Annotated in this window: 50 protein-coding genes and 1 tRNA gene (2 of these 51 cut by a window edge); 21 read left to right on the top strand and 30 right to left on the bottom strand. The window is 67.1% G+C overall.

Annotated features, from left to right (window positions below):
* Window positions 1-792, top strand: the 3' portion of a protein-coding gene (locus AC07OC_RS15510; RefSeq protein ID WP_218295476.1) for an AEC family transporter. 114 nt of this gene lie to the left of the window's left edge; 792 of the gene's 906 nt are visible here — the last part of the coding sequence; the start codon falls outside the window, past its left edge; it ends in the stop codon at window positions 790-792.
* On the top strand, window positions 789-1,475 hold the full coding sequence (locus AC07OC_RS15505; protein ID WP_218340181.1) for a GDSL-type esterase/lipase family protein: 687 nt from the start codon (window positions 789-791) through the stop codon (window positions 1,473-1,475). The genes AC07OC_RS15510 and AC07OC_RS15505 overlap by 4 nt, the downstream gene beginning before the upstream one ends.
* Window positions 1,476-1,553: 78 nt before the next feature.
* Here the strand turns inward: AC07OC_RS15505 and queG are convergent, their stop codons facing one another.
* Window positions 1,554-2,603: a tRNA epoxyqueuosine(34) reductase QueG gene (gene queG / locus AC07OC_RS15500; protein ID WP_218295478.1), complete on the bottom strand. Its 1,050-nt coding sequence runs from the start codon at window positions 2,601-2,603 to the stop codon at window positions 1,554-1,556.
* A 12-nt stretch (window positions 2,604-2,615) separates the two neighbouring features.
* Between queG and tsaE the strand changes: the two genes are divergently transcribed.
* The 3 genes from tsaE to AC07OC_RS15485 all read left to right on the top strand — a co-directional run bounded on the left by tsaE (window position 2,616) and on the right by AC07OC_RS15485 (window position 5,086).
* Window positions 2,616-3,143 (top strand): tRNA (adenosine(37)-N6)-threonylcarbamoyltransferase complex ATPase subunit type 1 TsaE, encoded by a 528-nt coding sequence (tsaE, locus tag AC07OC_RS15495; protein WP_218340180.1) that lies wholly within the window; start codon window positions 2,616-2,618, stop codon window positions 3,141-3,143.
* A 61-nt stretch (window positions 3,144-3,204) separates the two neighbouring features.
* Entirely contained in the window at window positions 3,205-4,632 is a 1,428-nt protein-coding gene (locus AC07OC_RS15490; RefSeq protein ID WP_218295480.1) for an N-acetylmuramoyl-L-alanine amidase, read from the top strand.
* A gap of 115 nt (window positions 4,633-4,747) precedes the next feature.
* Window positions 4,748-5,086 carry a cupin domain-containing protein gene (locus AC07OC_RS15485; protein WP_218295481.1) on the top strand — a complete coding sequence of 113 codons (339 nt, stop codon included), beginning with the start codon at window positions 4,748-4,750 and terminating at the stop codon, window positions 5,084-5,086.
* 235 nt (window positions 5,087-5,321) lie between these two features.
* On the opposite strand, the gene AC07OC_RS15480 is transcribed toward AC07OC_RS15485, so the two are convergent.
* Window positions 5,322-6,887 carry a methyl-accepting chemotaxis protein gene (locus tag AC07OC_RS15480; protein ID WP_218295482.1) on the bottom strand — a complete coding sequence of 522 codons (1,566 nt, stop codon included), beginning with the start codon at window positions 6,885-6,887 and terminating at the stop codon, window positions 5,322-5,324.
* Window positions 6,888-7,191: 304 nt separating this feature from the next.
* On the opposite strand from AC07OC_RS15480, the gene AC07OC_RS15475 reads away from it, so the two are divergent.
* Complete coding sequence (locus tag AC07OC_RS15475; RefSeq protein WP_218295483.1) at window positions 7,192-7,431, top strand: YMGG-like glycine zipper-containing protein; 240 nt, start codon at window positions 7,192-7,194, stop codon at window positions 7,429-7,431.
* 131 nt (window positions 7,432-7,562) lie between these two features.
* Here AC07OC_RS15475 and AC07OC_RS15470 read toward each other — a convergent pair whose 3' ends face one another.
* Window positions 7,563-8,213, bottom strand: coding sequence for a DedA family protein (locus tag AC07OC_RS15470; protein WP_218295484.1), 651 nt, complete (start codon window positions 8,211-8,213; stop codon window positions 7,563-7,565).
* 108 nt (window positions 8,214-8,321) lie between these two features.
* On the opposite strand from AC07OC_RS15470, the gene mutL reads away from it, so the two are divergent.
* The 3 genes from mutL to AC07OC_RS15455 all read left to right on the top strand — a co-directional run bounded on the left by mutL (window position 8,322) and on the right by AC07OC_RS15455 (window position 12,312).
* A complete protein-coding gene (mutL, locus tag AC07OC_RS15465; protein WP_492244084.1) occupies window positions 8,322-10,367 on the top strand; it encodes a DNA mismatch repair endonuclease MutL in 2,046 nt (681 codons plus the stop codon).
* Window positions 10,368-10,447: 80 nt separating this feature from the next.
* A complete protein-coding gene (locus AC07OC_RS15460; protein WP_494601653.1) occupies window positions 10,448-11,113 on the top strand; it encodes a PA4824 family protein in 666 nt (221 codons plus the stop codon).
* 122 nt (window positions 11,114-11,235) lie between these two features.
* Complete coding sequence (locus AC07OC_RS15455; RefSeq protein ID WP_492244086.1) at window positions 11,236-12,312, top strand: phosphotransferase enzyme family protein; 1,077 nt, start codon at window positions 11,236-11,238, stop codon at window positions 12,310-12,312.
* A 115-nt stretch (window positions 12,313-12,427) separates the two neighbouring features.
* On the opposite strand, the gene AC07OC_RS15450 is transcribed toward AC07OC_RS15455, so the two are convergent.
* Window positions 12,428-13,591 carry a glycerophosphodiester phosphodiesterase gene (locus tag AC07OC_RS15450; RefSeq protein WP_218295488.1) on the bottom strand — a complete coding sequence of 388 codons (1,164 nt, stop codon included), beginning with the start codon at window positions 13,589-13,591 and terminating at the stop codon, window positions 12,428-12,430.
* A 244-nt stretch (window positions 13,592-13,835) separates the two neighbouring features.
* On the opposite strand from AC07OC_RS15450, the gene gdhA reads away from it, so the two are divergent.
* Together gdhA and AC07OC_RS15440 are read left to right on the top strand one after the other, a co-directional pair.
* Complete coding sequence (gdhA, locus tag AC07OC_RS15445) at window positions 13,836-15,179, top strand: NADP-specific glutamate dehydrogenase (protein ID WP_218340175.1); 1,344 nt, start codon at window positions 13,836-13,838, stop codon at window positions 15,177-15,179.
* 138 nt (window positions 15,180-15,317) lie between these two features.
* Window positions 15,318-16,151: an alpha/beta hydrolase gene (locus AC07OC_RS15440; RefSeq protein ID WP_218340174.1), complete on the top strand. Its 834-nt coding sequence runs from the start codon at window positions 15,318-15,320 to the stop codon at window positions 16,149-16,151.
* A 31-nt stretch (window positions 16,152-16,182) separates the two neighbouring features.
* Here AC07OC_RS15440 and AC07OC_RS15435 read toward each other — a convergent pair whose 3' ends face one another.
* On the bottom strand, window positions 16,183-17,478 hold the full coding sequence (locus tag AC07OC_RS15435; RefSeq protein ID WP_218340292.1) for a serine hydrolase domain-containing protein: 1,296 nt from the start codon (window positions 17,476-17,478) through the stop codon (window positions 16,183-16,185).
* Between the two features lie 244 nt (window positions 17,479-17,722).
* On the opposite strand from AC07OC_RS15435, the gene AC07OC_RS15430 reads away from it, so the two are divergent.
* The 3 genes from AC07OC_RS15430 to AC07OC_RS15420 are packed head-to-tail and all read left to right on the top strand — an operon-like array spanning window position 17,723 to window position 20,618.
* The gene (locus AC07OC_RS15430) at window positions 17,723-18,955 is read left to right on the top strand and encodes a multidrug effflux MFS transporter (RefSeq protein ID WP_218295491.1); all 1,233 of its coding nucleotides are present in this window, start codon (window positions 17,723-17,725) and stop codon (window positions 18,953-18,955) included.
* Between the two features lie 2 nt (window positions 18,956-18,957).
* The gene (miaA, locus tag AC07OC_RS15425) at window positions 18,958-19,965 is read left to right on the top strand and encodes a tRNA (adenosine(37)-N6)-dimethylallyltransferase MiaA (protein ID WP_218340291.1); all 1,008 of its coding nucleotides are present in this window, start codon (window positions 18,958-18,960) and stop codon (window positions 19,963-19,965) included.
* Window positions 19,962-20,618: an ABC transporter ATP-binding protein gene (locus tag AC07OC_RS15420; RefSeq protein ID WP_218295492.1), complete on the top strand. Its 657-nt coding sequence runs from the start codon at window positions 19,962-19,964 to the stop codon at window positions 20,616-20,618. Before miaA ends, AC07OC_RS15420 begins: the two co-directional genes overlap by 4 nt.
* Before the next feature lie 15 nt (window positions 20,619-20,633).
* Here the strand turns inward: AC07OC_RS15420 and AC07OC_RS15415 are convergent, their stop codons facing one another.
* Entirely contained in the window at window positions 20,634-22,316 is a 1,683-nt protein-coding gene (locus AC07OC_RS15415) for a serine hydrolase (protein ID WP_494601650.1), read from the bottom strand.
* Between the two features lie 142 nt (window positions 22,317-22,458).
* Here AC07OC_RS15415 and AC07OC_RS15410 point away from each other — a divergent pair, with 142 nt between their 5' ends.
* The 6 genes from AC07OC_RS15410 to AC07OC_RS15385 all read left to right on the top strand — a co-directional run bounded on the left by AC07OC_RS15410 (window position 22,459) and on the right by AC07OC_RS15385 (window position 31,890).
* Window positions 22,459-25,125 (top strand): ABC transporter permease, encoded by a 2,667-nt coding sequence (locus tag AC07OC_RS15410; RefSeq protein WP_494601649.1) that lies wholly within the window; start codon window positions 22,459-22,461, stop codon window positions 25,123-25,125.
* Between the two features lie 169 nt (window positions 25,126-25,294).
* Window positions 25,295-25,990, top strand: a complete 696-nt coding sequence (locus AC07OC_RS15405) for an IPTL-CTERM sorting domain-containing protein (RefSeq protein ID WP_492807270.1) — start codon at window positions 25,295-25,297, stop codon at window positions 25,988-25,990.
* Window positions 25,991-26,016: 26 nt separating this feature from the next.
* Window positions 26,017-27,087 (top strand): hypothetical protein, encoded by a 1,071-nt coding sequence (locus AC07OC_RS15400; RefSeq protein ID WP_494601647.1) that lies wholly within the window; start codon window positions 26,017-26,019, stop codon window positions 27,085-27,087.
* Window positions 27,088-28,518: 1,431 nt separating this feature from the next.
* On the top strand, window positions 28,519-29,589 hold the full coding sequence (locus AC07OC_RS15395) for a tetratricopeptide repeat-containing glycosyltransferase (RefSeq protein ID WP_218340170.1): 1,071 nt from the start codon (window positions 28,519-28,521) through the stop codon (window positions 29,587-29,589).
* A gap of 43 nt (window positions 29,590-29,632) precedes the next feature.
* Window positions 29,633-30,697: a PLP-dependent cysteine synthase family protein gene (locus tag AC07OC_RS15390; RefSeq protein WP_218340169.1), complete on the top strand. Its 1,065-nt coding sequence runs from the start codon at window positions 29,633-29,635 to the stop codon at window positions 30,695-30,697.
* Window positions 30,698-30,717: 20 nt separating this feature from the next.
* On the top strand, window positions 30,718-31,890 hold the full coding sequence (locus AC07OC_RS15385) for a lipocalin-like domain-containing protein (protein WP_494601644.1): 1,173 nt from the start codon (window positions 30,718-30,720) through the stop codon (window positions 31,888-31,890).
* 50 nt (window positions 31,891-31,940) lie between these two features.
* On the opposite strand, the gene AC07OC_RS15380 is transcribed toward AC07OC_RS15385, so the two are convergent.
* The 5 genes from AC07OC_RS15380 to AC07OC_RS15360 form a co-directional block, all read right to left on the bottom strand.
* Window positions 31,941-32,942 (bottom strand): branched-chain amino acid ABC transporter permease, encoded by a 1,002-nt coding sequence (locus AC07OC_RS15380; RefSeq protein ID WP_494601642.1) that lies wholly within the window; start codon window positions 32,940-32,942, stop codon window positions 31,941-31,943.
* Window positions 32,943-32,954: 12 nt separating this feature from the next.
* Entirely contained in the window at window positions 32,955-33,839 is an 885-nt protein-coding gene (locus tag AC07OC_RS15375; protein ID WP_218295499.1) for a branched-chain amino acid ABC transporter permease, read from the bottom strand.
* Between the two features lie 133 nt (window positions 33,840-33,972).
* Window positions 33,973-35,169, bottom strand: coding sequence for an ABC transporter substrate-binding protein (locus tag AC07OC_RS15370; protein WP_218340167.1), 1,197 nt, complete (start codon window positions 35,167-35,169; stop codon window positions 33,973-33,975).
* A 56-nt stretch (window positions 35,170-35,225) separates the two neighbouring features.
* Entirely contained in the window at window positions 35,226-35,951 is a 726-nt protein-coding gene (locus AC07OC_RS15365) for an ABC transporter ATP-binding protein (RefSeq protein WP_218340166.1), read from the bottom strand.
* 1 nt (window position 35,952) lies between these two features.
* On the bottom strand, window positions 35,953-36,723 hold the full coding sequence (locus AC07OC_RS15360) for an ABC transporter ATP-binding protein (RefSeq protein WP_218295502.1): 771 nt from the start codon (window positions 36,721-36,723) through the stop codon (window positions 35,953-35,955).
* A 446-nt stretch (window positions 36,724-37,169) separates the two neighbouring features.
* Between AC07OC_RS15360 and AC07OC_RS15355 the strand changes: the two genes are divergently transcribed.
* Complete coding sequence (locus tag AC07OC_RS15355; RefSeq protein WP_218340165.1) at window positions 37,170-38,984, top strand: ABC transporter transmembrane domain-containing protein; 1,815 nt, start codon at window positions 37,170-37,172, stop codon at window positions 38,982-38,984.
* Between the two features lie 142 nt (window positions 38,985-39,126).
* Here the strand turns inward: AC07OC_RS15355 and AC07OC_RS15350 are convergent, their stop codons facing one another.
* From AC07OC_RS15350 to tpiA, 19 genes are all read right to left on the bottom strand, one after another.
* Window positions 39,127-39,612 (bottom strand): DUF1178 family protein, encoded by a 486-nt coding sequence (locus AC07OC_RS15350; RefSeq protein ID WP_218340164.1) that lies wholly within the window; start codon window positions 39,610-39,612, stop codon window positions 39,127-39,129.
* A 24-nt stretch (window positions 39,613-39,636) separates the two neighbouring features.
* Window positions 39,637-39,942 (bottom strand): DUF2818 family protein, encoded by a 306-nt coding sequence (locus tag AC07OC_RS15345; RefSeq protein ID WP_218340163.1) that lies wholly within the window; start codon window positions 39,940-39,942, stop codon window positions 39,637-39,639.
* Between the two features lie 26 nt (window positions 39,943-39,968).
* Window positions 39,969-41,462, bottom strand: a complete 1,494-nt coding sequence (gene nuoN / locus AC07OC_RS15340) for an NADH-quinone oxidoreductase subunit NuoN (RefSeq protein ID WP_218295506.1) — start codon at window positions 41,460-41,462, stop codon at window positions 39,969-39,971.
* 24 nt (window positions 41,463-41,486) lie between these two features.
* Complete coding sequence (locus tag AC07OC_RS15335) at window positions 41,487-42,962, bottom strand: NADH-quinone oxidoreductase subunit M (protein ID WP_218340162.1); 1,476 nt, start codon at window positions 42,960-42,962, stop codon at window positions 41,487-41,489.
* Between the two features lie 12 nt (window positions 42,963-42,974).
* On the bottom strand, window positions 42,975-45,011 hold the full coding sequence (gene nuoL, locus AC07OC_RS15330; protein ID WP_218340161.1) for an NADH-quinone oxidoreductase subunit L: 2,037 nt from the start codon (window positions 45,009-45,011) through the stop codon (window positions 42,975-42,977).
* Window positions 45,012-45,042: 31 nt separating this feature from the next.
* Window positions 45,043-45,351, bottom strand: coding sequence for an NADH-quinone oxidoreductase subunit NuoK (gene nuoK, locus AC07OC_RS15325; protein ID WP_005793248.1), 309 nt, complete (start codon window positions 45,349-45,351; stop codon window positions 45,043-45,045).
* Window positions 45,348-46,016: an NADH-quinone oxidoreductase subunit J gene (locus AC07OC_RS15320; RefSeq protein WP_218340160.1), complete on the bottom strand. Its 669-nt coding sequence runs from the start codon at window positions 46,014-46,016 to the stop codon at window positions 45,348-45,350. The genes nuoK and AC07OC_RS15320 overlap by 4 nt, the downstream gene beginning before the upstream one ends.
* Before the next feature lie 50 nt (window positions 46,017-46,066).
* Window positions 46,067-46,579, bottom strand: coding sequence for an NADH-quinone oxidoreductase subunit NuoI (gene nuoI, locus AC07OC_RS15315; RefSeq protein ID WP_218295510.1), 513 nt, complete (start codon window positions 46,577-46,579; stop codon window positions 46,067-46,069).
* A gap of 12 nt (window positions 46,580-46,591) precedes the next feature.
* Window positions 46,592-47,668, bottom strand: a complete 1,077-nt coding sequence (gene nuoH / locus AC07OC_RS15310) for an NADH-quinone oxidoreductase subunit NuoH (protein WP_218295511.1) — start codon at window positions 47,666-47,668, stop codon at window positions 46,592-46,594.
* Window positions 47,665-49,800 (bottom strand): NADH-quinone oxidoreductase subunit NuoG, encoded by a 2,136-nt coding sequence (gene nuoG, locus AC07OC_RS15305; protein ID WP_218340159.1) that lies wholly within the window; start codon window positions 49,798-49,800, stop codon window positions 47,665-47,667. Before nuoG ends, nuoH begins: the two co-directional genes overlap by 4 nt.
* Before the next feature lie 15 nt (window positions 49,801-49,815).
* Window positions 49,816-51,174, bottom strand: a complete 1,359-nt coding sequence (nuoF, locus tag AC07OC_RS15300; protein WP_218340158.1) for an NADH-quinone oxidoreductase subunit NuoF — start codon at window positions 51,172-51,174, stop codon at window positions 49,816-49,818.
* Window positions 51,171-51,704 (bottom strand): NADH-quinone oxidoreductase subunit NuoE, encoded by a 534-nt coding sequence (gene nuoE, locus AC07OC_RS15295; RefSeq protein WP_218340157.1) that lies wholly within the window; start codon window positions 51,702-51,704, stop codon window positions 51,171-51,173. The genes nuoF and nuoE overlap by 4 nt, the downstream gene beginning before the upstream one ends.
* A complete protein-coding gene (locus tag AC07OC_RS15290) occupies window positions 51,701-52,954 on the bottom strand; it encodes an NADH-quinone oxidoreductase subunit D (protein WP_218295515.1) in 1,254 nt (417 codons plus the stop codon). The genes nuoE and AC07OC_RS15290 overlap by 4 nt, the downstream gene beginning before the upstream one ends.
* Before the next feature lie 27 nt (window positions 52,955-52,981).
* A complete protein-coding gene (locus tag AC07OC_RS15285) occupies window positions 52,982-53,590 on the bottom strand; it encodes an NADH-quinone oxidoreductase subunit C (RefSeq protein WP_218295516.1) in 609 nt (202 codons plus the stop codon).
* A 10-nt stretch (window positions 53,591-53,600) separates the two neighbouring features.
* A complete protein-coding gene (locus AC07OC_RS15280; protein ID WP_007849129.1) occupies window positions 53,601-54,080 on the bottom strand; it encodes a NuoB/complex I 20 kDa subunit family protein in 480 nt (159 codons plus the stop codon).
* A gap of 24 nt (window positions 54,081-54,104) precedes the next feature.
* The gene (locus AC07OC_RS15275; protein ID WP_055393226.1) at window positions 54,105-54,464 is read right to left on the bottom strand and encodes an NADH-quinone oxidoreductase subunit A; all 360 of its coding nucleotides are present in this window, start codon (window positions 54,462-54,464) and stop codon (window positions 54,105-54,107) included.
* Window positions 54,465-54,537: 73 nt separating this feature from the next.
* Window positions 54,538-54,622: transfer RNA gene (locus AC07OC_RS15270), tRNA-Leu, on the bottom strand.
* Window positions 54,623-54,736: 114 nt separating this feature from the next.
* Window positions 54,737-55,111 carry a preprotein translocase subunit SecG gene (secG, locus tag AC07OC_RS15265; RefSeq protein ID WP_218295517.1) on the bottom strand — a complete coding sequence of 125 codons (375 nt, stop codon included), beginning with the start codon at window positions 55,109-55,111 and terminating at the stop codon, window positions 54,737-54,739.
* 39 nt (window positions 55,112-55,150) lie between these two features.
* Window positions 55,151-55,842, bottom strand: the 3' portion of a protein-coding gene (gene tpiA / locus AC07OC_RS15260; protein ID WP_218340156.1) for a triose-phosphate isomerase. The gene runs 58 nt beyond the window's last position; 692 of the gene's 750 nt are visible here — the last part of the coding sequence; the start codon falls outside the window, past its right edge; it ends in the stop codon at window positions 55,151-55,153.

Below are 55,842 nucleotides of genomic sequence, written 5' to 3'. Positions count from 1 at the left end.
TACTACCTGCTGTTCCCCGTGCTGCTGTTCCAGTCCATCGTCAAGAGCCCGGTGGACATCGGCGCCGCATCGGGGCTGATCGCCGCCGGGCTGATCTCCGGCCTGATCGGGATCGCGCTGGCCTACAGCCTGCCGCACTGGCCCTGGCTGGGCCGGCGCATCGACGCGCGCGACCATGCCGCCAGTGCCCAGGTCGCGTTCCGCTTCAACTCGTTCATTGGCCTGGCCATTGCCGAGCGCCTGGCGGGCTCCGAGGGCCTGCTCATGATCGCCGTGCTGATCGGCGTGTGCGTGCCGCTGTTCAACGTGGCGGCCGTGTGGCCGATGGCGCGGCACGGCCAGCACAGCTTCGCGCGGGAGCTGGTGCGCAACCCGCTGATCGTCGCCACGGTATCGGGGCTGGTGGCCAACCTGCTGGGCTTCAGGATTCCCGACTGGGCCGCGCCCACGGTGGGCCGCATCAGCGCGGCATCGCTGGCGCTGGGGCTGATGGCCGCGGGCGCGGGCCTGCAGTTTGGCCTGCTCACGCGCGGCAAGGCGCTGAGCGTGGCGGTGCTGTCCATCCGGCACCTGCTGCAGCCGCTGCTCGCGTTCGGCATGGCGCGCCTCTTTGGGCTGAACCCGGTGCAGACCACCATGCTGCTCGCCTTCTCCGCGCTGCCCACCGCCTCCACCTGCTATGTGCTGGCGGCGCGCATGGGCTACAACGGACCGTACGTGGCGGGGCTGGTCACGCTGTCGACCCTGCTGGGCATGGTCAGCCTGCCGTTTGCCCTGGGATTTCTGCGATGACCGATCCACACCCTGCCCTGCGTTCCGCCGCCCTGGTCCAAGCACGCCGCCGCGCGTTGATGGCGGGCCTGGCGGCCGTGGCGCTTGTGCCGCTGGCGGGCTGCGGGCGCAAGGCCCCGCGCGCGCAGGCGGTGCCCACCGGCGCCACGGTGCTGGCGCTGGGTGATTCGCTGACCTCCGGCGTGGGCGCATCGGCCGACACCGCCTACCCTGCCGTGCTGGCGCGCCTGACGGGCTGGAAAGTGGTCAACGCCGGCGTGTCGGGCGACACCTCGGCCCAGGCGCTCGAACGCCTGCCGGCGCTGCTGCAATCGCACCAGCCCGCGCTGGTGATCGTGGGCATCGGCGGCAACGACTTTCTGCGCCGCCAGAGCGCCAGCACCACCCGCGCCAACATCGTGCGCATCTGTACGGAGGCGCGCGCCAGCGGCGCCCAGGTGCTGCTGGTGGCCGTGCCCGAGCTGTCGCTCCTGGCGGCCTCCACCGGCCGGCTGGGCGATCACGCGCTGTACGAAGAAGTGGCGACCCAGCTGGAGATTCCACTGCACAGCAAAGGCTGGTCCGGCGTGCTGTCCGACGCCCGCCTGCGGTCCGACCAGATCCACGCCAATGCGGCCGGCTACGAGCGGTTTGCGCAAGGGCTGGTGGAAACGCTCAGGGACGCCGGGCTGCTGGCGCGGTAAAGCCACACAGAGCCTCGGCCTGAATACTCATTTTTTGATAGCTGCCAGCGCTTAATTATCAAGCGCTAGAGCCCACTTTCATTCAAAATCCAGCGCCCAGGCCACATGTTCGCGCACGAGTTCACTGGGCTCCTGGGCACGGGACTGCAGCGCCGCACGCACCGCGCCATCGCCCGTGGCCCGCAGCGCATTGCCCAGCGCCACGGCCACGTTGCGCAGCCAGCGCTCGTGGCCAATGCGGCGGATGGGGCCGCCTTCGGTCATGCGCAGGAAGGTGGCCTCGTCCCATGCGAACAGGTGTGCCAGCTGCTGGCCCGCCAGGCCCTTGCGCTCGTCGAAGTCGGGCAGCCGGCTGGCCTGCGCGAACTTGTTCCAGGGGCAGATGAGCTGGCAGTCGTCGCAGCCGTAGATGCGGTTGCCCATGAGCGGCCGCAGTTCCAGCGGGATGGGCCCGGCGTGCTCGATGGTCAGGTACGAGATGCAGCGCCGCGCATCGAGCCGGTGCGGCGCGATGATGGCCTGCGTGGGGCAGATGTCGATGCAGGCGCTGCAGCTGCCGCAGTGCGCGGTGACCGGGGCGCTTTCAGGCAACGCCATGTCCACGTAGATCTCGCCCAGGAAGAACATCGAGCCCGCCTCGCGGTTGAGCACCAGGGTGTGCTTGCCGCGCCAGCCCTGGCCGCTGCGCGAGGCCAGCTCGGCCTCCAGCACCGGCGCGGAATCGGTGAATACGCGGTGGCCGAAGGGGCCGATGGCCTCGGCGATGCGGTCGCTGAGTTTTTGCAGGCGGGCGCGCAGCACCTTGTGGTAGTCGCGCCCCCGGGCATAGACCGAGACGATCCCTTCCTGCGGGCGGGCCAGGCGCCCCAATTCGAAAGCCTGCCAGCCGCCGGACGTGCCCGTGCCCGTATCGCGCGGCAAATAATCCATGCGTGCCGTGATCACGCTCACGGTGCCGGGCACCAGTTCGGCCGGGCGCGCGCGCCTCATGCCGTGCGATGCCATGTAATGCATGTCACCATGGAAGCCCTGCGCCAGCCAGGCCGAAAGGCCGGGCTCTGCGGCGGACAAGTCCACCCCCGCCACGCCGATTTGGGAAAATCCCAGTTCGCGGGCCCACTCCTGCATTTGAGGAACGAGTTGACTGTTGCACCACATACCTGCCAGATTGTAGGAAGCGGCACGGCCGCCCCGGCGGAACCCGCCCACCCCTTCACCTGGCACAGCGAGGATGACACCGCCGCCTTCGCGCAGCGCCTGGCCGCGCAGCCGGGGCTGTCCAACGCCTTCGTCACGCTGCACGGCGACCTGGGCGCGGGCAAGACCACGCTGGTGCGCCACCTGCTGCGCGCCCTGGGCGTGCAGGGCCGGATCAAGAGCCCCACCTACGCCGTGGTGGAGCCACACGAGGCCCCGGGCCTGGCGATCTGGCACTTTGATTTCTATCGCTTCGACGATCCGCGCGAATGGGAGGACGCGGGCTTCAGGGACATTTTTGCCAACCCGGGGCTCAAGGTGGCAGAATGGCCGGAAAAGGCTGCAGCGCTTACGCCGCCTGCGGACCTTGCTATACACATTGAAGCAATTGACGACACCGAAAGGAAGATCACGGTGCACGCCCAAACCGCCAACGGCCGCCACATGCTGCAAGGGCTGCTGAACCCATGAGCCGCCCATCGGCCGCACCGACCCCGGCCTGCCCCCGCGCGCCCCGCACGGGAGGCCCGCGATGAGCCCCGGCAGCGCCAGCGGCACGCCCCAGGCCGCAGCCCGGGGCGTGGCTTCGCGCCGGGCCGTGCTGCAGGCGGGCAGCCTCGTGCTGCTGCTGGGCACGCAGCAGATCGCGCGCGGCGCCACCATCCTGGCCGTGCGCGTCTGGCCCGCGCCCGAATACTCGCGCGTGACCATCGAGTCCGACGGCGCGCTGGTGGCCAAGCAGTTCTTCGTGACCACGCCGCCGCGCCTGGCGGTGGACATCGAGGGCATCGACCTCAGCCCCGAGCTGCGCGAACTGGTCGCCAAGGTCAAGCCGGACGACCCCAACATCGCGGGCATCCGCGTGGGGCAGAACGCGCCCGGGGTGGTGCGCCTGGTGGTGGACCTCAAGCAGCCCGCCATGCCGCAGGTGTTCACGCTGCCCCCCGTGGCGGCGTACCGGCACCGCCTGGTGTTCGACCTTTACCCCGCCGCGCCGGTGGACCCGCTGGAGGCCCTCATCGCGGAGCGCCTGCGCGATGCCCCCGTGACCACGGCCGCCGCCACCCCCAAAGCGCCCACGCCGCCCGCCGAGCACGACCCGCTCGGCGACCTCATCGCGCAGCGCACCACCCGCCCCGTCCCGGCAGAGCACCCGCCCGTGGCGGCGCCCCCGGTGGCGGCCGCCCCGGCCGAAACCACGCGCCCGCCGGGCAACCGGGCCACGTCCACGCACACCGACCGCATCATCATCGTCGCGCTCGACCCCGGCCACGGCGGCGAGGACCCGGGCGCCATCGGCCCCTCGGGCACGCGCGAGAAGGACGTGGTGCTGCGCGTGGCCCACCTGCTGCGCGACCGCATCAACGCCACCACCGTGGGTGGCAATCCCATGCGCGCCTTCCTCACGCGCGACGGCGACTACTTCGTGCCCCTGGGCACGCGCGTGCAGAAGGCCCGGCGCGTGCAGGCCGACCTGTTCGTGAGCATCCACGCCGATGCCTTCACCACGCCGGCCGCGCGCGGCGCCAGCGTGTTCGCGCTGAGCCAGGGCGGCGCCTCCAGCACCGCCGCGCGCTGGCTGGCCAACAAGGAGAACCAGGCCGACCTGGTGGGGGGCATCAACGTGCAGTCCAAGGACCAGCACGTGCAGCGCGCGCTGCTCGACATGAGCACCACCGCGCAGATCAACGACAGCCTCAAGCTCGGCTCCGTGCTGCTGGGCGAGATCGGCGGCATGGCCAAGCTGCACAAGCCGCGCGTGGAGCAGGCGGGCTTCGCGGTGCTCAAGGCCCCCGACATCCCCAGCGTGCTGGTGGAAACCGCCTTCATCAGCAACCCCGACGAGGAAAAGCGCCTGCGCAGCAGCGCCTACCAGGAGCAGCTGGCCGACGCGCTGATGCGCGGCATCACGCGCTACTTCGCCAAGAACCCGCCACTGGCGCGCAGCCGTTCCGTCTAGCCTTGCGCGGACCGCCAAGTGCAGGCAAAGTAGCCTTCATCACCCACGCCCCGGCGTGCAGGCATGTGCTTCCTGCACACCGGCACGCACCGGGGAGGACGGAAGGAGAAACGCCATGGCACTGCCCCACGCCCAATCCGGCCAGATCGTCAGCGTGCGCCCCCTGGGCGACCGCCTGCCCGAGGCCATCACCACCGCCATCCTGAAGGCCGGCCAGCTCGAAGTCATGCGCGTCGTGCTCCCCGTGGGCAAATCCATGAAGGAACACCAGACCCCCGGCGAGGCCACGGTGCAGTGCATCGAGGGCGTGGTCGAGTTCGTCAGCGAGGACGGCATCCAGCAGCTGCATCCCGGCGACTTCGTGCACCTGGCGCCGCGCGCGCTGCATTCGCTCAAGGCGGTGGAGCACGCGTCCCTGCTGGTCACCCTGTGCCTGCTGGCGGGTGGGCGCTGAGGTTTTTTCAGATCCCTGTTTTGGCGTAGCCACTACCCATCGGGCCATGCGCCACCGGCGACGAATGCAACTGGCGCAGCCAGCGCGAGTGCGCCCCGCGCAAGGGCCGCCAAGCCGCGCATGCGGCGCTTCGCTTGCATGCGCTGGGAGCATCTCCCTCCCGGCTCGCACGGCGAGGCGAGGAGGGGCTGAGGGCTGAGGGCCGAGGCACGAATCGACTCAGAGGGAGTTCGCCTCACCGCTCCAGGCGGAACACGCTCACGACCTCCGCAAGCCGCGCCGCCTGGTGCTTGAGGCTGTCGGCGGCGGCGGCGCTCTGCTCCACCAGCGCGGCGTTCTGCTGCGTGACCTGGTCGAGCTGCGTCACCGCCTCGCCGACCTGGCTGATGCCGATGGTCTGCTCGCCCGTGGCGCTGGAGATCTCGCCAATCAGGTCGCTCACCCGCTGGACCTGCGCGACGATGTCTTCCATGCTGTGGCCGGCATCCCCCACCAGCTGGGTGCCGTTTTCCACCTTCTGCACGCTGTCGCTGATGAGCGCCTTGATCTCCTTGGCCGCGGAGGCCGAGCGCTGCGCCAGGCTGCGCACCTCGCTGGCCACCACGGCGAAGCCACGCCCCTGCTCGCCCGCGCGCGCCGCCTCCACCGCCGCGTTGAGCGCCAGGATGTTGGTCTGGAACGCGATGCCGTCGATCACCGCGATGATGTCGGTGATCTTGCGCGACGCGGCCGAGATGTCCTGCATGGTGGCCACCACCTGGCCCACCACCTCGCCCCCCTTCACCGCCGCGGCCGATGCCGCGCCCGCCAGCACGGCGGCGCGCTGCGCGGTGTCGGAGTTGTTCTTCACGGTGCTGGTGATCTGCTCCATGGACGCGGCCGTCTGCTCGAGGTTGCTGGCCTGCTCCTCGGTGCGCTGGCTCAGGTCGGCATTGCCCGAGGCGATCTCGCTGGAGCCGGTGGCGATGGAGTCGCTGCTGTGGCGCACGTCGCCCACGATGCGCACCAGCGATGCCTGCATGGTTTCCATGGCCTGCATCATCTGCGCCACCTCGCCGCGCCCCTGCGCGTGGATGGGCCGCGACAGGTCGCCCTCGCCGATGCGCCGGGCCACCGCGGCCACCTCGCCCAGCGAGCGGCGGATGCGCCGCACCACCACCCAGGACAGCAGCACCAGCAGCGCCAGCCCCGCGATGCCCGCCGCCAGCACGGCGGCGCGGTAGGAGCCGATCAGGCCCGCGGCCTCGGCGGCCTGGTCGGCCGACCGCTGGATCTGGTATTCCACCATCTTGTCCGCGACCGCGTTGTACTGGTTGACCACCGGCACGAAGGTGGACATGGCAAACGACTTGGCCTGTGCCATGTCGCCTGCCTTCTTGAGCGCCAGGGCCTTGTCGCGCGTGGCGAGATACGGCGTGCGCACCGCCGCCAGCTCCTCCTGGATGCGCAGGCCTTCGGGGCTGGTTTCCAGCTCGCTGTAGCGCTTTTGAACCTTGGACGTGTCGGCCGTGGTGGCGGCGATCAGGTCCTTGAAGAAGTTCTGCAGGTCGTCGCCTTCGGACTGCACCACCGAGAACACCCGCGTGGAGTTGACCGCGATGTTGCTGCGCCAGCGCAGGGCCAGCTGCAGGCGTTCGACCTGCTCATTGGCCAGACCGTCCACCGTCCTGCCCAGGTGCTGCACGCGCACCAGGCTCAACGCCAGGATGAGCACGAGCGCCAGGACGGCCACCCCCACGATCAGGCCGATTTGTTGCGCCACCGTCAGCTGCGGGCCCGTGCGGGATGTTTGAGGGTCCATGGTGTGTGTCCTTATACGAATGGATTGCATTAGAAATGATCTGCTGCCGCCCGCCGGTTGGCAACCACCGGCGATGCCACGTAAACCCGCCCCAGGGGGAACGTGATGCCCGCGCCCCACGGGAACCGCCGGCACTTGGCAACGCGGCGGGCGTTTCCCATGAGGTCGCATGTCCTACAGCGGCATCCCACGGCTGCCTACGCGGGGGGCCCGCCGGGCGACGGATAGTGAAGCCACAGGTCCAGCCCGTCTGCAGCCGCAGCCGGACTCCCAGGCCTGATTCCATTCACAAAGGACTCTTGCCATGAAAATCCGTCACATCCTTCTTGCGACCACCTGTACCGCAGCCCTGGCACTGGGTGGTTGCGCTTCGAACCCCACCAGCGCACAGGTGGGCACCGGCGTGGGCGCCGTGGTCGGTGGTGTCGCCGGCAATGCCGTCTTCGGCGGCCCCGCAGGCACGATTGGCGGTGCCGCCGCCGGCGCCCTGATCGGCCATGAGATCGGCGAGGACCGCGATCAGCGCCGGCCTTATCGCCGCTGATCCCCCCGGCCGCCGGACAACCTCCCCTGCGGCCGAACCGGGCTGCCGGTGAGTTCTGCATAAAAGAAGCTGCCAGCGCTTGTCACACAAGCGCTGGCAGCTTTTTTTTCATAGCACCCGTTGATTCAAGGTCAAGGTGCGGTCCTGGCCTGCCGCCCGGCGCGCCAGGCACCAAAGATGGCGATCAGGCCGGGGATGAAGATCATGGCCCAGATGATCTTGTCCAGGTTCTCCTTGACCCAGGCAAAGTTGCCAAAGAAATACCCCGCCGAGCAGATGCCCAGGACCCACAGGAGCGCGCCCCCCACGTTGAACGCGGTGAACTTGGCGCGGCCCATCTCCGCCACACCCGCCACGAACGGTGCGAAGGTGCGGATGAAGGGCATGAAGCGAGCGATCACGATGGTGATGCCGCCATAGCGCTCGTAAAAGTCATGAGCCTGGTTGAACGCACGGCGGTTGAACCAGCGCGAGTTTTCCCACTGGAACACCTTGGGCCCGAAGTAGCGGCCCAGCGAGTAGTTGCACTGGTCGCCCAGGATGGCCGCCGCCAGCAGCACCGCGCAGGCCAGCGGAAAGCTCATCATCCCCGCGCCGCACAGCGCGCCCACGATGAACAGCAGCGAATCGCCCGGCAGGAACGGCATCACCACCAGCCCTGTCTCGACGAACACGATGGCGAACAGCAGGGCGTACACCCACATGCCGTAGGCCTGTACGAAGGCCTCCAGGTACTTGTCCACGTGCAGGATGAAGTCGATGAGAAAAGTGACAAGTTCCATGGAAGGGCGAGTCCGGACACCGGGCAGCAAAAAGGTGGGCGCATTATCCCCATCGGGCCCCGCCCCGGCCCGATACCCCTGCGCGGCCCCCGCCCTAAAATCCCACGGGTGAACGACACCACCCCCCTCCTCGCGGCGGCGCAGCCCGCCACCACCCCCCTCGCCACTGCCCGGCGCCCCATCCGCGACCTGCCCGATGAACTCATCAGCCAGATCGCCGCCGGCGAGGTGGTCGAGCGCCCCGCTTCCGTGGTGCGCGAACTGGTGGACAACGCGCTGGACGCGGGCGCCACGCAGATCACCGTGCGCCTGTCGGCTGGCGGCGTGCGCCTGATCACCGTGGAAGACGACGGCGGGGGCATTCCACACGCAGAATTGCCCGTGGCGCTGCGCCGCCATGCCACCAGCAAGATCACCAGCCTGAACGACCTGGAGACCGTGGCCACCATGGGCTTTCGGGGCGAGGCGCTGGCCGCCATTGCCTCGGTGTCGGAGATGGCCCTGCTCTCGCGCCCGGCGGCGCAACCCAATGCCTTCCTGCTGGACGCACGCAGCGGCGAGCTGCGCCCGGCCGCGCGCAGCACCGGCACCACGGTGGAGGTGAAGGAGCTGTTCTTCTCCACCCCCGCGCGCCGCAAGTTCCTGAAGACCGACGCCACCGAACTCGCGCACTGCATCGAATCGGTGCGGCGCCACGCGCTCGCGCGGCCGGATGTGGGCTTTGCCATCTGGCACGAAGGCAAGCTGGTGGAGCAGTGGCGCGCCACCTTCGTGCCCGGACAGGGGGATGCCCAGGACGCGCTGGCCCGCCGCCTGTCCGACGTGCTGGGCGAGGACTTCGTCACGCAATCCGTGGCCGTGCAGCACCGCGTGGGCCCCGTCACCGTCACCGGCCGCGCGGGCCTGCCCGACGCCGCCCGCTCGCGCCCCGACCACCAGTACTGCTACGTGAACGGCCGCTTCGTGCGCGACAAGGTACTCACCCATGCCGCCCGCAGCGCGTACGAAGACGTGCTGCACGGCCACAAGCAGCCCATCTATGCGCTGTATGTCGAGATCGACCCGGCCCGCGTGGACGTGAACGTGCACCCCACCAAGATCGAGGTGCGCTTTCGGGACAGCCGCGAGGTGCACCAGGCCGTGCGCCATGCCGTGGAAAACGCGCTGGCCGCACCGCGCGCCGCCGCGCTCGCGGCCGTCGCTGCGGCTGCTGCGGGGACAGCCGCGCCAGACGCGGGCGCCACGGCGCAGGGCCCCACCGAGGACTTCAGGCCCAATCAGCCTCCAGCCCTTCACTGGCAAGCGCAGTCAGCTATCAAATTTGAAGAGCGTGGCCACCACGTGGCGGACCTGCAGGCGCTGTGGGGCCCCAGGAGGGAGACCGGGCCCATGGGCCATGACGCGCCAGCCGCCGTGTTGCCCACCGCGGCGCCATCGCAGCCCCTGCCGGGCACGGCCGATGCCCCGCACGGCAACGGCCCTGCGGCCGCCCCCGCCGGCGGCGCGGTGCCCGGCGCCCCTTCCGTGCCGCCAGCGACCGCCCGCGGCCCCGCCGGCAGCGAGACCACCTGGCCCCTGGGCCGCGCGGTGGCCCAGCTGCATGGCGTGTACATCCTGGCCGAGAACGCCCAGGGCATGGTCATCGTGGACATGCACGCCGCCCACGAGCGCATCGTCTACGAGCGCCTCAAGGCCCAGGTGGATGGCGACGCCCGCATCGCCAGCCAGCCGCTGCTGATCCCGGCCACCTTCGCCGCCACGCCCGAGGAAGTGGCCACGGCCGAGGCATCCGCCGAGGTGCTGGCCATGCTGGGCATGGAAGTGGTGCCCTTCTCGCCCAAGACGCTGGCCGTGCGCGCCGTGCCCACCACCCTGGCCCAGGGCGACCCGGTGGAACTGGCCCGCAGCGTGCTGGCCGAACTGGCCGCGCACGACGCCACCACCGTGGTGCAGCGCGCACGCAACGAGATCCTGGGCACCATGGCCTGCCACGGTGCCGTGCGCGCCAACCGCAGGCTCACCATCGACGAGATGAACGCCCTGCTGCGGCAGATGGAAACCACGGACCGGTCGGACCAGTGCAACCACGGGCGGCCCACCTGGCGGCAGCTGAGCATGAAGGAACTGGACGCGCTGTTTCTGCGCGGGCGCTAGCCCCAGCGGCCGGCACCACCACCGCCTGCGACATCGCCCGAGCCCCGTCCTCCAGCCATCGCCCTGTCACCGCGCCGCCCATGACCGACCCCACCGCCCCGCACCTGCTGCTGGCCGCTGCCGCCCTGTGCCTGGTGGCTTTGCCCGCCCATGCGGGGCGCCCCCTGTCGGTGGACGACGCCGGCGTGGACGAGGCAGGCCACGGCCACATCGAAGTGTGGTGGGAAGGCCGGCGCGGCCAGCGTGGCACCGTCTACGCAGCCCCGGCATTCACCCCTGTCGAGGGATGGGAGCTGGGCGCGCTGCTGGGCCGCGACCGGGACGAGCGCCATACCCTGCAAGGCCTGCAGGCCAAATGGCTGTGGAGCCCGGCACAGGAACAGGGCTGCAACGCGGGCAGCAGCGCGGGCATCACCCACCGGCGCCAGAGCCCCGGACAAACCGCCGGCAGCCTGGTGGCGCTGAACCTCATCGGCACCTGCGCGGCGCCCTGGGGCGTGGTCAACGCCAACCTGGGCAGCCAGCGGGAACGCGGGCAATCCTGGCGGGCCACCTGGGGGGCATCGGTGGAGCACGGCTGGGGCGCAGTCACCCCCCATCTGGAAGCCTTTGGCACCCAGCATGGCGCGCCCACCTTCCAGACCTGTGCCCGGTGGGAATGGGCGCCCAGCCGGCAGCTGGACGCCACGATCGGCCGCCAGCAGGGGCGCACCTGGCTGAGCGTGGGATTCGCGCTGGGGTTCTAGGAGCCAGCCCGCGATCTCGCGCCCCCCGAGGCGGGCACCGAAGTGCTTCTTTGGCTGGCCTTAAGGCACGGAGCGCGGCTTTGCCGGCAGAATCGGCCGCCCTGCCCCCAAGGACCCTGCCCATGATGGCCTTCGACGCCCAGTCCATCGCACAAACCACCCCCACGGGCGACGCCATTGCCCGGGCCGTGGCGGCCGGCTGGGCGCTCGGTCCCGTGGAGCACTGCGTGCTGCTGCGGCGCGGCTTCAACCAGGTGTACGAAGTGCGCTTTGCCAGCGGCCAGCACGCCATTGCACGCCTGTGCGCCGAGAGGCCGCGCGGCGCGCCGAACATCGCCTACGAGACCGCCCTGCTGACGCACCTGCGGCGCGAGGGTATCCCGGTCGCCGCCCCGCTGCCGGCGGCCGATGGAAGCTTCAGCGTGGCGCTCGCCCTGCCAGAGGGTGGCCGCGCGCTGCTCCTGTTCGACTTTCTGGCGGGAGATCCCCCCGGCGAGTCGCTGGTGGACATCGAGGCCACCGGCCGGGGGCTGGCCCGGATGCACAACGCCGCACAGGGCTACCACGGCCCGCCAAGCCGCTACACGCTGGACCTCTCCCTGCTGCTCGACGCATCGCTGGAACGCATGCTCGCCGCCCCCACGGTGGACGCGGCGCTGGGACGCGAGTTTGCCGCGCTGGCCGGCGGGCTGCGCCAGCGCTTTGCCGCATGGCCCGACCTCACCCGCGTGCACTGCCACGGCGACTGCCATGGCAGCAACAACTTCATGAGCGACGGACCCGGGCAGGGAGACGAAAGCAGCCGCGTGGCAGCCTTCTTCGACTTCGACGATGCGGGCCCGGGCCTGCTGGCCTACGAGCTGAGCGTGTTCCTGTGGGTGCTGCTGCCGCGCAGCCTGGAAACACCCCTGTCCGCCGCCCTGCGGGAACGCTGGCAGCGCTACCTGGCGGGCTACACCGGCGTGCGCCCCGTACCGCCGCAGGATCTGGCGGCCATTGCGCCCTGCCTGGCGGTGCGCCAGTTCTGGGTGATGGGCGAATACGCGGGCCGTATCCCCGTGTGGGGCACCCAGGCCATGCCCACCCACTGGCTGCGCAAGCAGATCCCGCTGATGCAGGCATGGATGGACCTGCCGACCGCCGAGGGGCTGGTGGCCGCGGCACCGGCCGTGGCCGCGCCCGCCGCACAGGCGCATTGAACGCTGGGGCCCGCCAGGGCGCCCTGGCCCTCCGCCCAGGACAAGGCCCGCGGCGGCGGGCCTTGTCGTGTGGTTTCAGCCTGGCGCCGGGCCAGGGCCCGTGGCCGTTGGCGGATCAGTTGTCCCGCGCCGCCTTGGCGGTGTCCGGGAAGTCGCTGAACACGCCGTCCACACCCAGGTTGTAGAACAGCTTGTACTCGGCCTTGGGGTCGCCCTTGAAGTCCGAGGCCAGGCGCTTGGCCTCGCTGCGGAAGGTGTAGGGGTGCACCATCAGGCCCGCGGCGTGGGCATTCTTCACCACATCGGTGGGCGCCATCATCACGCGGTCGCGTTCGTCGATCTTGCCGTCGCCATTGAGGTCATCGGCCTTGCCGTCCTTGTTGGCGTCCACCTGCTTGGAGGGGATGAGGTACGGCTTCCAGGGGCCGATGCCGTCGGCATAGGTCTTGACCTCCTTGAGGCCCGCGGGGGTGAGCAGGCTGGCGAAGGTGCGCGCGTCGCCGGCCACGGCAAAGTCGTAGGGCTTGTCGTAGGGGGCGGTCAGGTCCATGCTGCCGTCGGGGTTCACGTCGTTCGCGTCCACCAGCTGCACCAGGCGGATCTGCGTCTTGGTGCGCAGGTACTTGAGGTTGGACACCTCGAACGACTGCACGATGACCGGCGAGCTCTTGGCGGTGTAGCCGTACTTGGCCAGCGTGGCGAGCAGGCGGTCTTCCAGCGGCAGGCCCAGCTTGGCATGGAAGGTGGGGTGCTTGGTCTCGGGGTACACGCCCACGGTGCGGCCGGCCTTGGCGCCTTCGTTCTTGGCGAGGTCCAGCACTTCTTCCAGGGTGGGGATCTGGTACTTGCCGTTGTGCGACTGGTCGCGGTCCGACAGGGGCTGGACGGCGCGCAGGGTCTTGATCTCGGCCAGGGTGAAATCCGACACGAACCAGCCCTCTTCCTCCACGCCATCCACCATCTTCTTGGTCTTGCGGCCCGCGAACTCGGCGCGGGTGGACACATCGGTGGTGCCGGTGATGTTGGGTTCGTGGCGCGCCACGAGCACGCCGTCCTTGGTGGCCACCAGGTCGGGTTCGATGAAGTCGGCGCCCATGTCGATGGCCCGCTTGTAGCCCTCGAGCGTATGGTCGGGCAGGTAACCGGCGGCCCCCCGGTGGCCGATCACGAGCGGCTTGTCGCCATTCAGCGTGGGATAGGGGTTGTCATCGTTGCCGCCGCAGGCCGCCAGCGTGGCCAGCAAGGCCAGCGCACCCAACTTCGCACCAGGAATGTGCATGCTCTTCTCCTCGTTGTGTTTAGAACCGCCGAACTGTGGCCGCCGCCTGTGACAAGGCGATGACTCCCGTTTTGCGCGCCGGTGACAGCCCACGCCAGCCCCCCGCCGCACCAACATATGGCAACTCACCCGCCACATTCCCCACCATTGTGCATAGGCATGCGCATAAACGTATAACTTTTGAACATAATTCGATGTTGCAGCGCGCCATTGCCTGCTTTTTGACGCAGAAAGCTTTTTGAACATGAAATACGAGTCCGCAGGCAGCTTCCTTTCCCACGTGGCCCACCGCAATCCGGGTCAGCCCGAATTCCTGCAGGCCGTCACTGAAGTCATGGAAAGCCTGTGGCCGTTCATCGCCCAGCACCCCCGCTATGCCGAGCATGGCCTGCTGGAGCGGCTCGTCGAGCCCGAGCGCATCGTGATGTTCCGCGTGTCGTGGGTGGACGACCATGGCACCGTGCAGGTCAACCGCGGCTACCGCATCCAGCACAGCATGGCGATCGGCCCCTACAAGGGCGGCCTGCGCTTTCACCCCTCGGTGAACCTGTCGGTGCTCAAGTTCCTGGCGTTCGAGCAGACCTTCAAGAACGCGCTGACCACGCTGCCCATGGGCGGCGGCAAGGGCGGCTCCGACTTCGACCCCAAGGGCAAGAGCCCCGGTGAAGTCATGCGTTTTTGCCAGGCCTTCGTCTCCGAGCTGTTCCGCCACGTGGGTGCCGACACCGACGTGCCGGCGGGCGACATCGGCGTGGGCGGCCGCGAGGTGGGCTTCATGGCGGGCATGATGAAGAAACTCAGCAACCGGGCGGACTGCGTGTTCACCGGCAAGGGCCTGTCGTTCGGCGGATCGCTGATCCGCCCCGAGGCCACGGGCTATGGCACCGTGTATTTCGCGCAGGAGATGCTCAAATCCCGGGGCCGCTCGCTCGACGGCATGCGCGTCTCGGTCTCGGGATCGGGCAACGTGGCGCAGTACGCGGTCGAAAAGGCCCTGCAGCTGGGCGCCAAGGTGGTCACCGTGTCGGATTCGAGCGGCACCATCGTGGACGAGGCCGGTTTCACCCCGCAGAAGCTGGCCGAGCTGATGGAGGTGAAGAACCACCTGTATGGCCGCGTGAGCGACTACGCAGCCCGCACGGGCTCCCGCTTCGAGGCCGGTGTGCGCCCCTGGCACGTGCCCGTGGACGTGGCCCTGCCCTGCGCCACGCAGAACGAGCTGGACGCCCAGGACGCCGCCACCCTGATCAGGAACGGCGTGGTCTGCGTGGCGGAAGGCGCCAACATGCCTTCCACCATCGATGCCGCCAAGGCCTTCGAGGCGGCAGGCGTGCTCTACGCCCCCGGCAAGGCCAGCAACGCCGGCGGCGTGGCGACCTCGGGCCTGGAGATGAGCCAGAACGCCGCCCGCCTGTCGTGGCCCCGCGAAGAGGTCGATGCGCGGCTGCTGCAGATCATGCAGGGCATCCATGCCGCGTGCCTGCACTATGGCAAGCGCAGCGACGGCAGCGTGAGCTACGTGGACGGCGCCAATATCGCGGGCTTCGTCAAGGTGGCCGACGCGATGCTGGCGCAGGGCGTGGTCTGACCTTTCTTCGGGAAACGTTTCAGAAGCGGTGAAAAGAAGGGCAGTTGCCGGGCAGTTGGCGGGCTCTGCGGGAAGATGGGCACAAACCCTGCTTTCCGTGCGAGAACTTTCCGGCACGATGGCGACTCTCTCCTTTCCATGAAACGCACCCCCCTCCTGATCTCCCTGGCGCTGGCCATCGCCGTCTCGGCGGGCTGCGCCACCCTCGACGCCAAGCAGCGCGAGTGGATCTTCCAGCCCAGCGACCGCAGCTGGGGCGGCCCCCAGTCCACCGAGGACATGCAGGACGTGTGGATCGATTTCCAGTCCGAGGCCACCGGCCAGCCTGGCCGGCTGCACGGCCTGTGGCTGGCCCATGCGCGCGCGGACGCCCCCGTGATGCTGTACCTGCACGGGGCGCGCTGGAACGTGGCGGGCTCGTCCGGCCGCGTGCGCCGCATGCAGGAACTGGGGTTCTCGGTGCTCGCCATCGACTACCGGGGGTTCGGCCAGAGCAGCGCCGCGCTGCCTTCCGAGGTCACGGCCGGCGAGGACGCCCGCGCCGCCTGGGACTGGCTCGCCCGCCAGGCGCCGGGCACGCCGCGCTACATCTTCGGGCACTCGCTGGGCGGGGCCATCGCCATCGACCTGGCCCGCCAGGTCCCCGACGAGCAGGGCACCATCGTCGAAGGCACGTTCACGAGCATCCCCGAGGTGGTCAGCACCTTCAAATGGGGGTGGCTGCCCGTGTCGGCCCTCATCACCCAGCGTTTCGAATCCGTGCGCAAGGTCTCCGAAATCGGCTCGCCCCTGCTCGTGGTGCATGGCAGCGAAGACAGCCTCATCCTGCCCAGCCTGGGCCGCAAGCTGTACGAGGCGGCGGCCGAGCCCAAGCGGTTTGTGCTGGTGGAGGGTGGTTCGCACCACACCACCAACGCCGTGGGCCAGGGCCTCTACCGCGAGGCCATGGTGGCCCTCTTCAAGCTGAAGTAAGCGCCAAGGTCGAAGCTCAGGCGCTGCAACCTCAGCGCCGCACCGCCTGCGCCAGCGCGGCCCAGGCCTTGAGCGTGAGCGGGTGGGTGAAGCCCGCGCCCGCCACCGGGTGCGACGAGAGCTTGACCACCACCATCTCGGCAGCCGGGTTCACATGGATGAACTGGCCGTGGATGCCCGCGGCCTCCCAGGCGCCATCGGCGTTGTGCAGCACCCACCACTGGTTGCGATAGCTGTAGCCGGGGCGAAACGCCATGCCGCCCATCTTGAACTTCTCGCGGTCGCCGCCTTTGGCGGTATCGTCGATCACGGCCTTGTCAAAAATCTTCTGGCCGTTGTAGCTGCCGCCCAGGCGCAGCATTTCGCCAAACCGCGCCAGGTCGCGCGCCGTGGCATTGAGCCCTGCGCCCTGCAGCGGCGTGCCCACGCTGTCCACCATCACGTGGGCGTCTTCTTCCATGCCCAGCTTCTGCCAGATGTTCTCGCTCATCAGCTCGGCCCAGTGCTTGCCGGTGGCGCGCGAAACAATCCAGCCCAGCACCTCGGAATGCACGGTGCGGTACACAAAACCCGCGCCGTGTTCGCCTTCCTTCTTGAGCGTCTTCAGGAAGTCATACACAGTGGTCGGCCCCTGGTAGCCCGGCGGGCGTGGCAGCATGCCGCTGGACCAGCTGTAGCCAAAAATTTCGGTCGTGGGGTCGGTGTAGACCTCGCGGAAACGCACGGCACCCGTCATGTCCATCACCTCGCGCACCTTCATGTCGCCCCAGGCCGAGTCGGCCAGCTCCGGCACATATTTGGTGACCAGCGCGCTGGGGTCGATCTTGCCCTCGTGCGCCAGTTGCGCGGCCATGAGGCCGGTGAACGACTTGGTGACCGAGAACAGCAGGTGCGGCGTGTACGGCTTCATCTGGTTGTCGTAGCGCTCGTACACCACGCGGCCCTTGTGCACCACCACCAGCGCATCGGTGTAGGTGCGGGTGAGCCACTGGTCCACCGTGATGGGCTGCCCCTTGTCGTCATCAAACACCACGCCGCCCAGGGGCTTGGGGTCTGCAGGCAGGGCCGATGCAGCCGCCCCACCCCGGCGGATGTTGTGCGTGGGCTGCAGCTCGCGCAGGTGCTGCAGCGCCCAGCGCATTTGGGGGTACTTGAAAGAATTGCTCAGGTCCACACGCTGCGCGCCCTCGGGCGGGAAGGTGGTCATGTAGCCCAGCTTGTCCAGCGTCACGCTCTCTGGCGCGGGCAGGGCCGGGGCCTGTGCCTGGGCGGCCAGGGCGGTGCCCAGGGCGGCCAGCGCCAGCGCACTGCGCAGCCGGGTGGTCATGGCGGGGCGCCAGCCCTGGGACCCTCGGCGGGTTGTGATCTTGTGCATGGGATGTCTCCTGGCTTGTTGTGTTGTGTGTTGTTGTGCGGCGGCCTGGGTCCGGCCAGCCGCACCACCATGGTGCTGCGCCACCGGCCCCGCGCCCTGTCACCCGCGCGACGCGCGTCACACACCAACTCTCACCATCTCTCACAAGCCCCGCCCGGCAAGGCGCCCATGCCCCATCTGGTACCCTCAGACAGATATGTCTGCCCCCTCCGCCACCGCCGTGCCGACGGCTGCTTCCGCCTCCATCCAGCCCGGCCTGGCCATCCTGGTGCTCGCGCTGCTGCTCTCCATCCAGCCCGTCACCACCGACCTGTACCTGCCCGCCCTGCCCGCCCTCACGCGCAGCCTGGGCGCACCCATGGCGGCCGCGCAGCTCACGCTCAGCGGCCTGCTGCTGGCGTTTGGCTGCTCGCAGATGGTATGGGGGCCGCTGTCGGACCGCTTCGGACGCAGGCCCATCCTGCTGGCGGGGCTCGGCATCTACACCCTGGCTTCGCTGGGCAGCGCATTTGCACCCACCATGGCGCTGCTCATTGTGTGGCGCATCGCCCAGGGCGCCGCGATGGGCGCGGTGGTGATGTGCGCGCGGGCCATCGTGCGCGACCTGTACACGCCGCTCGACGGCGCGCGCGCCATGTCCAAGGCGCTCACGGGGCTGGGCATCGTGGCCTGCATCTGCGCGCCCATGGGCGGGCTGCTCAGCGAATGGCTGGGCTGGCGCGCGGCGCTGCTGGCGCTCACGGTGTATGCCGTCGTCACGCTGGCCCTGGTGGCGCTGCGCATGCCCGAGACCCTGGCGCGGCGCAACCCGCAGGCACTGCAGCCGCGCGTGCTGCTGGGCACCTGGATGCAGGTGCTGCGCCACCCCACCTTCTGGGCGTTCTCGCTGCAGACCACGGCCACCTACGGCGGCCTGTTCACCTTCCTGGCAGCCTCTTCGTTCGTCTACATCGACGTGCTGGGCCTCACCCGCACGCAGTACGGCTGGACCATGGCGTCTGCCTGCCTGGCCTACTTTGGCGGCACCTTCCTGTGCCGCAGCCTGCTGGCCCGCTTCGGCCTGCAGCGCACGGTGGCCATCGCGGGGGCACTGAGCATCAGCGGCGGCACGCTGATGGCGCTGGTGGCGCACCTGGGCTGGCACCAGCCCTGGGCGCTGACCTTGCCCTTCTATCTCTTCATGCTGGGCCACGGCATCCACCAGCCCTGCGGGCAAAGCGGCGCTGTCGGCCCGTTTCCGCAGGCGGCGGGCGTGGCGTCGGCGCTCAATGGTTTCATGATGATGCTGGCCGCCTTTGCCATCGGCGGCTGGCTGGGCGCGCGCCTGGACGGCACCGTGTGGCCCCTGGTCAACGGCATCTGGTTCTGGTCGGCCGCGCTGGCGCTCATCTCGTGGACGCTGGTGCAGAAGTTCGGAGCCCGCGCGTGACCCTGCCCGAGCCCCTGCTGCCCGCCATCGCCCTGGCAGGTCCCACGGCTTCCGGCAAGACGGCGGGCGCGCTCGCGCTGGCCGCCGTGCTGGGCAGCCAGGGCGTGCCGGTGGAGATCATCAGCGTCGACTCCGCCCTGGTCTACCGGGGCATGGACATCGGCACCGCCAAGCCCGCCCCCGAGGAACGCGCCGCCGCGCCGCACCACCTCATCGACATCCGCGACCCGCTGCAGGCCTACAGCGCGGCCGAGTTCGTGCAGGACGCGGCGCGGCTCATCGGCGAGATCCGCGGGCGCGGCGCGCTGCCCCTGCTGGTGGGCGGCACCATGCTGTACTTCAAGGCGCTGTTCGACGGCATCGACGACATGCCCGCCGCCGACCCCGCCGTGCGCGCGCGGATCGAAGCGCGGGCCACCGAACTGGGCTGGCCCGCGCTGCATGCGGAACTGGCGGCGGTCGACCCCGTGACCGCCGCCCGCCTGGCGCCTGCCGACAGCCAGCGCATCCAGCGCGCGCTGGAGGTGTGGCATGTCTCCGGCCAGCCCCTGTCGAGCTTTCACACTACAAAAAAGAGAGCTGCAGGCGCAGATCCAGCAAGCGCTACAGCCCTCTTTTCCTTGGAACCGGAGGACCGCGCCTGGCTCCACGCCCGGATTGCCCAGCGCTTTGACGCCATGCTCGCTGGAGGTTTCCTCGACGAAGTGCGGGCCCTGCGCGCGCGCGGCGACCTGCATCCGGACCTGCCCTCCATGCGCTGCGTGGGCTACCGCCAGGCGTGGGAAGAGCTGGACTTCCAGGCCACCCGCGCACCCGGCACGCCCCTGAACCTGGCCCACCTGCGCGAGCGCGGCATTGCCGCCACGCGCCAGCTCGCCAAGCGCCAGATCACCTGGCTACGCGGCATGCCGGGGCGCCACACCATTGCGTGCGACCAGCCCGACGCCACGGCCCGGCTCGTGCAGGCCGTGCTGCGGCGGCTCGCGCAGCGCGAGCAGGCCACGCCATGACGCTGCTGCGCGCCGAACAGCTGGGCAAGCGCTACGGCGACACGCCGGTCTTCGCCCAGGTGCAGTTCACCGTGGCGCCCGGCGAATTCGTGGCCATCGTGGGCGACTCGGGCGTGGGCAAGTCCACCCTGCTCAACTGCCTGGCCGGGCTGGACAGCTGGGACACCGGCCGCATCACCCACGGCACCACCGACCTGGGCGAGCTCGACGACACGGGGCGCGCCCTGTGGCGCCGCGCCCACGTGGGCTTTGTCTTCCAGGCCTTCCACGTGCTGCCGCACCTGGACGTGGCGCAGAACGTGGCCCTGCCGCTGATGCTGCTGGGCCGCAACGACCCGGCGCGTGTTCAGCAGATGCTGGACGCCGTCGACATGGGCGCACTGGGCGCGCGCCTGCCGCAACAACTGAGCGGCGGACAGCTACAGCGCGTGGCCATCGCCCGCGCGCTGGTCCATCGCCCCGCCCTGCTGCTGGCCGACGAACCCACCGGCAACCTCGACCCCACCACCGCCGCCCGCGTGATGGACCTGCTGCTCGCGCAGACACGCGGGCATGGCGCGTCGCTGGTGCTGGTCACGCATTCGGACGCCGCTGCGGCCCGCGCCGACCGGGTGCTGCGGCTGCGCAGCGACGGCATCAGCGCGAGCGGCTGACCCGCAACACCCGCATCACGGTTCGAGGCGGGGCGCGCGGAAGCGCCCGTTCTGGTGCAGCACCACGGCACGCACCTCGCCGCTGGAATAACGCTCGAACTCCAGTTCCGCCCGCACCGCGTCGTACGCAAACCGGTCCTGCTGGCCGGGAAGCGGGTACACCGTGTAGCGCGGTTGGGAGCCCAGGCGCACCTGCAGGCGGCCACCCGTGGCCTGCACATCCAGCACATTGCCGCCGCGCAGGCGGTAGCGGCCCAGGTACGGGGCCAGCACCTCGTCCGACTGTGGCGGCGCAAGGCCAACCAGCGGTTCCTCTGCACGCAGGGCCGTCAAGCGCGCGCCAAAACGCGTGTAGCGCAGCACCGCGGGCCGCCCTTCCTTGTCGCGCTCGAAGCGCAGCTGCCGGCCCGATGCGGGCTGCGTGAAGGCGTCGGGCCCCAGCACCTGCAGCGGCTCGAACACACCGCCAGTGGGCCGCAGCTGCAGCTGGCCATCCACCAGGGCCAGGCTCAGGGCCACCGCAGGCGACGCGCGGTAGACCCCTTCGTACGGCGCCAACGCAGCCGCGTCGGTGGCGGGCTGGCCGGGCGGCACGGGGTAGCGCAGCGCCAGCAGCGGCGTCATCACATCCTGCTGCGCGGCCCGTGCGTTGGCCACCAGGGCGATCACCGCCTCGCCCCGGTCGGGTGCCAGCAGCCATACGCTGCGAAAGCCCCCCGTGCCGCCGCCATGCAGCCAGGTGCGCAGCCCGTCGCGCTCGCGCAGCATGATGGCGTAGCCGATCTGGCCGCCGTCGTGGTCCGCCAGCGGCGTGAGCAGGCGCTCGGCCGCCGGGCCCAGAGGCCCCCGCGCGCCGGCCAGCAGCGCGCGGCTGAACACCAGCATGTCGGCCGCCGTGGAGCGCAGGGCCCCCGCACCGGCAAAGGCATCGAACTCCCACACCGACACCGGCGTCTCGCCTTCATGTGGCGCAGCCAGGCGCGGCGCCTTGCCGCCCAGCGACTGCACCGTGTCCTGCATGCCCAGCGGGCCGGTGATGCGCTCGTGCACGAGCGTGGCCCAGGGCTGGCCATAGCGCTGCGCCAGCACCTCGCCCAGCACCGCAAAGCCAAGGTTGCTGTACACGCCCGCGCACGGCGGCGACTGCGCCAGGCGTGCATCGGCCAAAGCCTGCCACAGGCGGGGGCGGTCGTAGCGCAGATAGGGGTTGGCGGCGTCCGAATCGCGGCGGAAGTCCGCCGGCAGGCGTGGCAGGCAGGAGGTGTGCGTGACCAGCTGGCGCAGGGTGATGGCGGCCACCGGGACGGGCAAGGACGGCGCCAGTGCGGGCGTGCCATTGAGCAGCCCGCCCAGCGTGTCGTCCAGCGCCATGTCGCCGCGCTCCACCGCCTGCGCCAGCAGCAGGCCGGTGAACACCTTGCTGATCGAGCCCACCTCGAACAGCGCCTGGGCAGGTGCTTCTGCCACACGGTTGCGGGCCGTGCCGAAACGGGCCTGGCCACCGTGCCATACCCCCACTTCGGCGGCGCCGCGCAACGGGCCCAGCGCGGCAGCGGCCATGGTGTCCGCGGGTCCCGACCAGTCGAAGCCTGGCGGCGGGGCGGCATGTCCCGCCAGCGCCATCCACAGCACTCCCGAGGCGAGGATGTGCCGCGCCAGGCGGGACGCCGGGAGAAGGGTTCCATCACAGCATGCCATTCCATCGCCTCCCTGAGCGGCACCACGGGGCGGGTGCCATGGCGGCATGGTCGCATGCGCTGGCTGTGGGCCAGCTTAAGGGCGCGGTGTTCCCGGATCCTTTTCAATGCGTTCGGGCAAGGCCAGGCCGCACAATCCCGCCATGCTCGCACTGCTTCGCACCTTCTCCTGGCAGGATCTGCGCCACCATCCCTGGCGCAGCGCGGCGGCCGTGACCGCGGTGATGCTGGGCGTGGCGCTGGCCTTCGCGGTGCATGTGATCAATGCGTCCGCGCTGGAAGAGTTCTCGCAGGCGGTGCGGGCGGTCAACGGCCAGCCCGACCTGGAGCTGCGCGCCATGCAGGGCAGCCTGCCCGAGGCGTTGTACGGGCAGCTCGCCACCCATCCTCAGGTGGCGCGGGCCAGTCCGCTGCTGGAGCTGGCGGCGGTGGCACGGGCCGCCGTGCGGCAGGATGCCGAAGCGCCGCCAGTGCCCCCGCAGTCCGGCACGCCGCTGCGGGTGCTGGGCGCCGATGCGCTGCTGGTGCCCACGATGGCGCCGGCGCTGATGCCCCGGCCGTGGCCGGGCGCCGATCGCCTCGCGGTCTTCGCCCCCGCCACGGTGTTCCTCAACGCCGCCGCGCTCCAGGCGCTGGGGCTGCCAGCAATCCCCACCGGCCCTGCGCCGCGGCTGTTGCTGCAGGCCGGCCTGCGGCAGTGGACGGTGCACGTGGCTGGTACGGTGGCGGCCGGCGGCGCCCCCTTGGCGGTGATGGACATCGGCGCCGCGCAGGACCTGTTTGGCCGCACGGGGCAGTTGAGCCGCATCGACATCCAGCTGCAGCCCGGCACGGACCGCAGCGCCTGGGAGCAGGCCGTGCGCGCCCTGCCGGGCTGGCCCGCCGATGTGGTGTTCGCCCAGCCAGGCGACGCGGCCCAGCGCATCGGCAACCTCTCGCGCGCCTACCGGGTGAACCTCACCGTGCTGGCGCTGGTGGCGCTGTTCACGGGGGCGTTCCTGGTGTTCTCGGTGCTGGCGCTCAGCGTGGCGCAGCGCGCGCCGCAGTTCGCGCTGCTGGCCGTGCTGGGCGCAACGCCGCGCCAGCGCCTGTGGCTGGTCCTGGCCGAGTCTGCCACGCTGGGGCTGGTGGGCAGCGCCGCCGGCATCGCACTGGGCTCGGCCCTGGCCGCCGCCGCGCTGCGGCTGCTGGGCGGCGACCTGGGCGGCGGCTACTTCGCGGGCGTGCAGCCCGCGCTGCAATGGAGCGCCCCGGCGGCCCTGGCCTATGGTGCCCTGGGCGTGGTGGCCGCGCTGGTGGGCGGCTGGTGGCCCGCGCGCGCCGCGCAGGCGCTGCCGCCCGCGCAGACGCTCAAGGGCCTGGGCACGGCATCCCAGCAATCCGCCAATGGCGCGATGGGACTCATCTTGACCGCAACGGGTGCGCTGCTGGCCATGGCGCCACCTGTTTTTGGCATACCGCTGGCGGCCTATGCGGCCATCGGCCTGCTGCTCGTCGGCGGCATTGCCCTGCTGCCCTGGGGCATGGCCTGGCTGCTGCGCCGCCTGCAGCCGCTGGCCGCACGCCATGCCCTGCCACTGCTGGCGGTGGAGCGTGCGCGGCGCATGCGCGGCACGGCGGCCATCGCCGTGGGGGGCGTGGTGGCCAGCCTGAGCCTGGCGGTCGCACTGACGGTGATGGTGTCGAGCTTTCGCGGCTCGGTCACGCAGTGGCTGGACGCGGTGCTGCCCTCGCCCCTGTATGTGCGCCCGGCCATCAACGCCCCGGGCAGCGACGCCGCGCTGCTGCCCGCCGGCTTTGCGGAGGCGGTCGCCCAGCTGCCCGGGCTGGAGCGCGTTCAACCCCTGCGGGCCAGTCCGCTGCAGCTCGATGCCGCCCGTCCCGCGCTCACGGTCATCAGCCGCCCGCTGGGCAATGATCCCGCGCGCCAGCTGCCCCTGGTGGGCGATGCGCTGCCCGTGCCCGCGGGGTACACCGGGGTGTACGTGAGCGAGGCGGTGGTGGACCTGTATGGCATGCGCCCGGGCATGGAATGGCCAGCCCTCTCCAGGGCTTTCAGCCCTCCCGCCCTTGGTGATAAAGCGCAGGAAGCTATCTTTTATATAGCAGGCGTCTGGCGCGACTATGCCCGGCAATCGGGCGCAGTGGTGATGGACCGTGCGGTCTGGCTGCGCCTGACCGGTGATGCCCGCACCAGCGATCTGGCCCTGTGGCCCCGTGAAGGGGCCGATCTGCAGGCCTTGCAGGAATCCATCCAGGCCGTGGCCGCAGCGCATGCCGGCGAACCCCGGAGGGCGGGTGCGGCGGACGCCGCGCCCCTGGCTGACTTGCAGCCGGCGGCGCTGGTGGAGTTCGTCTCCTCCGGCACGATCCGCGCGCGCTCGCTGCGCATCTTCGACCGCAGCTTCGCGGTCACCTATTGGCTGCAGGCGGTGGCGATCGGCATCGGGCTCTTTGGCGTGGCCGCCAGCTTCAGCGCCCAGATCCTGGCGCGCCGCAAGGAGTTCGGCCTGCTCGCGCACCTGGGCCTCACGCGCCGCCAGATCCTGGCCGTGGTGGCCGGCGAAGGCGCCGCCTGGACGGGTGTGGGCGCGATGGCGGGCCTGCTGCTGGGCCTGGCCGTGTCGGTGGTCCTGGTGCACGTGGTCAACCCGCAGAGCTTTCACTGGACCATGGACCTGGCGGTTCCGGTGGGTCGGCTGGGCGCCCTGTGCATGGCCGTGGCCGCATCCGGCACCCTCACGGCGTGGCTCGCTGGACGCGCCGCGGCGGGAAGGGATGCCGTTCTGGCGGTAAAGGAAGACTGGTAGCCGACTGTTAAATATTGTTTGCAATCATTGCAAATATTGATGATCATCCACCATCAAACAAGCGCCTCGGGATTCGCCAGCCCCGGTCCAGTGCCGGATCGCAGCCAGTCCCGCCAACATCAGATGCGCCGAGCTCTTGGTTCAAGGGTGCAGACGCAGAGGGAGATCCATGAAATCGATAGTCCGCCAACTGGCCGCCATGGCCATGCTTTGCTGTGGCCTGGCCGCACCCGCCTGGGCACAACTCATCATTCCTTCCGGAGGTTCGTTCGACGTGCCGGGTGGCTCCATGGACTTGGGGTGCCTCTCCGTGGAGGTGGAGGGCTCGCTGAACATCATCGCGGGCCAGTTCTCGACCACCAGCAACCTCAATGTGGCAGGCACCGGCACCTTCAACGGAGGCTCCGGCGTGCTCGCGGTGGGCGGTGACCTGAGCAGCACCGGCACCTTCAACGCCGGGAATGGCACGGTGGCCCTCACGGACGGCTGCACCGGCAACACCAGCCAGCTGTCAGGCACCATGGTCTTCCAGAACCTGACTCTGTCCAGCGCCACAGGCCGCACCTTTGTCATCCCCGCAGGCACCAACATCACCGTGCTCGGCACCCTGACGCTGCAGGGCGCACCAGGGCAGAACATCCAGTTGGTCTCCTCGGGCGGCGGCACGGCAGTCATCAACCTGGCCCCCGGCGCCACGGTGAACCAGAGCTTCGCCTCCGTGGCAGGCAACGTGCAGATCGGTGGCGCAGCGGTTGCCACCAGCATCCCCACGCTGAGCGAGTATGGCCTGATGCTGCTGGCACTGTTGATGGGCATGGCGGCCTTCTGGCAGCACCGCCGCAGCCGCGCAGCGCAGCGCATTTGATTGATTGAGGCCAGGAACACCACACAATGAAATACCGCTTCCACTCCCTGCCTCTGATCGTTGCCCTGGGCGCCGTCTACGCCGCGCACAGCCCCACGGCCCTGGCCGCCGACATCTCCGCCACCGTGCCCAGCGGCGGCGGGTTCGTGATCAAGAACTCCACCGGCACCCAGGAGCACTTTCGCGTGCAGGACGGCGGCGAAGTGCGGGCCCCTGGCCTGCTCGGCGCAACACCCAACAACAATCTCACCTGCTTTGACGGGCCCACCGGCCGCCTGGGGCCCTGTGCAGGGGGCATCGGTACCGGGGCGACTGGTGCCACCGGGCCCACGGGACCTGCCGGTGCAACCGGCGCCACCGGGGCAGGAGCCACTGGCGCCACGGGCGCAACAGGGCCGACGGGCACCACCGGCCCCACGGGTGCCGCTGGCCCCACCGGAGCCACCGGAGCGGACAGCGCCGTGCCTGGCCCCCAGGGCATCCAGGGGATCCAAGGCCCGGTCGGCCCCACCGGAGCAAACAGCGTGGTGCCCGGGCCACAGGGCATCCAGGGGACTCCAGGGATTCAAGGCGCCACAGGCCCCACGGGTGCGACCGGCGCCACGGGAGCTGCCGGCGCATCGAGCGGTGGCGTAGTGGTTCAAGACAGCAACGGCGCCAACCTTGGCACCGTCATCGACGTGTCGGTGAGCAGCCAGTCCTATGTGGCCTTCCTGACCTCCACAAAACACTACGTCAAGCTGCGCTTCAATGGGACGATTCAGAACGAATCTTCCATCTACTTCACTTCTAGCGACTGCACGGGCACGCCGTATGGTGGCAGTGGGGGCACTTCGGGCAACCAGCGTTTTGCGAAAACCGTGGTCTACCGCACGACAGGGCAGCTCTACACCCTGGCCAACCCTGACGCCAATGGCCTGGCCACTCCCGTTTCGCAGGCCACGCTGGGTATCACCGTGGCCTCCATCGAGGACAACGTGTCGGGGGCTTGCAATTCGTCGGTCTCTACCCAGCACATGTTCCCGCTGACCTTGGTCGCGCCCGCCGCCGTGGGGCTGCCGGCCAGCATAGCAGCACCACTTTCGTTCACGCCCTGAGTGCCACGAGCACGCAGACAAGACAGGCGGTTCATAGAAGCGTTCCATCAGTGAAGTCCCCCAGCACACGGTAGGGTGTCGGCCTCCAAAGGTCCATGGCGCCTCACGAATCTCCACCTCTTACTCCCGCCTGCCATGAAGCTCAGATACCAGCCACTTCTTGTCGCCCTGGGCACAGCCTACGCCCTGCACAGCCCCACGGTCCTGGCCGCCGACATCTCCGCCACCGTGCCCAGCGGCGGCGGGTTCGTGATCAAGAACTCCACGGGCACCCAGGAACGCTTCCGCGTGCAGGACAGCGGCGAAGTGCGGGCCCCTGGCCTGCTCGGCGCGACGCCCAACAACAATCTCACCTGCTTTGACGGGCCCACCGGCCGCCTGGGGCCCTGCGCAGGGGGCATCGGCACCGGGGCGACTGGCGCCACCGGCCCCACGGGCCCCACCGGAGCGATCGGAGTGACAGGGCCCACGGGGGTCACGGGTGCTGCCGGTGCGACCGGTGTGACGGGAGCGGCGGGACCCACGGGCGCCACGGGTGCAACTGGCGCTACCGGGGCAGGAGCTACTGGTGCGACCGGCTCGACAGGACCTGCTGGAGCCACAGGAGCCATGGGAGCCATGGGCCCCATCGGTCCAACAGGGGCCGACAGCGCCGTGCCCGGACCACAAGGCGTCCAGGGGATTCAAGGCCCTGTAGGTCCCACAGGCCCCATTGGGGCCACTGGCGCCACCGGGGCAGGAACAGTGACACTGACCACTGTCTCCAACAGCGACAATTGGTCCTTCGGCGGCGTGGGCGATCCAGCAGGAGGTGACCAAGTCACGGTGACCGCAACTTGCTCAGCAGGAAAAACAGTGGTTAGCGGGGGCTGCCGCGCTACCGCAGGCGCCAGCGGCAGCTATTTTGGAGGTGGCTACCCCTCTGCGGCCGACAAATGGACGTGTGAATACTCAATTTGGGGTGCACTGTCAGCGCAAGCCTATGCAATCTGCCAGTAGGATGCGCTGGCCTCAACCACGCTTACGCTGTACAAGAATGGAGCATCCACGGGACTGAGTTCCTCCGTGAGCAGCACACCGGCGGGCCGCTTGCACCAGTGCAGCGCGGCCCTCTGCCTACTAACGATCCTGCGTGGCATATGAGCAGGGCCAGCGTTGGCGGGATTTACATCCGATAGAAACGCGATTGAAGGAGTCGCAATCGACGCCATGCGCTGCGAGTGATTCAGGAGGTTTGCATCGGCCTGTGCCAAGCCCAAAAAAGATGCCATATCGCACTTCCTGATCATTCGCCTCCAAGTAGGATTGCGACACAGAACCCTGGCGGACGACAGCCTGCGCCTCTCCCGGACTGCGCGCAGGCTGGACACCAGGGGCTGCTCGCAGTACGGGGGATACACACCCAGGTTCCAAAGCCCTCGCTAAAGACATATGCCTCGCGTCGTCCTCAACATGATTGTTAAGAACGAGGCCCCGGTCATCGCCCGGTGCCTCGGCTCGGTCAAGCCCTGGGTGGACCACTGGGTCATTGTGGACACGGGCTCCACCGACGGCACGCAGGACCTCATCCGCGCGTTCATGCAGGACGTGCCTGGCACGCTGCACGAACGGCCCTGGAAGAACTTCGCGCACAACCGCAACGAGGCGCTCGAGCTGGCGCGCCCCCATGGGGCCTATCTGCTGTTCATCGATGCCGATGAGCAGCTGCGTGTACCGCCGCAGTTCACCTGGCCCGAACTCACGGCCGATGGATACACCCTGACCTGCCACATGGACGGCTGGGAATATCAGCGCAACAGCCTGGTGGCCACCCGCATCGGCTGGCGCTGGGAGGGTGTGCTGCACGAGTACCTGACCGCCGCGCAGCACGGCCCCTGGCAGACGCTGCAGGGACCGGTCATCCATGTGTCTCACGATGGCGCCCGCGCGCGCGACCCCGAGACCTATCTGCGTGACATGGCGCTGCTGGAACAGGCCGTGCGGGACGACCCCACGAACACGCGCAATGTGTTCTATCTGGCCCAGAGCTGCCGCGATGCCGGGAAGATCGAGCCCAGCCTGCTGTGGTACCAGCGCCGGGTCGACATGGGGGGATGGGACGAAGAGCGCTGGTATGCCCTGTTCCAGATCGCCGTGCTGCATGAGCGCAACCAGGCCCCACCCGCCACCGTGCGCGATGCTTATCTGGCGGCCTACGCGGCTCGCCCGCAGAGGGCTGAGCCCCTTTGCGAACTGGCCCGCTATCACCGCGAACGGGCCGAACATGCACTGGCCACCGTGTTTGCCCTGCAGGCGTCACAGATTCCGCAACCTGCGGACATTCTTTTTGTGGATACACAGGTGTACACATGGCGTGCACTGGATGAGCTGGCCGTCAGCGCCTTCTACACCCCCCACCGAGACCTGGGTCGTGCTGCGCTGCAGCGGCTGCTGGCCGAGCGCCGATACCCGGCGGACCAGGCCCAACGCATCGAAGCAAATCAGGTTTTCTACGGTCCGTGACCATCTCTGCGGCCCAGGCTGGAGGCGCTGCGACAATGCTCGCATGCAGACTCTCTCCCCTCCTTCCCGCTGGCTCCACGAAGCCATCGCCCGCATCGAAGCCGACTACCAGCGCAGCGCCGACACGCACCTGATCCCGCTGCGGCTGCCCGCGTTTGCCGCGCATGGCATTGACCTGTACCTCAAGGACGAATCCACCCACCCCACGGGCAGCCTGAAGCACCGGCTGGCGCGGTCGCTTTTCTTGTATGCACTGTGCAACGGCTGGGTGCATGAAGGCTCGACCATCGTCGAGTCGTCCAGCGGCTCCACTGCGGTGAGCGAAGCCTACTTTGCGCGGCTGCTGGGGCTGCCGTTTGTGGCGGTGATGCCGCGCAGCACCTCGCCCGAGAAGGTCGCGCAGATCGAGTTCCATGGCGGGCGTTGCCATTTTGTGGACAGCGCGGGAGCGGTGTATGAGGCGGCCCATGCGATTGCCGAGGAGACGGGCGGCCACTACATGGACCAGTTCACCTATGCCGAGCGCGCGACAGACTGGCGCGGCAACAACAACATTGCCGAGAGCATGTTCACGCAGATGGCGCGCGAGCCGCACTCGGTACCGCGCTGGATTGTGGTGGGCGCGGGCACGGGCGGCACCAGCGCCACCATTGGCCGCTATGTGCGCTACCAGCGCCATGCCACGCAGGTGTGCGTGGCCGACCCGGCGGGTTCGGTGTTCAGTGCCTACCACCGCACGGGCGATGCGCAGCTGACGGCGCCAGGATCCCGCATTGAAGGCATTGGGCGCCCACGGGTGGAGCCGAGCTTCATCCGCACGCTGGTGGACCGCATGGTCGATGTGACGGACTGCGAATCCATTGCCGCCATGCGCGCACTGTCGCAGCTACTGGGGCGGCGCGTGGGGCCCTCCACCGGCACCAACTTTGTGGCCATGCTCACGCTGGCCAGCGAGATGCGCGAGCGGGGCGAGCGCGGCTCCATCCTGTCGCTGCTGTGTGATGCGGGCGAGCGGTATTTACCCACGTATTTCGACACCGAATGGGTGGACCGCACGTTCGGCGATTGCTCGGCAGCGCAGCAGAAGGTAGATGGCCTGATCGGCTGATGCCAGCCGCGCACTGCACCATGCCCTCCACCGCCCTGTCCCCGGGCCCTGCCGGGCCATTCACCGGCCCCGCTGCCACGCGCCGCCAGTGGCTGGCCAGGCAGCTGCCGCTGGGCATGGCGCTGGCGGGAGGGGCGGCGGGCTGGCTGCCCGGTCCGGCATCCGCCCTGCCGGCACGCACGCTGGCCTTTCCGCGTGACCATGGCAGCCACCCGGAGCTGCGCACCGAGTGGTGGTACATCACGGGGCATGTGCAGGCGCGGGGCCAGCCCTGGGGATTTCAGCTCACGTTCTTTCGGTCACGCGTGGACGCCACGCAGCCACTGCAGTCCGCGTTTGCCGCCAAGCAGCTGCTGTTCGCGCATGCCGCCGTCACGGACGTGCAGGGCCAGCGTCTGGTGCACGACCAGCGCATCGCACGCACGGGTTTCGGCGTGGCGCAGGCCAGCGAGGCCGATACCCGCATCCGGCTGCAGGACTGGACGCTGGAGCGCAGCGACATGGCGCACGGCAAGCCCCACTTGGCGCTCAGCCGCTACACGGCCCGGATCGCAGGCAGCGAATTCGGCATGGAGCTGCAGTTCGACAGCACCCAGCCCGTGCTGCTGCAGGGCCAGCAAGGCCTGTCGCGCAAGGGGCCTGACGCGGCGCAGGCCAGCTACTACTACAGCCAGCCGCAGCTGGCGGTCAGCGGCCACCTGACGGTGGGGGGCCGCCGCATGGATGTCACACCCGGCACCGGCCGCGCCTGGATGGACCACGAATGGAGCGAGGCCCTGCTGCACCCCGAAGCCCAGGGCTGGGACTGGATCGGGATGAACCTGCACGATGGCAGCGCGCTCACCGCGTTCCGCCTGCGGCGTGCCGATGGCTCGGCGCTGTGGGCGGGGGGATCGCTGCGCGCGCCAGGGCAGCCCGTGCAGGCATTCGACGCACGGTCCGTGGTGTTCACGCCGCAGCGGTGGTGGAGCAGCCCGCGCAGCGGCGCGCGCTATCCGGTGCAATGGCGGGTGCAAACACCCGCTGGCGCGTTTGAAGTGCGCACCGTGCTGGACAACCAGGAGCTGGACAGCAGCGGATCGACGGGCGCGATCTACTGGGAAGGCTTGTCCGAGCTGGTGGACCACGCAGGCCTGCCCGTGGGCCGGGGCTACCTGGAGATGACCGGATATGCAAAACCGCTGCGCCTGTGAAGGCGGCAGCGGCTGGGGATGGGAGGGCCGCCAGAGGCGGCCGTATCGCCTCAGTGCTTGGCGGAGTTGCCCGAGCGGCGCTGCGCCAGCCACGCGATGATCTCGCCCATGATGCCGCGGCGGAAGGCGAGCACGCAGACGACGAAGATCAGCCCTGTGACCATGGTGACGGATTCGCCCAGGGTCTTGAACCACTCCACGCTGGTCAGCGCAGCGAGCAGGTTGCCGAATTCGCCGATCTTGTTCTCCAGCAACACCACCACGGCCGAGCCGATCAGCGGGCCCGACAGGGTGCCCAGCCCCCCCACGAGCGTCATCAGGATGACCTGGCCCGAAGCCGTCCAGTGCACGTCGGACAGCGTGGCGAAACCCAGCACCAGCGTCTTGAGCGAACCGGCAAGGCCTGCCAGCGCCGCCGACAGCACGAAGGCCAGCAGCTTGAAGCGGTGCGTGTCGTAGCCCAGCGAGATGGCGCGAGGCTCGTTCTCCTTGATGCCCTTGAGCACTTGGCCGAACGGCGAATGGATGGTGCGCACGATGACGAGGAACGCCAGCACCACGATCACCAGCGCCACGTAGTACATGACCAGGTCGCTCTGCAGGCTGATGATGCCAAACAGCTTGCCGCGCGGCACGCCCTGCAGCCCGTCCTCGCCCCCGGTGAACGGCGCCTGCAGGCAGACGAAGAACAACATCTGCGCCAGTGCCAGCGTGATCATCGAGAAGTAGATGCCCTGGCGGCGGATGGCCAGCCAGCCGAACAGCAGGCCCAGCAGCGCGCCACCGGCCGTGCCCAGCAGCAGGCCGATCTCGGGCGTGAGGCCCCAGACCTTGATGGCGTGGCCGGCCACATAGGCTGCTCCGCCCAGAAACGCGGCGTGCCCGAATGACAGCAGGCCGGTGTAGCCCAGCAGCAGGTTGAACGCGGAAGCGAACAGCGCGAAGCACATCAGCTTCATCACGAAGACGGGATAGGCGCCAAGGAAGGGCGCGGCGATCAGGGCCAGCAGCAGCAGGCCGTAGCCGATGGAGGCAAGGTTCTTGGTATTCATGCGGACGGCCCCTTATTTTTCTTTGCCGAACAGGCCGGCGGGGCGGATGAGGAGAACGATGACCATGATGACGAACACCACGGTGGAAGACGCTTCGGGGTAGAACACCTTGGTGAAGCCCTCGATGACACCCAGGCCCAGCCCGGTGAGGATGGAGCCCATGATGGAGCCCATGCCGCCAATCACCACCACGGCGAAGACCACGATGATGAGGTTCTGCCCCATGAGCGGCGTGACCTGATAGACCGGCGCCGCCAGCACGCCGGCAAACGCGGCCAGCGCGGCACCGAAGGCATAGGTCAGCGTCACCATCACCGGCACGTTGATGCCGAAGGCCTCCACCAGGCGCGGGTTCTCGGTGCCGGCGCGCAGGTACGCGCCGAGCTTGGTCTTCTCGATCACGTACCAGGTGGCCAGACACACGACCACCGAGGCCACCACCACCCAGGCGCGGTAGTTGGGCATGATCATGAAACCCAGGTTGGTCGCGCCCTCCAGCAGCTCGGGGGTGTCATACCCCAGTCCGGAGACGCCATAGATCGAGCGGAACACCCCCTCGATCAGCAGCGTGAGGCCCAGCGTGAGCAGCAGGCCGTACAGGTGATCGAGCTTGTAGATCCAGCGCAGCAGCAGGCGCTCGATCAGCACCCCGAACAACCCCACCGCCAGCGGCGCCAGCACCAGCATCCACCAGTAGTTGATGCCGAAGTAATTCATCGCCATCCAGGTCATCAGGGCTCCCGTCATGAACAGCGCCCCGTGGGCGAAGTTGATGACGTTGAGCAGGCCGAAGATCACGGCCAGCCCCAGGCTGAGAATGGCATAGAACGAGCCGTTGACCAGCCCCAGGAGGAGCTGGCTCAACAGGCCCGGCAATGAGACACCAAAGATTTCCATGGGAGGCAGCTGCAGGTGGGGGTGAACGGTTCAGGTCGGGAGGAAGGGAGGTGCCGGGCAGGCCCCTGCGGGCCACCGGACCGGCCCTGGGCGCGCGCACGCGCACCCAGGGCCTTCTTTCTTTCTCAGCGGTTTACTTCCAGAGCGCGCACTTGCTCTCTGCCTTGGTGGTGAACACCGTGTCGCCCGGCAGCTTCTTGATGAGCTTGTAGTAGTCCCATGGCTTGGTGGATTCGGCGGGCTTCTTCACTTCCATGAGGTACATGTCGTGCACGTAGCGGCCATCGGGACGCAGCTGGCCAGACGCGAAGAAGTCGTTCATCTTCATGCCGCGCCAGGTCGTCATGACCTTGTCGGCATCGATGCTCTTGGCTGCTTCCACGGCCTTGAGGTAGTTCATGGTGGCGGAGTAGTCGGCGGCCTGGATCTCGCCGGGCATGCGCTTGGTCTTTTCAAAGAAGCGTGCGGCGAACTTGCGCGTGTCGTCGTTCAGGTCCCAGTACCAGCTGGTGGTGAACTGCAGGCCTTCGGTGTTGCGCAGCCCCAGGCTGTGCACGTCGCTGATGAAGATCAGCAGGCCCGCGAGCTTCATGCTCTTGCCGATGCCGAATTCCTTGGCGGCCTTGATGGCGTTGATGGTGTCGCCACCGGCATTGGCCAGGCCCAGGATCTGCGCCTTGGAGTTCTGTGCCTGCAACAGGAACGACGAGAAGTCCGACGCGTTGAGCGGATGGCGCACGGTGCCCACCACGGTGCCGCCCTTGGCCTTGACCACCGTGCTGGTGTCGGCCTCCAGCGCATGGCCGAATGCATAGTCGGCGGTGAGGAAGTACCACGACTTGCCCCCGGTGTCCACGATGGCCGAACCCGTGCCCTTGGCCAGCGCCACGGTGTCGTAGGCGTAGTGCACCGTGTAGGGGCTGCATTGCTCGTTGGTCAGTGCGGAGGATGCGGCGCCATTGTTGATGTACACGCGCTTCTTCTCGGCGGCCACCTTGGCGGACGCGAGGGCCGTGCCGGAATTGGTGCCGCCAAACAGCATGGTCAGGCCCTGGGTGTCGATCCACTCGCGCGCCTTGGACGCCGCGATGTCGGCCTTGTTCTGGTGGTCCGCGGTGAGCAGCTCGATGGGCATGCCCAGCACCTTGCCGCCGAAGTCGTCGATGGCCATCTGGATGGCCACGGCCCCGTTCTTGCCCTCCACGTCGGCGTACAGGCTGGACATGTCGGTGATGAAGCCGATCTTGACCTTGTCCTGCGCGTGCGCGGCCGAGGTGGCCAGGCCCGCTGCGCCCAGCATCAATGCCAGCACTTTGAGTTTGTTCTTCATGGATTGTCTCCTGTGGGTGTGGTGGAAGAAAACGGGAAAGAGGTCACCTGGACAGCTCAGACGCCCAGCAGTTCGGTGAGCACGGGCATCTTTGCCTCAAGCTCGGACGCACCGAACTTCTCGACGATGCGGCCGTGCTCCATGACGTAGAAGCGGTCGGCCAGCGGCGCGGCGAAGCGGAAGTTCTGCTCCACCATGACCACCGTGTAGCCCTTTTCGCGCAGCATGGTGATCATGCGGGCCAGCGCCTGCACGATGACAGGCGCCAGGCCTTCGGAAATCTCGTCCAGCAGCAGCAGGTTGGCCCCCGTGCGCAGGATGCGGGCCACGGCCAGCATCTGCTGCTCGCCGCCCGACAGGCGCGTGCCCTGGCTGTTCCTGCGTTCGGCCAGGTTGGGAAACATGGCGTAGATCTCCTGCACCGACATGCCGGGCGTGCCGGTCTTCAGCGCCGGCGGCAGCAGCAGGTTTTCCTCGCACGACAGGCTGGAGAAGATGCCGCGCTCTTCCGGGCAGTAGCCCACGCCCAGGTGGGCGATGCGGTGCGTGGGCATGTGGATCGTCTCGACGCCGTTGATCTTGACCGAGCCCTTGCGCGCGCCGGTCAGCCCCATGATCGCGCGCATGGTGGTGGTGCGGCCCGCGCCGTTGCGCCCCAGCAGCGTGACCACCTCGCCGGGTTGCACGACGATGTCCACACCATGCAGCACGTGCGACTCGCCGTACCAGGCCTCGAGGTTGCTGATTTCAAGGGCAGGGGTCTTGGATGCGGTGGTCGCCATCTCAATGTGCTCCCTGCAGTTGGCCATCGGTGGTGCCCATGTAGGCTTCCATCACTTGCGGGTTGTTGGACACCTCGGCATACGGGCCTTCGGCCAGCACGGCGCCGCGCTGCAGCACCGTGATGCGGTCGGCGATGGTGGAGACCACCTTCATGTTGTGTTCCACCATCAGGATGGTGCGGCCGGCCGAGACTTTCTTGATGAGCTGGGTGACGCGGTCCACGTCCTCGTGGCCCATGCCCTGCGTGGGTTCGTCCAGCAGCATGAGTTCGGGCTCCATGGCCAGCGTGGTGGCGATCTCCAGCGCGCGCTTGCGGCCGTACGGCAGGTTCACGGTGACCTCGTCGGCCAGGTCCTCCAGGCCCACCTCGGTCAGCAGCTGCATGGCCCGGTCGTCCAGCTGGTGCAGGGTGCGCTCGCTGCGCCAGAAGTGAAATGAGGTGCCCAGCTTGCGCTGCAGTCCCAGGCGCACGTTCTCCATCAGCGTGAGGTGCGGGAACACGGCCGAGATCTGGAACGAGCGGATGACGCCGCGCCGGGCGATCTGCGCGGGCTGCTCACGGGTGATGTCGTGCCCGTTGAAACGGATGGTGCCCGACGTGGGCGTGAGGAATTTTGTCAGCAGGTTGAAGCATGTGGTCTTGCCTGCGCCATTGGGACCGATCAGCGCATGGATGGAACCCCGGCGCACGGCCAGGTTCACATCGCTGACGGCGGTGAAGCCCTTGAACTCTTTGGTCAGGCTGTGGGTTTCAAGAATGACGTCGCTCATTGCGCCTGGGTCGCTCCGTTGGGTGCTGGGGGAAGAAGCCTTGCGGCAAGGACTTCATGCGTGCGTTTTTGTCGCAGTGCATCGTATGCCCCCCTACCCTGCGGTAGATACTGGGACTAATGCCTATGTATAAACGCCTATGCCTTCTGGCGCACCAGGCAAGCGCATGCGCGCCGCCTCCGTCCAGGGCGAGGCACCCGCCCTTCCGCCATCGCGCTTTTTGCCGCCCTGGCCGTCTCGGCAGGCCCCATGGCGAGGGTTCTGTCCGGCAGGCGCGGTCCGGCAAGACACTGACTTTTTACTTACAACCTGCAGCGTCGGGGGCCCCGCAGGGCTGCGGATGGGCAGCCCGCCGCCGCCCGGCGCGCTTCTGGCAAACATTCCCGTGGCCTGGGAGATTGCCCCGCCGCGTGCGGGGACCGGGGATGGGAACCTACACTGCATCCATGGCTTCCACCCCTTCCCAACCCGCCCGCGGGGCGCCCCGCTCCCTGACAGGCCTGCTTCCATTTTTGCGGCCGTACCGGGCCCGCATCGCGTTGTCGGTGGTGTTCCTGGTGCTCGCGGCCCTCGCCACCCTGGCGTTTCCACTGGCCTTGCGCAACCTAGTGGACGGCGGCCTTGTCAGCGCGGACAAGGGGGCCCAGACCATGGCGCTGCGCAACCATTTCGAGGCCCTGTTCGCCGTGGCCGTGGCGCTGGGGGTGTTCTCCGCCGCGCGCTTCTACATGGTGAGCTGGCTGGGCGAGCGCGTGACCGCGGACCTGCGCGACGCCGTGTACAGCCATGTGCTGCGCCAAAGCCCCCAGTTTTTTGAAACCACGCAGACCGGGGAAGTGCTGTCGCGCCTGACCACCGACACGACGCTCGTCCAGACCGTGGTCGGTTCGTCCTTGTCCATGGGCCTGCGCAATGCCGTCATGGGCGTGGGCGCGCTGGCCATGCTGGTGTGGACCAATCCCTATGTCATGTCGGTCGTGCTGCTGGCCGTGGTGCTGGTGGTGCTGCCCACCATGTGGATCGGGCGCAGGGTGCGGCGCCTGTCGCGCGACAGCCAGGACCGGGTGGCGGACTCGAGCGCCATCGCGGCGGAAGTGCTCAACGCCGTGCCGGTGGTGCAGAGCTACGCGGCCGAGCCCCGCGAGTCCGCCCGCTTCATGCAGGCCACCGAAAATGCGTTCCAGGTCGCCATCAAGCGCACCCGTGCCCGGGCCCTTCTGGTGGCCTTCATCATCATTGCCAACGCCGCGCTGCTGCTGTGGGGCCTGTACCGCGGCACGGAGGCCGTGCTGGCGGGCAAGATGACCGCCGGCCATCTGGGGCAGACCGTGGTGTACGTGATCCTGCTGGCCGGCGCCGTGGCAGTGCTGGGCGAGGTCTACGGCGACCTGCTGCGCGCCGCGGGCGCCACGGAGCGGCTGATGGAGCTACTGGGGAGCCGCTCCCCCGTGGCGGACCCGGACGAGCCCCAGGAACTTCCGCTCTCCGAACGCGGCCTGGAGGTGGAGTTCGAGCAGGTGCAGTTCCACTACCCCTCGCGCCCCGATCAACCCGCCCTGCACGACTTTTCCCTGCGCCTGGCGCCCGGCGAAACGGTGGCGCTGGTGGGCGCCAGCGGCGCGGGCAAGACCACCGTGTTCCAGCTGCTGCAGCGCTTTTACGACGTGGACTCCGATGCCGACGGCGTCCCGCAGGGGCGCATCCGTCTCAATGGCGTGGATATCCGCACGCTGCGGCTCAAGGCCCTGCGCTCGCACACGGGCACCGTGCCACAGGACGCGGTGATTTTCTCGGCCTCCGCGATGGACAACATCCGCTACGGGCGCCCCGACGCGACGGACGAGGAGGTGGTGGCCGCCACGCGCGCCGCGTTCGCGCACGACTTCATCACCGCGCTGCCGCAAGGGTATGCCACCTTCCTGGGAGAGCGCGGCGTGCGCCTGTCAGGCGGCCAGCGCCAGCGCATTGCCATCGCCAGGGCCATGCTCAAGAACCCGCCACTGCTGCTGCTGGACGAGGCCACCAGCGCGCTGGACGCCGAGAGCGAGCGCATGGTCCAGGCGGCACTGGACACCGCCATGCAGCGCCACACAGGCCGTCGCACCACGCTGGTCATCGCCCACCGGCTGGCCACCGTGCAGAACGCGGACCGCATCGTGGTACTGGACCATGGGCGCATCGTCGAGCAGGGCACCCACACGGCCCTGCTGGCGCAAGGCGGCGTCTATGCCCGCCTGGCGGCATTGCAGTTCACGGTGTAGCACCGGGCGCCCCGGGGGCACGGGCGGAGCTTCACAGGCTTCGGGAAATCGCTATAAATACAATAGCTTATTGCGCTTGCGCATCAAGCGTTTGCGACCAAAATGGCCACAACATATTGGCGGCCAGGCAGCGCCGGGAAGGCTATTGAAGGGTTTCCTTGGACGCCGCGGGCAATGCCAGGGGCAGGACGGCAATGCCCTCCTCCAGCAACTCCAGGGCCTCGTCGGGGGTGGCCTGACCACGAATCGCACGCTCCTGCACCTCGCCATGGTGCATGCGGCGGGCTTCCTGGGCAAAACGCCCTCCCACATCCTCGGTGCTGGCGACGATCTTGCGAGCCAGTTCCAGCCAGGCGGCCTGCAGCGCGGGCGCAAGCACGCCGGCATCGGCCGGCGCCCCTCCGGCTCCGGGCACGGGAGACGGCGTTGTCACGGTGGGTGTGGCGACGGCTGGATCTCGCGCGCCCAGATTCAAGCGCGGAGCGCTCAGGCGCTTTTCAATGTGGGCGTCCGCGCACAGGGGGCATTGCACCAGCCCGCGCTGCTTCTGGCCCTGGAAATCATCCTCCGATCCGAACCAGCCTTCAAAGACATGGCCGAGCCGGCATTGGAGATCAAGCACCTTCATGGCAACACCTGAACGCGCCGGCCGTCACCCGTGGCGGCGCAGCAGGTACCGGTAGACAAAACCTGGAAAGGCCAGCGTGAGAAACAGCGTCCCGGTGATGGCATAGAACTCCCAGCCTTGCGGCGCGATCTGCCCTGCGCGGCGCTCCAGCAAGAGCGCGAGGCCGCCGACCAGGACATACAGCAGGAGGAGCTCAGCCAGCCGGCCTACGAGCGGCTTGCGCTGCCCGGCAACGGGCCCCACCACCAGCCAGCGGTGGTTCACAAACGGCAGGTTGGCGGCGATGAAGGCCGCCACGATGACCAGCCAGACGGACCCGGTAAGAGACACAGGAACGAACGAGAGCGGCGAGGCGCTCAGGTCGCCAGCGCGCGCACGACAGCGTCCGCGCACAGCGCCATCAGACCGCCGGGCAGAAGGCCCAGCACCAGAAGAAGTGCACCGTTGAGCGTCAGTACCACGCGCACGTCCACGGGCGCCGATACGTTCGAAGCCGTCAGCGGAGCGTCGAAGTACATGACCTTCACCACCCGCAGGTAGTAGAAGGCGCCAATCAGCGACATCATCACGGCGAACACCGCCATCGCGATGTACAGGCCCTGGCCGGAGGCCACCAGCGCCTGCAGCACCGCCAGCTTGGCGTAGAAACCCACCAGCGGGGGAATGCCGGCCATGGAGAACAGGCAGACCGCCATCACGCCCGCATACAGGGGGCTGCGCTGGTTCAGGCCCGCAAAGTCCGAGATTTCTTCGCTCTCGAAGCCCTCGCGCGCCAGCAGCAGGATCACGCCGAACGCGGCCAGCGTGGTGAGCACATAGGTCACCACATAGAACATGGAGGCGCTGTAGGCGTTCTCGACGGCCGTAGCATCCACATTGCCATTCACCACACCCGACATCAGGCCCAGCAGCACGAAGCCCATCTGCGAGATCGTGGAGTAGGCCAGCATGCGCTTGAGGTTGGTCTGCGCGATGGCGGCCAGGTTGCCCACGAGCAGCGAGCCGATGGCCAGCACCGCGAGCATCTGCTGCCAGTCGATGGCCAGGGGCAGCAGGCCGTCCACCAGCAGGCGGATCGTGATCGCGAAGGCTGCCAGCTTGGGCGCGCCACCGATCATGAGCGTGACGGCCGTGGGGGCACCCTGGTACACGTCGGGAATCCACATGTGGAACGGCACCACGCCCAGCTTGAAAGCCAGGCCAGCCACCACGAACACCAGGCCGAAGACCAGCACCTGATGGCGGATCTGGCCCGAATTGACCGCCTTGAACACCTGGCCGATGTCGAGCGAACCCGTGGCACCGTAGATCATGGACAGGCCGTACAGCAGGAAACCGCTGGCCATGGCGCCGAGCACGAAGTACTTCATCGCCGCTTCCGTCGCCGTGGCGTTGTCGCGGCGCAAGGCCACCAGGGCGTAGCTCGACAGGGTCAGGAGTTCCAGGCCCAGGTAGATCACCAGGAAGTTGTTGCCCGAGATCATGATGAACATGCCCAGCAGCGCAAACATCGACAGCGTGAACATCTCGCCGCCGCGCATCATGCCGCGGTCCGCCGCATAGGGACGGCCGTAGACCAGCGTGATCATCATCGCCACGGTGGCGAAGCACTTGAGCCAGTTGCCCATGGCGTCGCTGACCACCATGTTGCCAAAGCCGTAGAAGGTGTTGCCGCTGCTGGCGTACATGGCCTGCAATGCCGCCACCACGGCCAGCGTGAGCAGGGTCAGCACATAGGTGCCCGTGCGGCGTGCGCTGTGCACGCCCAGATCGACCAGCGCGATCACGCAGGCCATGGTCAATAGCACGATTTCGGGGTAAATCGCGAGCCAGCTGATGTTGTCAATCATCTCGAATCTCTCAGTTCAGTCTGGTCAGTTCAGCTTGGACAGCGCGACATGCTTGAGCAGTTCGGCCACCGAGGTGTCCATCACATCGGTGAAGGGGCGCGGGTACAAGCCCATGGCCAGCACGGCGATGCCCAGCAGTGCAAGCACCAGGAACTCGCGGCTGTCGATATCGGTGAGGCCCTTGACGTTGTCGTTGCCGACAGGTCCCAGGTACACCCGCTTGAACATCCACAGCGTGTAGGCGGCGCCAAAAATCAACGCCGTGGCGGCTGCCAGGCCGATCCAGAAGTTGGCCTTGACGGCCCCCAGGATCACCATCCATTCGCCGACGAAACCGGCGGTGCCCGGAAGGCCGCAGTTGGCCATGGCGAACAGCAGCGCGAAGGCCGTGAAGTTGGGCATGGTGTTGACCACGCCGCCGTAGGCCGCGATTTCACGCGAGTGCACGCGGTCGTACAGCACGCCGATGGACAGGAACATGGCACCCGAGACGAAGCCGTGGGCAATCATCTGCACCAGGCCACCGGAGACGCCCAGGTCGTTGAAGATGAAAAAACCCAGGGTCACGAAGCCCATGTGCGCCACCGACGAGTAGGCCACCAGCTTCTTCATGTCCTTCTGGACCATGGCCACCAGGCCCACATAGATCACCGCGATCAGCGACAGCGCGATCATCAGCCACGCCCATTCGCGCGAAGCGTCGGGAGCGATGGGCATCGAAAACCGCAGGAAACCGTAGGCACCGAGCTTGAGCATAATGGCGGCCAGCACGGCCGAGCCGCCGGTGGGGGCTTCCACGTGCACATCGGGCAGCCAGGTATGCACTGGCCACATGGGCACCTTCACGGCGAAGGCCGCGAAGAAGGCGAAGAACAGCAGCGTCTGCGCGCGGCCGCTCAATGGCAGCTGGTGCCACGTCGCGATGTCGAAGCTGCCACCCGACTGGTTGTACAGGAAGATCAGCGCGATCAGCATCAGCAGCGAGCCAAGCAGCGTGTACAGGAAGAACTTGAACGCCGCGTAGATCTTGTTGGGGCCGCCCCAGATCCCGATGATCAGGTACATGGGGATCAGCGTGGCTTCGAAGAACACGTAGAACAGCATGCCGTCCAGCGCCGCGAACACTCCGACCATGAGGCCTGACAGGATCAGGAACGCGCCCATGTACTGGTTCACGCGCTCGGTGATGGATTCCCAGGAAGCCACCACCACGATGACGGTGATGAAAGCCGTCAGCGGCACGAACCAGAACGAAATGCCATCCACGCCCAGGTGGTAGTGGACATTGAAGCGCTCGATCCAGGCGGCCTTCTCGACAAACTGCATCGCCGCCGTGCCCAGCTTGAAGCCATCGTACAGGGGCAAAGTCACCAGGAAGCCGATCACGGCCCCGACCAGCGCCAGCCACCGCACCGCGCGGGCATGCTCATCCCGCCCAATGGCCAGCAGCAGCACACCGAAGGCAATCGGTGTCCAGATTGCAAGACTCAACAGACCCATTTGTTGTTTTCCTTATTTGATGAGCTGCAAGAAAGCATCGCCCCAGACAAACCAGGTCATCAATGCGAAGACACCCAGAATCATCACCAGCGCATAGTGGAAGATGAAGCCCGACTGCATCCAGCGGACGATGCCGGAAACCCCGCGCACCAGCTTCCAGGAGCCATTCACGAGGGCCCCGTCGATGATGGCCTGATCGCCACCCTTCCACAGGCCGACGCCCAGGGCACGCGCGCCGCGGGCCAGGATGTTCTCGTTGATCCAGTCGAGGTAGTACTTGTTCTCCAGCAGCGTGTACAGGGGCTGCACGCGGGCCTTGATGCCGGCCGGCAGCGCGGGGTTGACCATGTACATGTAGTACGAAGCAGCCACGCCAGCGAGCGCCAGCCAGAACGGCGCGGTCTGCAGTCCGTGCACCGCCATGGCCACCGGACCGTGGAAAATTTCAGCCAGTTTCGCCATGGCCGGATGCTTGACCGCATCGACAAAGATCACGTTCTTGAAGAAGTCGCCGAACAGCATGGGCTGGATGAACATGAAACCCACCACCACCGACGGAATGGCCAGCAGCACCAGAGGCACGGTCACCACCCAGGGCGATTCGTGGGGCTCGTGATGGTGATCGTCATGGCCATGGTGGTCATCATGGTGCGCATCAGGATTCTGGTCGTAGCGCTCCTTGCCATGGAAAACCAGGAAGTACATGCGGAACGAATAGAACGCCGTGATGAATACACCCGCCAGCACGGCGAAGTGCGCAAAACCGGCCGCGGGCAGATGGCTGAAATGGACCGCCTCGATGATGCTGTCCTTGGAATAGAAGCCCGCGAACAGCGGGGTGCCGATCAGCGCGAGCGAACCCAGCAGCGAGGTGATCCAGGTGATGGGCATGTACTTGCGCACGCCGCCCATCCAGCGGATGTCCTGGTTGTGGTGCATGCCCATGATGACCGAGCCGGCACCGAGGAACAGCAGCGCCTTGAAGAACGCGTGGGTCATCAGGTGGAACACGGCGACCGAATAGGCCGACGCACCCAGCGCCACGGTCATGTACCCGAGCTGCGACAGCGTGGAGTAGGCCACCACGCGCTTGATGTCGTTCTGGATGATGCCCAGGAAACCCATGAACAGCGCCGTGATGGCCCCGATCACCAGGATGAAGTTCAGGGCGGTATCCGACAGCTCGAACAGGGGCGACATGCGCGCCACCATGAAGATGCCGGCCGTCACCATGGTGGCCGCGTGGATCAGTGCCGAGATGGGGGTCGGGCCTTCCATCGAGTCGGGCAGCCAGACGTGCAGCGGGAACTGGGCGGACTTGCCCATCGCACCGATGAACAGGCAGATGCAGATCACGGTGATCAGCATCCAGTCGGTGCCGGGGAAAGCCAGGCCGCCGAGCTCACCCGACTTGGCAAACACTTCGCCGTAGTTCAGCGTGCCTGCGTAGGCCGCGATGAGGCCGATGCCCAGGATGAAGCCGAAGTCCCCCACGCGGTTGACCAGGAAGGCCTTCATGTTGGCGAAGATCGCGCTGGGCTTGTTGAACCAGAAACCGATCAGCAGGTAGGACACCAAGCCCACGGCTTCCCAGCCGAAGAACAGCTGCAGCAGGTTGTTGCTCATGACCAGCATGAGCATGGAGAACGTGAACAGGGAGATGTACGCGAAGAAGCGGTTGTAGCCGTCGTCCTCTTCCATGTAGCCGATCGTGTAGATGTGCACCATCAGCGACACGAAGGTCACCACCACCATCATCATGGCCGTGAGGCTGTCGATCAGGAAGCCGACTTCCATCTTGAGGCCGCCGACCACCATCCAGGTGTACAGCGTTTCGTTGAAACGGGCGCCATCCAGCGCAACACTCTTGAGCGTCATGGCCGACAGGACGAAGGCCACGAGCACGCCCAGGATGGTCAGGGTGTGGCTCAGGCGGCGGCCAATCCAGTTACCACCAAAGGTCGTACCGAAGATGCCGGCCAGCAAGGCGCCCGCCAGCGGAGCCAGCGGCACGGCCAGGAGCGTTGAAGCAGAGAGGGTTTGACTCATTCTTGAGAACCTTGGGAATACAGGTGGCTCATCAACCCTTGAGGGTGTTGAGGTCTTCCGCGTTGATGCTGGACTTGTTGCGGAACAGCAGCACCAGGATGGCCAGGCCGATCGCCGATTCGGCCGCTGCCACGGTCAGGATGAAGAACACGAACACCTGTCCATGCATGTCGCCCAGGTAGTGGGAGAACGCCACGAAGTTCATGTTGACCGCGAGCAGCATCAACTCGATCGCCATCAGCAGCACAATCAGGTTCTTGCGATTGAGGAAGATGCCGATCACCGCCAGCGCGAACAGCATCGCACCCAGCGAGAGAAAGTGGCCCAATGTCAGCGTCATGCTTTTTTCTCCTCGGCGACAGCCTCTGCAGGCGCTGGCGCCTCAGCCTTCTGGGTGGCGACAACCTTGACCACTTCGAGGCGGTCGCTGGCGCGCACGCGGATCTGTACGGACGGATTGATCGCCTTGCTGTCCTTGCGCTGGCGCAGCGTCAGGGCAATGGCGGCAATCATCGCCACCAGCAGGATCACGGCCGCGATTTCCACGGGATAGAGATACTCGGTGTAGAGCAGCTTGCCCAGCGCCTTGGTGTTCGAATACTGGACGACCTGGCCCGCCGCATTCACCGCCGTGGCGACAGCCTTGGGCTCATCCATGCCCCGGAAGCCACCCATCAGCACCGCGGCCATTTCGAGCGCGATCAGTGCGCCCACCGTGGCGGCCAGGGGAAAGTGCTTCCAGAACCCCTTGCGCACCGTGTCGATGTGGATGTCCAGCATCATCACGACGAAGAGGAAAAGCACCATCACCGCGCCCAGGTACACCAGCACGAGCGCAATGGCCAGGAACTCGGCCTTGAGCAGCAGCCAGACGGCGGCGGCCTGCGAGAACGCGAGGATGAGGTAGAGCACCGCATGCACGGGATTGCGCGCGGTGATCACCCGGAAGGCTGCGAACAGCAGCACGACCGAGAAGAGGTAGAAGAAACCTGTCTTGGCGTCCATGAATCGGGTCTTTATAGAAAGTCTGGCAAAGAGGCTGAACCCAGCACCGCTCAGCGGTACTTGGCGTCCGCAGCCTTGGCTGCCGCGATTTCACCTTCGTACCGGTCGCCCACGGCCAGGAGCATGTCCTTCGTGAAATACAGATCGCCACGCTTTTCGCCGTGGTACTCAAAAATGTGCGTCTCAACGATCGAGTCCACCGGGCAGCTTTCTTCGCAGAAACCGCAGAAGATGCACTTGGTCAGGTCGATGTCGTAGCGCGTGGTGCGGCGGGAGCCATCGTCGCGCACGTCCGACTCAATGGTGATGGCCATGGCGGGGCACACGGCCTCGCACAGCTTGCAGGCGATGCAGCGCTCTTCGCCATTCTCATAACGGCGCAAGGCGTGCAGGCCACGAAAACGTGGCGACAAGGGGGTCTTCTCTTCTGGGAACTGCACGGTCACCTTGCGGCGAAAGGCGTAGCGCCCCGTGAGGGCCATGCCCTTGAGCAGTTCCACGAGCATGAAGCTCTTGAAGAAATCCTTGAACGAGAAAGGTGCAGCAGCAGCAACAGCAGTCATTTGTGTCCCCGCTTATTTCCAGATATTCCAAGGCGAGAGCAACCACCCGCCGACGATCAGCAGCCACACCAGCGTGACCGGAATGAAGATCTTCCAACCCAGACGCATGATCTGGTCATAACGGAAGCGGGGGAAAGTCGCCCGGATCCAGATGAACATGGACACCACGAGGAATGTCTTGATCCCGAGCCAGATCCAGCCGGGAATGAACGAGAGGAAATCCACCGGAGGCAGCCAGCCGCCCAGGAACATGAGGGCGGCCAGAATGGACACCAGCCACATGCTCGCGTATTCCGCCAGAAAGAAGATCGCGAAACCCATGCCGGAGTACTCCACCATGTGGCCCGCCACGATTTCGGCTTCGCCTTCCACCACGTCGAACGGATGGCGGTTCGTCTCAGCCACACCCGAGATCAGGTAGACCAGGAAGATGGGCAGCAATGGCAACCAGTTCCAGGACAGGAAGCCCAGGCCCATGTTGGAGGCCATGCCGCGGGACTGGGACATCACGATCTCGGTCAGGTTCATGCTGCCCGAAACCATGATCACCACCAGGAAGCAAAAACCCATGGCGATTTCATAGCTCACCATCTGCGCGGACGCCCGCAGTGCGCCCAGGAAGGCGTACTTGGAGTTCGATGCCCAGCCGGCAATGATCACGCCGTACACCTCGATGGAGGTAATGGCCATCACCAGCAGCAGGCCGGCGTTGACATTGGCCAATGCCACGTCCGGGCCGAACGGAATCGCCACCCAGGCAGCCAGCGCGGGCATGATCGCCATGACCGGCCCCAGCACGAAGAGCCCTTTGCTGGCGGCAGTAGGCTGGATGATTTCCTTGGTCAGCAGCTTCAAGGCGTCCGCGATGGGTTGCAGCAACCCGAGCGGGCCGACCCGGTTGGGGCCATGGCGCACCTGCATGAAGCCCAGGAGCTTGCGCTCCCACAGCGTGAGATAGGCCACCGCCCCCATCAGGGGCGCCAGAATGCAGACGATCTTGAGCAGGATCCAGAGCACCGGCCAGACCACGCCGGTCCACCAGCCAAAGGAAAGCAGGTTCAGGCCCGCGTTGTAGATCGCGTCGATCATGCTGCCACTCCTTCGCATGCCAAGCGCGCGTCGGCGGTCAGCTGCAGCGACGTGGAACGGCGCACCAGGCCGTCCAGTTGATAGATCGAGGCCACCACGGGCTCGCCCACCACTGCGGTGGCGACAGGGACAGCAGCGCTCACGGCATTCGACAATTGAGCGGCCGGGACCTGCGCGAAGGTGCCAGCAGGCGCATTCGTGGCGCGGGCCAGCACATCCTGCGACGTCTCGAAATCAAAACCCGGCACGCCCAGCAGATTGGCCAGCACGCGCAGCACCTTCCAGGCCGGACGGGTATCGCCCAGAGGACGCACCACGGCATGGAAACCCTGCAGGCGGCCTTCCGCATTGATGAAGCTGCCCGAGGTTTCCGTGAACGGCGCCACCGGCAGCAGCACATCACTGAATTCCATATTGGCCTTGAACGGGCTCAAGGTCACCACCATCTCCGCCCCTCCCAGGGCCGTGGCGGCCTGCAGGCCGGCTGCAGAGTCATGGACAGGCTCGGTATTGAGCAGCAAGGCCGCCTTCAGTCCACCCGCCAGCATCTGGCCTGCATTCAGGCCTCCGTTCACGGGATGGGCGCCGGCGAATTGCGCACCCACGGTGTTGGCGGCTTCCGTCAGGTAGCCGACGGTTGCCCCGGTTTGTTCACCAATCCAGTTGGCAAGCGCCAGCAGCTGGGTTGCCTGGGCATGGTGCGCTGCGGCATTGCCCAGCAGTACGGCCTTGCGTTCGCCGCCCAGCAATGAGCGGGCGATGACCAGGGAGGCTTCGGTGGGATCACCGGAACCTGCGGGTGCGGCCGTGCCCTTTTCCTGTGCCACGGCAGCGGCGATGGTGCCCAGCGCCTGCAGCCACTGACCGGCGCCTTGCAGCAGGGAGTGCTTCACGGGCATGGCCCAATCGACCAGGGCCGAGTCGACCACGCTGACCTGGCAGCCATGGCGCGCAGCCTGGCGGATGCGCTGCGCGAACAGCGGATGGTCCTTGCGCAGGTTGGAGCCCACCACCAGCACGCGCTGCAGCGTGGACAGCGTGGCGATGGACGTACCGAGCCAGCGAATGCCTTCGGGCGCGGCGAACTCGGCGTTGCGCAGGCGATAGTCGATGTTGTCGCTGCCCAGACCACGCACCAGCGCGCCAGCCAGGTACAGCTCTTCGACCGTGCTGTGCGGGCTCACCAGAGCACCGATGCTGTGGGCACCGTGGTCGTTCTTGATGTTCTTCAAGCCGTTGGCCACGTATTCGAGCGCGGTCTGCCAGTCGACGGTCTTCCAGACACCGCCCTGCTTGAGCATGGGCTGTGTCAGCCGCTCGTCGCTGTTGAGCGATTCGTACGAGAAGCGATCACGGTCGGCGATCCAGCATTCGTTGACGGCTTCGTTCTCGAACGGAACGACACGCATGACCTTGTGGTTCTTGACCTGCACGATGAGGTTGGCACCGGTGGAGTCGTGCGGGCTGACGGAGCGGCGGCGCGACAGTTCCCAGGTGCGGGCGCTGTAGCGGAACGGCTTGCTCGTGAGCGCGCCCACGGGGCAGATGTCGATCATGTTGCCCGACAGCTCGGAATCCACGGTATCGCCCGCCACGGTGGTGATCTCGGAGTGCTCGCCGCGGTGGATCATGCCGAGTTCCATCACGCCGGCCACTTCCTGGCCGAAGCGCACGCAGCGGGTGCAGTGGATGCAGCGGCTCATCTCCTCCATGGAGATCAGCGGGCCCACATCCTTGTGGAAGACCACGCGCTTTTCTTCCTCGTAGCGCGAGGAGGAACCGCCGTAGCCCACGGCCAGATCCTGCAGCTGGCACTCGCCGCCCTGGTCGCAGATGGGGCAATCCAGCGGGTGGTTGATCAGCAGGAATTCCATGACCGACTGCTGGGCCTTGATGGCCTTGTCGCTCTTGGTGCGCACGATCATGCCCTGCGTGACCGGCGTGGCGCAGGCGGGCATGGGCTTGGGGGCCTTCTCCACGTCCACCAGGCACATGCGGCAATTGGCGGCGATGGAGAGCTTCTTGTGATAGCAGAAATGGGGAATGTAGGTGCCGGCCTTTTCGGCTGCATGCATCACCATGCAGCCTTCGGCGACTTCTACCTTCTGCCCGTCGAGTTCGATTTCAACCATATGCGTTTCTCGCGATCAGGCGGAGGCGGAAGCCTGCGGGGTCTTCTCTTGGCGGATCAGCGCTTCGAATTCCGGACGGAAGTGCTTGATCATGGCGCGCACCGGCATGGCCGCTGCGTCACCCAGTGCGCAAATGGTGCGGCCCTGGATGTTGTCCGCCACCGAATTGAGCAGGTTCAGGTCGCCATCGCGCCCCTGGCCATGCTGGATCCGGTCGATCACGCGCCACATCCAGCCCGTGCCTTCGCGGCACGGCGTGCACTGGCCGCAGGACTCGTGCGAGTAAAAATAGGACAGGCGCAGCAGGCTCTCGACCATGCTGCGGGAGTCGTCCATCACGATGACCGCGCCCGAGCCCAGCATGGAGCCGGCCTTGGCGATGGAGTCGTAGTCCATCGTGCATTCCATGATGATGGAAGCCGGCAGCACCGGTGCGGACGAGCCGCCGGGAATCACGGCCTTGAGCTGGCGGCCCTTGCGCACGCCACCAGCGAGTTCGAGCAGCTTGGCGAAGGGCGTGCCCAGGGGCACTTCGTAGTTTCCGGGCTTTTCCACGTCGCCGGAGACCGAGAAGATCTTGGTGCCGCCGTTGTTGGGCTTGCCGCATTCAAGATAGGCAGCACCGCCGTTGCGGATGATCCACGGCACGGCCGCGAAGGTCTCGGTGTTGTTGATGGTGGTGGGCTTGCCGTACAGGCCGAAGCTGGCCGGGAACGGCGGCTTGAAGCGCGGCTGGCCCTTCTTGCCTTCCAGCGATTCGAGCAGCGCGGTCTCTTCGCCGCAGATATAGGCGCCGAAGCCGTGCGCGGCATGCAGCTGGAAGCTGAAGTTGCTGCCCAGGATCTTGTCGCCCAGGTAGCCTGCGGCGCGTGCCTCTTCAAGCGCTTCTTCAAAACGGTCGTAGGTCTGGAAGATTTCGCCGTGGATGTAGTTATAGCCCACGGAGATGCCCATCGCGTAAGCCGCGATGATCATGCCCTCGATGACGATGTGCGGGTTGAACTGCAGGATGTCGCGGTCCTTGCAGGTGCCCGGCTCGCCTTCGTCGGAGTTGCACACCAGGTACTTCTGGCCCGGGAACGACCGGGGCATGAAGCTCCACTTGAGGCCGGTGGGGAAGCCCGCGCCGCCACGGCCGCGCAGGCCCGATTCCTTGACGGTGGCGATCACCTGGTCCTGGGTGAGGCCTTCGCCTTCGCCCTGCGCCAGGATCTTGCGCAGGGCGGCGTAGCCGCCACGCGCTTCGTAGTCCTTGAGGCTCCAGTTCGTGCCGTCCAGGCCCGCATAGATCTGCGGGTTGATGTGGCGGTCGTGGAAGCAGGTCTGGACGCCGGTGGCCTGGAACTGCGAGAGGATCTGTGCGGCGGTGGTCATGCTTGTCCTTCCGCAGCGCGCAGGCCATCCACAAGCTGGTCAAGCTTGTCGTTGTCCATGAAACTGCACATGGTGCGGTCGTTGACCAGCATCACGGGCGCATCGGCACAGGCACCCAGGCATTCGCACTGCTGCAGCGTGAACAGGCCGTCGGAAGTGGTCTCGCCCATGGCCACGCCGAGCTTCTTCTCGAGGTGGTGCAGCGCCTTCTGGCCGTCGCGCAGCTGGCAAGGCAGGTTGGTGCAGACGTTGAGCTTGTACTTGCCCGTCGGCTGCTGGTTGTACATGTTGTAGAACGTGGTGACTTCGTGCACCGCGATCTGGGCCATGCCGAGGTACTCGGCGATCACGGCCTCGCTCTCGACACTGACCCAGCCCTGCTCCTGCTGCACGATGGACAGGCAAGCCATCACGGCCGACTGCTTCTGCTCGGGTGGGTACTTGGCGACTTCGCGCGCAAAACGGGCAAGCGTCGTCTCGGTGATGGCGGTGGCGCCAGCGGTCTGGTTCTTCGATTCGGTCGTACTCATCGGTCAATCTCTCCGAACACGATATCCATGGTGCCGATGATGGCCACCGCGTCGGCGATCATGTGGCCGCGGGCCATTTCATCGAGCGTGGCCAGGTGCGCGAAGCCAGGCGCACGGATCTTCAGGCGGTAGGGCTTGTTGGCCCCGTCGCTCACCAGGTAGATGCCGAACTCGCCCTTGGGATGCTCGACGGCGGCATAGGCCTCGCCCTCGGGCACATGGAAACCTTCGGTGAAGAGCTTGAAATGGTGGATCAGCTCTTCCATGTTGGACTTCATGGATTCACGGTCGGGCGCAGCCACCTTGTGGTTGTCGGTGATGACCGGGCCGGGATTGGCGCGCAGCCAGTCCACGCACTGCTTGATGATGCGGTTGGACTCGCGCATTTCCTGCACGCGCACGAGGTAGCGGTCGTAGCAGTCACCCGTCTTGCCCACGGGCACGTCGAAGTCCATGCGGTCGTAAACGTCGTAGGGCTGGGTCTTGCGCAGGTCCCAGGCGATGCCGGAACCACGCAGCATGGGGCCGGTCATGCCCAGGTTCAGCGCGCGTTCGGGCGGCACCACGCCGATGCCCACGGTGCGCTGCTTCCAGATGCGGTTGTCGGTGAGCAGGGTCTCGTATTCGTCCACACAGGCCGGGAAGCGCTGGGTGAAGTCGTCGATGAAGTCGAGCATCGAACCCTGGCGGTTCTTGTTCATGGCCTCCAGGGCCTTGGCGTTCTTGATCTTGCTGACCTTGTACTGCGGCATGGAGTCCGGCAGGTCGCGGTACACGCCGCCCGGACGGAAGTACGCCGCGTGCATGCGCGCGCCGGAGACGGCTTCGTACATGTCGAACAGGTCTTCGCGCTCGCGGAAGGTGTAGATCAGGATGGTGGAGCTGCCGCAGTCGTTGCCGTGCGAACCCAGCCACATCAGGTGGTTCAGCAGGCGCGTGATCTCGGAGAACATCACGCGGATGTACTGGGCGCGGACAGGCACTTCCAGGCCCAGCAGCTTTTCGATGGCCAGGCAGTAGGCGTGCTCGTTGCACATCATGGACACGTAGTCCAGGCGGTCCATGTAGGGCAGCGACTGGATGTAGGTCTTGTGCTCAGCCAGCTTTTCGGTGGCGCGGTGCAGCAGCCCGATGTGCGGGTCGGCACGCTGGACGACTTCGCCGTCGAGCTCGAGCACCAGGCGCAACACGCCGTGCGCTGCAGGGTGCTGCGGTCCGAAGTTCAGGGAGTAGTTCTTGATTTCAGCCATGGTGGGTCACGTGGGGCGCGGGGCGCCTTAGTGCAGGCCTCCGTACTTGTCTTCGCGGATGATGCGCGGCGTGATCTCGCGCGGCTCGATCGACACCGGCTCGTAGACCACCCGGCGCTGCTCTGCGTCGTAGCGCATCTCGACGTGGCCGGACAGCGGGAAGTCCTTGCGGAAGGGGTGGCCGATGAAGCCGTAGTCGGTCAGGATGCGGCGCAGGTCGTTGTGGCCGTCGAACACGATGCCAAAAAGGTCGAACGCCTCGCGCTCGTACCAGTTGGCCGAGTTCCAGAGATCGGAAACCGAAGCCACCACAGGGAAATCGTCATCCGCGCAGAACACCTTCACGCGCAGGCGCTGGTTCAGGCTCACGGACAGCAGGTGCGAGACCACACAATAGCGGGCTCCCTCGTTCACTGCGTCTGCATAGGCGGAATAGTCCACGCCGCACAGATCGATCAGCTGCTCGAAACGGCAACCCTCCGCATCACGCAGGACGCGCATGGCATCGAGGTAGTCGGCGGCAGCAACGACCACCGTGACCTCATCCAGGGCCACCGTGATCTGGCGCACTTTCGCGCCCAACGCCGCGGCAATGTTGTCTTTGAGGTTTTCGGGCCGAATGGCAACAGCAGTCATCATCAACCCTTCAGACGCGAGCAATGGTGTTGGTGCGGCGGATCTTCTGCTGCAGCTGGATGATCCCGTAGATCAACGCTTCGGCCGTGGGCGGGCAGCCGGGCACGTACACGTCCACGGGCACGATGCGGTCGCAGCCGCGCACCACGGAATAGCTGTAGTGGTAGTAGCCGCCGCCGTTGGCGCAAGAACCCATCGACAGCACCCAGCGGGGCTCCGACATCTGGTCGTACACCTTGCGCAGGGCGGGCGCCATCTTGTTGCACAGCGTGCCGGCCACGATCATCAGATCGGACTGGCGGGGGCTGGCACGAAACACCTCCGCACCGAAGCGGCCGATGTCATAGCGCGCTGCGGCGGCATGCATCATCTCCACCGCACAGCACGCCAGGCCAAAAGTCATGGGCCACAGAGAGCCCGTCTTGGCCCAATTCACCACGGAGTCATAGCTCGTGGTGATGAAGCCTTCCTTCATCACGCCTTCAATCATTGCATCATCCTTGTTGAGGCCCGCTCATTCCCAATCCAGGGCACCCTTTTTCCACTCGTAGGCAAAGCCCACGACCAGGATGGCCAGGAAAATCACGACGGCCACGAAGCCGGCGATACCCACCTCATGCAGCGTCACCGCCCATGGGAAGAGAAATGCGATTTCGAGATCGAAAAGAATGAAGAGAATGGCCACGAGGTAGTAGCGCACGTCAAACTTCATGCGCGCATCCTCGAAGGCTTCAAAGCCACATTCGTAGGGGGAGTTCTTCGCGGCATCCGGGCGGTTGGGGCCCAGTATGTAGCCGAGGACAAGGGGGACAACGCCGACGGCGATGCCGACCAAGATGAACAAAAGGACGGGGAGGTACTGATCGAGGTTCATCTTGAGGATGTGCTCACCGCTGTGGCCTTGCCCGTCAGGACCCGAGCCGGGTCATGCAGGCAGGCCTTTGTTTTGGTGCCGTCGGCGAGACTCGAACTCGCACAGCTTTCGCCACTACCCCCTCAAGATAGCGTGTCTACCAATTTCACCACGACGGCTGTTTTTTGCATCTGGATGGCATGAGGAACCTTGCGGTTTTGGCTTTCCAGACAATCCAGAATTCTACTCCGGAAAAACCCTGCTTCGGCTTACGAAGCCCAATTTAGTGCAGATTATTTGGTGGGGATCTGCGCGGCGCCTGAAGCGGGCACCGCAGGAGCCACAACAGCATCCGAAGCCGAGGCCGCAGGAGCACCCGCGGGCACTGCAGCAGCCGGGCTTTCCAGCACGCTGCCCGAACTGGCGGGACGCGCATTGCCAAAGTAGGCCAACGCCAGCGTTGCGACAAAAAACACCGCAGCCAGGACTGCCGTGGTGCGCGACAGAAAATTGGCACTGCCGCTGGCGCCGAACAGGCTTCCGGAACTGCCGCTGCCAAATGCCGCCCCCATGTCCGCACCCTTGCCATGCTGGACAAGGATCAGGCCAATCATCCCCAGGGCCGTCAGCATCTGCACCGCCAAAACCACATTCACGATCACGTTCATTCTCTGTTCACTCCTGATTGAATAGCTGGAAGGGCCGCCTCAACGGGCAGCCGCAATAATTTGCAGGAAATCGGGCGCCTTCAGCGATGCCCCCCCGACGAGGCCGCCATCGATGTCAGGCTGCGCAAGCAATTGCGCCGCATTGACGGCATTCATGCTGCCGCCGTACAGCAGGCGGATGCGATCGGCGTGCTCGCTGGCCGCAGACAGCTGCGCACGCAGCACCGCGTGCACGGCCTGCGCCTGTTCGGGCGTGGCCGTGCGGCCCGTGCCGATCGCCCAGACCGGTTCGTATGCCACCACCACTTCGCTGATGCAATGGCCATTGAGATGGATCACAGCCGCCAGCTGGCGCTTGACCACGGCCTCGGTCTGGCCGGCCTCGCGCTCCTGCAGGGTCTCGCCGACACAGACAATGGGCGTGATGCCCGCGGCCAGTGCCCGCTGCGCCTTTTCGGCAACGGCGACATCGGTTTCCCCATGGTACTGGCGGCGCTCCGAGTGCCCCACCAGCGCATAGCGCACGCCAAATTCCTTCAGCATGGCAGCCGAGACCTCGCCGGTGTACGCCCCTGCATCGTGCTGCGACACATCCTGGGCGGCAATCGCCACCACGGATCCGAACGCGACGGACTGCGCCTGCGCCAGATACGGAGCAGGCACGGCGACAGCGACGTCGCAGGCCGCGCCCTCAAGGCCGGCAATGATGCCTTTCAACAAGGCATCGTTGG

It is taken from the genome of Acidovorax sp. GW821-FHT10E04, assembly GCF_059415185.1.
This window is presented reverse-complemented; position numbering and strand designations above follow the sequence as displayed.

What these genes read in the sequence shown, in the direction of transcription:
- AC07OC_RS15285 (WP_218295516.1), bottom strand. Translation starts at nt 53,590, where the DNA reads ATGACTGCTGTTGCCATTCGGCCCGAAAACCTCAAAGACAACATTGCC.
- AC07OC_RS15280 (WP_007849129.1), bottom strand. Translation starts at nt 54,080, where the DNA reads ATGATTGAAGGCGTGATGAAGGAAGGCTTCATCACCACGAGCTATGAC.
- AC07OC_RS15275 (WP_055393226.1), bottom strand. Translation starts at nt 54,464, where the DNA reads ATGAACCTCGATCAGTACCTCCCCGTCCTTTTGTTCATCTTGGTCGGC.
- AC07OC_RS15290 (WP_218295515.1), bottom strand. Translation starts at nt 52,954, where the DNA reads ATGGCTGAAATCAAGAACTACTCCCTGAACTTCGGACCGCAGCACCCT.
- AC07OC_RS15380 (WP_494601642.1), bottom strand. Translation starts at nt 32,942, where the DNA reads ATGAATACCAAGAACCTTGCCTCCATCGGCTACGGCCTGCTGCTGCTG.
- AC07OC_RS15505 (WP_218340181.1), top strand. Translation starts at nt 789, where the DNA reads ATGACCGATCCACACCCTGCCCTGCGTTCCGCCGCCCTGGTCCAAGCA.
- AC07OC_RS15365 (WP_218340166.1), bottom strand. Translation starts at nt 35,951, where the DNA reads ATGGCGACCACCGCATCCAAGACCCCTGCCCTTGAAATCAGCAACCTC.
- AC07OC_RS15415 (WP_494601650.1), bottom strand. Translation starts at nt 22,316, where the DNA reads ATGGCATGCTGTGATGGAACCCTTCTCCCGGCGTCCCGCCTGGCGCGG.
- nuoI (WP_218295510.1), bottom strand. Translation starts at nt 46,579, where the DNA reads ATGACTGCTGTTGCTGCTGCTGCACCTTTCTCGTTCAAGGATTTCTTC.
- nuoN (WP_218295506.1), bottom strand. Translation starts at nt 41,462, where the DNA reads ATGATTGACAACATCAGCTGGCTCGCGATTTACCCCGAAATCGTGCTA.
- AC07OC_RS15320 (WP_218340160.1), bottom strand. Translation starts at nt 46,016, where the DNA reads ATGGACGCCAAGACAGGTTTCTTCTACCTCTTCTCGGTCGTGCTGCTG.
- AC07OC_RS15360 (WP_218295502.1), bottom strand. Translation starts at nt 36,723, where the DNA reads ATGAGCGACGTCATTCTTGAAACCCACAGCCTGACCAAAGAGTTCAAG.
- AC07OC_RS15390 (WP_218340169.1), top strand. Translation starts at nt 29,633, where the DNA reads ATGCAGACTCTCTCCCCTCCTTCCCGCTGGCTCCACGAAGCCATCGCC.
- nuoH (WP_218295511.1), bottom strand. Translation starts at nt 47,668, where the DNA reads ATGATCGACGCGATCTACAACGCGGGCCTGAACCTGCTTTCCTTTGGC.
- AC07OC_RS15475 (WP_218295483.1), top strand. Translation starts at nt 7,192, where the DNA reads ATGAAAATCCGTCACATCCTTCTTGCGACCACCTGTACCGCAGCCCTG.
- AC07OC_RS15480 (WP_218295482.1), bottom strand. Translation starts at nt 6,887, where the DNA reads ATGGACCCTCAAACATCCCGCACGGGCCCGCAGCTGACGGTGGCGCAA.
- AC07OC_RS15440 (WP_218340174.1), top strand. Translation starts at nt 15,318, where the DNA reads ATGAAACGCACCCCCCTCCTGATCTCCCTGGCGCTGGCCATCGCCGTC.
- nuoG (WP_218340159.1), bottom strand. Translation starts at nt 49,800, where the DNA reads ATGGTTGAAATCGAACTCGACGGGCAGAAGGTAGAAGTCGCCGAAGGC.
- nuoK (WP_005793248.1), bottom strand. Translation starts at nt 45,351, where the DNA reads ATGACGCTGACATTGGGCCACTTTCTCTCGCTGGGTGCGATGCTGTTC.
- secG (WP_218295517.1), bottom strand. Translation starts at nt 55,111, where the DNA reads ATGAACGTGATCGTGAATGTGGTTTTGGCGGTGCAGATGCTGACGGCC.
- AC07OC_RS15375 (WP_218295499.1), bottom strand. Translation starts at nt 33,839, where the DNA reads ATGGAAATCTTTGGTGTCTCATTGCCGGGCCTGTTGAGCCAGCTCCTC.
- queG (WP_218295478.1), bottom strand. Translation starts at nt 2,603, where the DNA reads ATGCAGGAGTGGGCCCGCGAACTGGGATTTTCCCAAATCGGCGTGGCG.
- AC07OC_RS15370 (WP_218340167.1), bottom strand. Translation starts at nt 35,169, where the DNA reads ATGAAGAACAAACTCAAAGTGCTGGCATTGATGCTGGGCGCAGCGGGC.
- nuoF (WP_218340158.1), bottom strand. Translation starts at nt 51,174, where the DNA reads ATGACCACCGCCGCACAGATCCTCTCGCAGTTCCAGGCCACCGGCGTC.
- AC07OC_RS15420 (WP_218295492.1), top strand. Translation starts at nt 19,962, where the DNA reads ATGACGCTGCTGCGCGCCGAACAGCTGGGCAAGCGCTACGGCGACACG.
- AC07OC_RS15455 (WP_492244086.1), top strand. Translation starts at nt 11,236, where the DNA reads ATGATGGCCTTCGACGCCCAGTCCATCGCACAAACCACCCCCACGGGC.
- AC07OC_RS15470 (WP_218295484.1), bottom strand. Translation starts at nt 8,213, where the DNA reads ATGGAACTTGTCACTTTTCTCATCGACTTCATCCTGCACGTGGACAAG.
- AC07OC_RS15355 (WP_218340165.1), top strand. Translation starts at nt 37,170, where the DNA reads ATGGCTTCCACCCCTTCCCAACCCGCCCGCGGGGCGCCCCGCTCCCTG.
- AC07OC_RS15335 (WP_218340162.1), bottom strand. Translation starts at nt 42,962, where the DNA reads ATGGGTCTGTTGAGTCTTGCAATCTGGACACCGATTGCCTTCGGTGTG.
- AC07OC_RS15400 (WP_494601647.1), top strand. Translation starts at nt 26,017, where the DNA reads ATGAAATACCGCTTCCACTCCCTGCCTCTGATCGTTGCCCTGGGCGCC.
- nuoL (WP_218340161.1), bottom strand. Translation starts at nt 45,011, where the DNA reads ATGAGTCAAACCCTCTCTGCTTCAACGCTCCTGGCCGTGCCGCTGGCT.
- AC07OC_RS15460 (WP_494601653.1), top strand. Translation starts at nt 10,448, where the DNA reads ATGACCGACCCCACCGCCCCGCACCTGCTGCTGGCCGCTGCCGCCCTG.
- AC07OC_RS15385 (WP_494601644.1), top strand. Translation starts at nt 30,718, where the DNA reads ATGCCCTCCACCGCCCTGTCCCCGGGCCCTGCCGGGCCATTCACCGGC.
- nuoE (WP_218340157.1), bottom strand. Translation starts at nt 51,704, where the DNA reads ATGAGTACGACCGAATCGAAGAACCAGACCGCTGGCGCCACCGCCATC.
- AC07OC_RS15485 (WP_218295481.1), top strand. Translation starts at nt 4,748, where the DNA reads ATGGCACTGCCCCACGCCCAATCCGGCCAGATCGTCAGCGTGCGCCCC.
- gdhA (WP_218340175.1), top strand. Translation starts at nt 13,836, where the DNA reads ATGAAATACGAGTCCGCAGGCAGCTTCCTTTCCCACGTGGCCCACCGC.
- AC07OC_RS15350 (WP_218340164.1), bottom strand. Translation starts at nt 39,612, where the DNA reads ATGAAGGTGCTTGATCTCCAATGCCGGCTCGGCCATGTCTTTGAAGGC.
- AC07OC_RS15410 (WP_494601649.1), top strand. Translation starts at nt 22,459, where the DNA reads ATGCTCGCACTGCTTCGCACCTTCTCCTGGCAGGATCTGCGCCACCAT.
- AC07OC_RS15405 (WP_492807270.1), top strand. Translation starts at nt 25,295, where the DNA reads ATGAAATCGATAGTCCGCCAACTGGCCGCCATGGCCATGCTTTGCTGT.
- AC07OC_RS15490 (WP_218295480.1), top strand. Translation starts at nt 3,205, where the DNA reads ATGAGCCCCGGCAGCGCCAGCGGCACGCCCCAGGCCGCAGCCCGGGGC.
- AC07OC_RS15435 (WP_218340292.1), bottom strand. Translation starts at nt 17,478, where the DNA reads ATGACCACCCGGCTGCGCAGTGCGCTGGCGCTGGCCGCCCTGGGCACC.
- AC07OC_RS15430 (WP_218295491.1), top strand. Translation starts at nt 17,723, where the DNA reads ATGTCTGCCCCCTCCGCCACCGCCGTGCCGACGGCTGCTTCCGCCTCC.
- AC07OC_RS15450 (WP_218295488.1), bottom strand. Translation starts at nt 13,591, where the DNA reads ATGCACATTCCTGGTGCGAAGTTGGGTGCGCTGGCCTTGCTGGCCACG.
- AC07OC_RS15395 (WP_218340170.1), top strand. Translation starts at nt 28,519, where the DNA reads ATGCCTCGCGTCGTCCTCAACATGATTGTTAAGAACGAGGCCCCGGTC.